Genomic DNA, 57671 nt, shown 5'->3' on the forward strand with positions numbered 1-57671 from the left:
CGATGACATCCATCGGATCCACACCGTTACCGAGTGACTTCGACATTTTGCGGCCGTCTTCTGCGCGAACCAGACCGTGAATCAGCACATCTTTGAATGGACGCTGATCGGTAAACTCAATCCCTTGGAAGATCATGCGAGACACCCAGAAGAAGATGATGTCATATCCTGTAACAAGAGCATCTGTAGGATAATAGCGTTTGAACTCAGGATCTTCCGTGTCCGGCCAGCCCATAGTCGAGAACGGCCATAGCGCAGACGAGAACCACGTATCGAGCACGTCATTTTCCTGATGCCAGTTTTCAACGTCTACAGGTGCTTCTTCTCCTACGAACACTTCACCTGTTTCATTATGGTACCATGCTGGAATACGGTGGCCCCACCATAGTTGGCGGGAGATACACCAGTCGTGGACATTTTCCATCCAAGTCAAATATGTTTTCTCAAAACGTTCCGGAACGAATGTTACTTTTCCTTCAGCTTGTTGCAATTCAATCGCTTTTTCAGCAAGAGGCTGCATTTTAACGAACCATTGTGTAGACAAATACGGCTCGACAACTGCACCGCTACGCTCTGAGTGACCCACAGAGTGTTTGTGCTCCTCGATTTTAAATAACACTTCCATGTCCTGTAAATCTTTGACGATTGCTTTACGGCATTCGAAACGGTCCATTCCCTCGTACTTGCCAGCTAAGTTATTCATGGATCCATCTTCATTCATCACAAGAACGCGCGGCAAGTCATGACGATTTCCGATTTCAAAGTCATTCGGGTCGTGTGCTGGTGTAATCTTAACTGCACCGCTTCCGAAATCCATTTCAACGTAATCATCTGCTACGATCGGAATTTCACGTCCAACAATTGGCAGCTTCACTGTTTTTCCGATTAAGTGCTGGTAGCGCTCGTCGTCAGGGTGAACTGCAACAGCCGTATCCCCAAGCATTGTTTCTGGGCGGGTTGTCGCAATTTCAATAGTTCCAGTTCCATCTGTGAGTGGGTACCGCATATGATAGAAAGCACCCGCTACATCTTTATGGATCACTTCGATATCTGACAAAGCCGTTTTCGTCGCTGGATCCCAGTTAATGATGTACTCACCACGGTAGATTAAGTCTTTCTCATACAACTTCACGAACACTTCGCGCACTGCACGTGAAAGTCCTTCATCCAACGTAAAGCGCTCGCGTGAATAGTCAAGGGCAAGACCCATTTTCGCCCATTGCTCGCGAATATGGCCAGCGTATTCATCTTTCCATTTCCACGTTTCTTCCAGGAATTTTTCGCGTCCTAGATCATAACGTGTTTGCCCATTGGCACGAAGCTTTTCTTCCACTTTCGCTTGCGTTGCAATACCCGCATGGTCCATACCCGGAAGCCATAATGCATCACATCCCTGCATACGCTTCATACGAATCAAGATATCTTGAAGCGTCGTATCCCAAGCGTGCCCTAAGTGCAATTTACCGGTCACATTCGGTGGCGGAATGACAATCGTATATGGCTCTTTCCCACTCTCGGGCTGCGCTTTAAAATACTCACCCTTCAACCACCATTCATACCGATCCATCTCAATCGAACGGGGATCATACTTAGTCGGCATCTCCAACTGCTCTTTTTCCGTCATCACAATTCCTCCTCGTGTAGTTCGACTTACATGTTTGATGGAACACAAAAAACCCCTTCGTCGTTAAAGGACGAAGGAGTTAGTTCGCGGTACCACCTTTATTTGCAGCCATGCAAAAAACACATGCTGCCTCAATGAAAATAACGGCTTCTAACCGGCTTTCGCTACTTGAAAAAATGTTCACGAAAACTGCTGACGGGTGACCTTCAAACTGTCGTCAATAGGTCCTTGCACCATGCGGACCCTCTCTAAAAATGTCGACCGATCTACTCTCCCGCTCACTGCATCACTATCCTGTTACCCATAGTTTACCGGATGCAGAGCGTACCCGTCAAGCCCGCTGTGAAAGGATGGTGTTATGAGAAGAGGCTACAATCCTTACTTGCTCCCCCCATGGCTCAGAAAATGTCGTTTTTACGGTAAAATGATTATTATCCCAATCTCTTGTTTTCAGCTGATCCGACTATTGATCATTCCAACGACAGGAGACTTTTTACTCTTCTGTGTTCTTTGCGGATGTTGCTTCCTATTCCACAAAAACATCATTTAACCGAAATGTTGTGACGGTTACATCGTCTTCCAAATTGCTAAAAAACCCTACCATTTCGTTATCACTTACAGAATCTATCGCTGTGAAGCGTGCCGAACTGGAACTGTCATCATCCGTATAATGCGCAACCTGTTCAGCCGCTTCAGCTGTTTCACTTTGTTCTGCAGTAGGGATTTCTTGATACGCAACGGCAGTATCTTGTGATTCCACAGTTGCTTCTTCAACAGCTGCTGTTGCTGCGGGCTGTTGTATTTCTTTTTGAAAGGCTTCTACAGTCCACATAACCACTAACCCGCCATCATCTGTAGCGGATGCCGTTGCATCGATTACTTTTGCTTCAAAGTTTCCTCCGCTGGAAGGAAAATCGACGAGCAAGGGAACTGCGTACTCAAAATAACCTGTTTGTTCTTCAACATCGACATCGTCTATCAATACCGCTTCAGACAGGCTGTCTTTTTCTTGTCCTTCTCCATCAAAGGTGACATTCGCTTTCACAAGATACACACCCGATAATCGGACTGCATCCTCAGTTTCTTGTTCTGTATAACCCGCTGTCACATTCACTTCTTGCGCAGAAACCGCTTTCCCATATTCTGCAGGAAACTGAAACGTTTCCGATAATGTCCACTGTGTTGGTTCCATTGTTCTGCCGCCTCCTTTTATACAGGTAGTATATGACAGCGTTCCACTTAACAGAACAATGCCCAAAGAAAAACAGCCTTTCCAAAAGCGGATCCGCTTCATGAAAGGCTGTTTTACTTATTTACTTCTTCAACTGACCGAAAACTTTGTGGAATGCTTCCACTGTTTTTGCGATATGTGCTTCCGTATGTGCAGAAGAAAGGAACATTCCTTCAAACTGCGATGGTGGTAAGAAGATTCCTTCTTCCGCCATCAAACGGTAGTATTCAGCAAACAATTTCAAGTCCGATGTTTTGGCAGACTCATAATCGATCACCTCTTCGTTTGTAAAGAAGAAACCAATCATTGATCCTGCACGATTCACTGTATGAGGAATATTATTTGCAGTTGCCGCAGCCCGGAATCCTTCTTCCAGCTGATCGCCTAGCTTCATGAAATGATCATATGATTCTGGATTCAAACGTTTCAATGTTTCAATTCCTGCAGTCATAGCTAGTGGATTTCCTGAGAGCGTACCTGCTTGATACACCGTACCTGCCGGAGCAATGTGTTCCATGATTTCGCGCTTTCCACCGTAAGCACCAACAGGAAGACCGCCGCCAATTACTTTGCCAAGGCACGTTAAATCAGGCGTCACACCAAAGTGCCCTTGAGCACAATTGTAGCCAACACGGAAACCGGTCATGACTTCGTCAAAAATAAGCAATGTCCCGTTTTCTTCCGTCAACTTGCGCAGTTCTTGTAGGAACTCAGGCTGAGGAGGAACAACGCCCATGTTGCCTGCCACCGGCTCAACGATAACTCCTGCAAGATCGTCGCCATACTCTTTGAACGCAACTTTCAAGCTTTCTAAATCATTATAAGGAACTGTAATGGTATTTTTCGCAACACCTTCAGGAACCCCCGGGCTATCCGGAAGTCCAAGAGTTGCAACACCAGATCCGGCTTTTATCAATAAAGAATCGCCGTGGCCGTGATAGCAGCCTTCGAATTTCAAAATCAGATTGCGTTTCGTATATCCACGTGCCAGACGCAGAACACTCATCGTTGCTTCTGTACCTGAAGAGACCATGCGAACCATTTCAATCGATGGTACACGGTCAATTACGAGTTCTGCTAATTCGTTCTCAAGCAATGTCGGCGCTCCGAAACTCGAGCCTTTCACTGCAGCTTGTTGAATTGCAGATACCACGCCTTCTTCAGCATGTCCTAAAATCAGCGGTCCCCATGATAAGACGTAATCGATGTATTCGTTGCCATCGATGTCCGTAATGATTGCGCCTTTTCCGCTTTCCATGAAGATCGGGTCCATGTTAACAGACTTGAACGCGCGAACAGGTGAGTTCACCCCGCCCGGCATTAGTTCTACCGCTTCTTTAAAAGCAGCTTGCGATTTTGTATAGTCTCTCATTTTGTCTCCTCCAACCAACGCGCAGCATCTTTTGCATGATAGGTCATGATCAGGTCAGCACCTGCACGTTTCATACTTGTCAACGTTTCGAGCACAATACGCTGTTCATCTACCCAGCCATTGAGTGCAGCAGCTTTCACCATTGCATACTCTCCGCTGACGTTATATGCAACCATCGGCAGCAGCGTATTATTTTTCACATCACGTAAAATATCCAAATAAGATAATGCCGGTTTAACGATTAGGAAATCTGCACCTTCTGCAATATCCGATTCCGCTTCACGCAATGCTTCCATTCGATTCGCTGGATCCATTTGATACGCTTTACGGTCTCCGAATTGAGGAGTTGAATCGGCAGCATCTCGGAATGGACCATAATATGCAGATGCATACTTCACCGCATAAGACATAATTGGCGTCTCCTCAAATCCTGCTTCGTCCAATCCAAGACGAATCGCTGCAACAAATCCATCCATCATGTTAGAAGGCGCGATGATATCCGCTCCTGCATTCGCTTGGGATACCGCTGTTTTCACAAGTAATTCAAGTGAAGGATCGTTAAGCACGCGCTCTCCTTCGATAACGCCGCAATGACCGTGATCCGTGTACTCACATAGACACGTATCTGCAACGACTAGCAAATCTGGATGACGTTCTTTGGACAATCGAATCGCTTCCTGAATAATCCCGTGGTCGTGGTACGCACCACTGCCGACAGCGTCTTTTTCTGTCACGACGCCGAAAAAGATAACGGAAGGAATACCGAGTCGTACTACTTCATCGAGCTCTTCAGCAAGGTTATCCATCGAATGTTGATAGATGCCTGGCATTGAAGGAATCTCATTTTTTACATTTTCGCCTTCAATAACAAAAATTGGATATATGAAGTCTGTCGCTTGAAGTTGTGTTTCACGAACCATTGCACGCATTCCAGCTGTGCTGCGAAGCCGACGGTGCCGGCGGAAGTTTAAGTTATTCATCAAATCAGTTCCTTCCTTTTCGACTCGGCAAGAGATTGCACGAGTTCAGGTAATGTATACGTTTCAGGCATGACGGTAACAGACGCCCCTGCTTCTTGCAGCGCCCGCTCCGTAATATGGCCAATTGCACCAATGGTATAGCCTGTCCAGTTAAGAGACGGGACGACTCGGTCTTTAAAAACAGCAACTGCTGATGGACTTGCAAACAAGATAGAAACAGAAGGTTCAGCTTTCACAAGCTCAACAATTTCATCTGCATGAGAAGTTTCAGGAAGCGTTTCATAGATCGTCCATTCATCCACTGTCAGGGATAATTCAGTCGTTATTAACGTTCCAGCCAAGTTGCCTTTGATAAAAAGTGCTCGCAGTGATTCCCCTTCAGGATTAAACTGCTTCACAAAAACGTCCGCGCTAAACACTTGTGGAATAAAGTCCACACGAAAGCCGATTCGCTCCAACGCATTTGCGGTTTTATCGCCCACTGCGGCTACATTCACGTTAAAGGCACTCGCATCTTTGTTAAAACGTTCCATTTTTTGTTCAAACGCAGCTACCGCACTTTGGCTCGTAAAAATAAGCCAATCATACGAAGTCGCAAATTCTAGTTGTGTTTCATCATCTGATGCAAAACGTTCCCTTGTCTTAATAAGCGGGAGCGAAACTGGTGTTCCGCCATACCGTTTAACCAGGTCAAACGGTTCTTCTGACTTTTTAGTGCTCGTAAAAATTACGGTTTCGCCGCGTAAAGGCTGCTTACTGTCCATCCATTTCAGCCTTCACACGTTCAATGACTTCTGCAGCCCCTTCTTTACGCAACACATCAGAAACGATTTTACCTGCTTCAACGGCAGTTTTTGCTTTTGCTGTATGACGATATACTTCTGAAGCATCTGGAGCCGCTATGAAGCCCGTTAATTCAATTCCATCGTCATGCATCGTCGCATAGCCGCCAATTGGAACTTGGCAAGATCCATTCATTTCCCGCAAGAACGTACGCTCAGCTTCGACTTCTGTGAATGTCTGCTCGTCATTCAGTTTTGCAAGTTCAGCTAATAATTCCTGATCGTCTGAACGGCATTCGATTGAAAGCGCGCCTTGACCTACTGCAGGGATACAATCTTCCAAGTTCATGTATTCTGTAATAATATCATCGCCCCAGCCCATCCGTTTTAGACCGGATGCGGCAAGTAGAATTGCATCATATTCCCCGTCCTGCATCTTCTTCAGGCGTGTATCGATATTCCCGCGAATCCATTTAATCTCAAGATCCGGGCGCAATAGTAGTAACTGCGAACTTCTGCGCAGACTAGACGTTCCGACAACAGCGCCTTGTGGTAAATCTTTGAACGCCACATCTCCATTTGAGATGAACGCATCACGAGGATCCACACGTTTCGGAATACATCCGACTATCAAGCCTTCTGGCAATACGGAAGGCATATCTTTCATACTATGTACGGCAAAGTCGATTTCTTTGTCGAACAAGGCTTGTTGAATTTCTTTTACAAACAATCCCTTACCGCCGACCTTAGAAAGCTGGACGTCAATAATACGATCCCCTTTAGTCACGATTTCTTTCACTTCAAATTCAAACGGAACACCCGCAGCTTTCAATTGGTCGATGAACCAGTTTGTTTGTGTTAACGCAAGCTTACTTCTCCGTGAACCTACAATAATTTTTCTCAATGAACTCTTCCTTCCTAAAATAACTAATTCATATTATCTAACTCTAACCTAGTTCTACCTTATAACCAAAAATGGAATTGGGACAGTTTACTGCCTAAGAAGAAGTTAATAATGATGAGAACAAATGCGATCACTGTTCCCCATGCAAAATCAGTGGATTTCACTTTCCCACTTCTATTCAAGAACAATAATGCACTATATACAAGCAGAAGCAAGAAGGAACCAACAATTTTAATGTCAAAAACGGTCCAATCTGATAGTGCTGTATAGGCCCATTGGATCCCTAATATCAAACTCACAAGCAAGACAGGAATTCCTGTATATATCGATGATTTCATGCCCGTCATGGCATGCTGTAGCGAAGGCAGTCGACTAAATTGCGAAGTCCATTTCTTCTTCTTCAACAAATTATAGACGAGCAAGTACAAAATCGCGAATACAAACGCCATAGTGAATGCAGCATAAGAAAGAATTGCAAATGTAATATGGATGAATAACAATTCGGAAACGAGCGAATCCCCTACTCCAGTTTCGTTTAACTGCGTGGGTGCAAATATATGGATTGTCATAAAGCAAAACGCAATCACATTTAAAAAGAAACCAGCGTAACTCGAACGGTACACGACTTGAATGCCTAACGAAAGTGCAATCAGAATCCAAGCAAAGAAATAGATCCCTTCATAGAGCGAAAGAACGGGTAGCTGTTTCGTTTCGAGAATCGCCTGCAGCAGAAAACCCGTTTGCATGACAAACACGATGGCCGTGAGCCAAAACGCAATACGCTGTGCTCGTGTGTCTTTGTTTAAGAAATCCACAAAATAAAAAATCAGGCTGACGGCGTACAGAATTAACATTAGTTCCTGAAGCCGTGCCATTGTCAAGTCAACCATAGGCCAATCTCTGCCTTTCTGTCAAAAAAGCCACTTCCGCATCGTCCGATTAAATAAGCGGGATGGGAAATGACTTGTTTGGATACACTCAATATGTCATATCAGGCTGCAATCCGGTCGTTTGGGAAGCACCGGCTCCCTGTTCCGCTTTTTGCTGTTGTGCCTGTAAGTTTTTTTCTTGTTCTACCTCTTCTTCAATTCCGAAGATCGATTGGAACAACTCTAATTTCTCGGATGCTTTTGAATCAGTTGCTAATTCTTTCGCTTGTAAAATCGGTTCTTTCAGCAGCTGATTAATAATGGATTTCGTATGTTTGCTCAACACTTTTTTCTCACGATCCGTCAAGTCGGGCATTTTGTTTTCAATACTTGCCATTGTTTCCGCTTGAATTCCAAGTGCTTTTTTGCGCAGTGCAGTAATTACCGGCACGACGCCAAGCGTTGCAATCCATTCTTTAAAAAGAACTACTTCAGCAGCGATCATGGTTTGAATTTCCGCTGCAGCATGCTTACGCTGTTCTAAGTTCGCTTCCACGATGCCATGCATATCGTCAATATCATACAAGAACATGTTCGGTAAATCTCCGATACGCGGATCCATATCGCGCGGTACCGCAATATCTACCAAGAAAAGCGGACGGCCTTTACGCAGACGTTCGACAAACTGCATGAGTTCGTAGTCAATTACATAGTCCTTAGCACCTGTACTGCTAATTAAAATATCAACGTCCAAAAGTGTACACTGCAATTCTTGAAGCGACTTCGCATTACCTGAGAATTGAGATGCCAACTCCTCGGCTTTTGAAAACGTACGATTCAGTACGGTAATCTTGCCAACACCGCTGCCTTGCAAGTTTTTAATCGTCAATTCACCCATCTCACCTGCACCTAGTATGGCAATGTGCTTGTTTTTAAGTGAACCAAAAATCTTTTTACCAAGCTCTACAGCAGCATACGATACAGATACCGCATTTTCACCTATTGAAGTTTCAGCATGTGCACGTTTTGCGACAGTAATGGCTTGTTTAAAGAGTTCGTTAAAAACCGTACCTGTTGTCCCAATCTCTTGCGCCTTTAAGAAACTCGTTCTCACTTGGCCAAGAATTTGAGTCTCACCAAGAACCATTGAATCGATTCCAGAAGTAACGGACATCAAATGCTCAATCGCATCGTCCTCTTCTTTAATGATCAAATGATTGGTAAAGGATTCTAACGGAAGTTTGAACCATTCCGCCAAAAAGTTTTTCACATAAAAACGTCCCGTATGCAACTGGTCTACTACCGCATAGATTTCAGTCCGGTTACACGTTGAAACGATAATATTTTCTAATATGCTTTTTGTATTTTGTAAAGTCTCCATAGCGAGCGGCAGATCAGATTCATTAAACGAAAGTTTTTCTCTGATCTCTACCGGCGCTGTCCTGTGATTGACTCCAATAGCGAGTAGTTTCACTAGGTGCTCACACCTTTCGCGTCTATTTCCTGCTCATAAGTATAACATATTATGTGTCGAGTGCCTGTATTATTTATGAACAACGTATGAACGAGTAGACATTATCGTCTCTCTTTATAATAATTATAAAGTAAAAACCTTATGTATTCCACTGGAACGATTTTAGAAATAAATAACAATCTTAATTCAACGTAGCAAGACATAAAAGAGAAGCAGAGGGATAACTGCTCCTCTGCTTCATGAATACCCTAAATTACTCAGGTAATGTCATTCTGCTTTCGATTTCTTCCCAAACAGCGTCAACACCAAGACCTTTTTCAGATGAAAACACATAGAGTGGATCATCGCCCAGCATATTTAATGTCTCACGCACGATTTTCTTATGCTTTTCCCATTTCCCTTTAGGAATCTTATCCGCTTTTGTCGCGATTACGATCGCGGGGATGTTGTAGTGGACAAAGAAATTGTACATGTTGATATCGTCTGCAGAAGGTGCGTGACGGATATCCACAATTTGAATTGCTGCGACAAGGGGTTCACGGCCAGTTAAATACTGTTCGATCATACCGCCCCATTTTTCTTTTTCCGATTTGGATACTTTAGCATATCCATACCCAGGCACGTCCACAAAGAAGAGCTGTTCTTCTATCTTATAGAAGTTCAATGTCTGTGTTTTTCCTGGTTTAGAAGATGTTCGGGCAATATTTCTGCGACCTAACATTTTATTGATAAAAGAAGATTTACCAACGTTTGAGCGTCCTGCAAGTGCAAATTCTGGGTAGCCGTCTTCCGGATACTGTTCCGGTCTGACAGCACTCATCACCATTTCTACGTTGTGCACTTTCATAATTTTTGTTCCTCCAATGCGATATTCAAGACTTCCTCGGCGTCGTCCACCAATTTAAACGACAACTCCTGACGAATTTCTTCAGGGACGTCATCGATATCTCGTTCGTTTTCCTTAGGTAAAATAATAACACGTAATCCGGCGCGATGCGCACTCAATGTCTTTTCTTTCAAACCGCCAATTGGCAGCACACGTCCACGCAGCGTAATTTCTCCAGTCATTCCAACCTCACGTCGGATCGGACGATTTGTCAGCGCTGAAACAAGCGCTGTCGCAATTGTCACACCAGCAGATGGACCATCTTTTGGCACAGCTCCTTGAGGAACGTGAATGTGTATGTCTTTCGTTTCGTAAAATGAAGAATCGATTCCAAGACTTTCCGCTCGAGAACGGACATAGGACAGCGCCGTTTGGGCGGATTCTTTCATGACATCCCCTAATTTACCCGTTAAGATCAGTTTACCCTTACCAGGTGAAAGTGAGACTTCAATTTGCAAGGTATCCCCGCCTACTGCAGTATAGGCAAGTCCAGTTGCTACTCCAATTTGGTTTGTCGATTCCGCTTGTCCGTGGCTGAACTTCTTCTTGCCAAGAAAACTTTCCAATGTGCGCGTACTAATCGTCAAACTCTTCTTTTTGCCAACCGCAATTAGCCGAGCTGACTTTCTGCATACTCGCGCGATTTCCCGTTCAAGTGAACGAACTCCCGCTTCTCTCGTATAATATCGGACGATATCCAAGATTGCAGGCTGTTGGAATTTCACTTGTGTTTTAGTAAGCCCATGTTCTTTCAGCTGTTTAGGAATCAAGTGATTGGCTGCAATAGCTGTCTTTTCAAGTTCTGTATAACCCGCAATTGAAATGATCTCCATACGGTCACGTAACGGTCCAGGAATAGCACTTAAATCATTCGCAGTTGCAATGAACAACACATTCGAAAGGTCATATGGCTCTTCTATGTAATGATCACTAAACGTACCATTTTGCTCAGGATCCAGTACTTCTAACATCGCCGATGAAGGATCCCCTCTGAAATCATTTGACATTTTGTCGATTTCATCAAGTAAAAATACTGGATTAATTGTACCCGCTTTTTTCATACCTTGAATAATGCGTCCAGGCATCGCGCCTACATACGTTCTTCGATGTCCTCTTATTTCAGACTCATCACGAACACCGCCAAGCGAAATTCGGACGAAAGTACGGTCCAACGATTCCGCAATGGACTTGGCCAAAGAAGTTTTTCCTACCCCCGGCGGTCCTTCGATACAAAGGATAGGTCCGCGAAGAGACTTAGTCAATTGACGGACTGATAAAAATTCAAGGATCCGTTCTTTCACTGAATCAAGACCTTCATGATCGCGTTCGAGAATTTGTTCCGAACGATTGAGATCCAGTTGATCTTTCGAAGCATTTGACCAGGGCAGTGAAACAAGCCAGTCAATATAGGAGCGGATAATACCACTCTCAGCAGCTGCTGCAGGGATTTTCTCATAACGATCGAGTTCACGTTCAGCAGTCACCATGACATCTTCAGGCATTCCTGATGCAGCGATTCTCTCACGAAGTGACTCGACTTCTAAACCTTTCCCGTCTTTATCTCCAAGTTCAGTCTGTATCGCTTTCATCTGCTCACGCAGATAAAACTCTTTTTGCGTTCGTTCCATTGCTTCACGAACACGTTCGTTGATCTTTTGTTCAAGATCCATCACTTCTTGTTCGTTATATAACCGAGTAATTAGCCATTCTAATCGATCGTTTACATTTAGAGTTTCCAACAGGTCCTGTTTTGCTCTGATTTTCAGTGGCAATTGAGACGCGATTGTATCAGCAAGTCTTCCCGGCTCAGTAATTGCTGCAACAGAATCATAAGAGTCTTCAGAAATCCTTTTAGAAATCTTAGTATACTTTTTAAAGTAAGTAAGAAGCGTGCGCATAAGTGCTTCAGACTCTGCATCTACCTCAGTTATATCCTCGAATTCATTCACCGTTACAACAGGATATAAATCTGCTTCTTCATAATCCGTCCATTCTGCTCTGTTCAAGCCTTCTATTAACACACGGTATGTACCATTCGGTAATTGAGTCATCGACTTTACCAACGCGAGTGTACCTAAGTGATACAAATCCTCAGGTTCAGGATCCTCGTCATTAATATCCGTTTGAGTTGCCAGGAAAATCAAATTATTATTGGCGATTGCATGTTCAATTGCAAATACGGAACGCTCTCGTCCCACATCAATATGTAACGTCATTGTTGGGTATATCAAAATGCCCCTTAACGGAAGAAGCGGAATATTATGTTTTAAGACCATCGAATCGTCACCTCCATATTTAATTTACCCTATTCTATGTATGCAGCACAATAAGCAAAATGAGGAAAAAGCTGACCCTTTCAGCACAAACGCGCCTCCACTAAGTCAGCTTCCTCCTTCAATTATGCACTATGTTTTTCGTTATCAAGTTTCATTTCACTGCCGTCTTCACGATAGAGACGGGGTGATCCTTCACCCAGCACGGAATCTTTTGTAATGACGCATTTTTTCGCTTCTTCTAAAGAAGGAAGTTCATACATGACGTCAAGCATGATGTTTTCGATAATCGAACGCAAACCACGAGCTCCTGTTTTACGTTCAATGGATTCGCGTGCAATTTCAAGCAGCGCTTCGTCTTCGAATTCCAACTCGACATCATCGAGACCGAGCATTTTTTGGTATTGTTTCACAATCGCATTCTTCGGAAGTGTCAAGATTTGATACAAAGTATCCTCACTTAACTGTTCGAGTGTCGCAATAACCGGCAAACGACCGATGAACTCAGGAATGAGTCCAAATTGTTGAAGGTCTTCAGGGATCATGCGAGACAAAAGTGAACGCTCTTCTTCAGCAGCATTCGGATCTGAACCGAAACCAATTACTTTTTGGCCGACACGGCGCTTGATAATTTCTTCGATTCCGTCAAATGCGCCCCCCACGATGAACAACACGTTTGTCGTATCGATTTGGATGAATTCTTGATGAGGATGCTTACGTCCGCCTTGTGGTGGAACGCTTGCAACGGTACCTTCCAAGATTTTAAGAAGCGCTTGCTGAACCCCTTCACCTGAAACGTCTCGAGTAATCGATGCGTTTTCAGATTTGCGGGCAACTTTATCGATTTCATCGATGTAAATGATTCCTTTTTCTGCTCGTTCAATATCGAAATCTGCCGATTGAATGAGTTTGAGAAGGATGTTTTCAACATCTTCACCGACGTAACCTGCTTCAGTTAGAGAAGTTGCATCTGCAATTGCAAATGGAACATCCAGAATACGTGCCAGTGTTTGTGCGAGAAGTGTTTTACCACTTCCTGTAGGTCCAATAAGGACGATATTCGATTTTGCGAGTTCTACGTCGTCGACTTTGCTGCCTGTATTGACACGTTTGTAGTGGTTGTAAACCGCAACGGAAAGTGATTTCTTAGCGCGGTCTTGACCAATGATGTATTCGTCTAGGATGGATTGAATTTCTTTAGGTTTTGGAACTTCTTTGAATTCGAATCCTTCTTCTAGGCCTACTTCTTCTTCTACGATTTCAGCACAAAGTTCAACACATTCATCACATATATAAACTCCTTGTCCTGCGACTAGTTTGCGGACTTGGTCCTGCGTCTTGCCACAGAACGAACAGCTCAAATTGTCTTTTTCATCGTTAAATTTGAACATATTGCTCACCCCTATTCATGGAAATCTTACAAGATTCCAATTGGTTTATCAACTAATTCGTTTTGAATCTGTATGTACACAGAGTTTCCCCTGCGTGTGCTGCTTTGATACAAGAAATTAGACAGTCATGATTTTAGCCATAGTCGTCAAACTCCAAAGTACTTCAATATACAAAAACAAGGTACGGCTAGGCGTACCTTGCATGGAGCGGCTTTGGATTACTCTGCAGCTGCTTCTGTGATTTTAGCATTGTCAACAAGCAGTTGTACTGTTTTGTTGAAACGAAGATCGTTTTCGAGCATTTCAGTACCGCCAAGAGCGCCTTTGATTTGTTCGATGTCCATGTTAAATTGCTCAGACATTTTGTTAAGCTCTTCATTGATTTCTTCTTCAGTCACTTCGACGTTTTCTTCTTTACCGATTGTTTCAAGTGTTAGTGAAACGCGTACTCGGTTAACTGCGTCGTCGTGCATTTGCTGACGAAGTGAAGCTTCGTCTTGTCCAGAGAACTGGTAGTACAAGTCAAGGTTCATACCTTGCTGCTGAAGACGTTGTCCGAACTCATCAACCATACGGTTTGTTTCAGTTTCAACCATTTCTTCAGGTACTTCGAATTCAGCGTTGCGTGCAGCTGCTTCCACGAGGTCGTCGCGAAGTGCCGTTTCAGAAGCTGAGCTCTTTTCGAATTCAAGATTTTCTTTCATCTTCGTACGAAGCTCGTCCACTGTTTCTACGTCTTCGTCCATTTCTTTAGCAAGTTCGTCGTTTAGTTCAGGAACTTCTTTTGCTTTGATTTCATTGATTTTCACTTTGAATACTGCTGGCTTACCCGCAAGCTCCGCTGCATGGTATTCTTCAGGGAATGTTAATTCAACATCTTTTTCATCGCCAGTTTTCATGCCGATTAACTGCTCTTCAAATCCTGGGATGAATGAACCTGATCCAATTGCAAGATCATAATTCTCAGCTTTTCCGCCTTCGAATGCTTCGCCTTCAGAATATCCGTCGAAATTGATGTTAGCTGTGTCGCCTTCTTCAATTGCGCCTTCTTCTTTAACGACCATTTCAGCCATTGACTCGCGACGTGTTTGTAGTTCCATGTCAATTTCTTCATCAGTAACTTTTGTCTCTTGGCGTGTTGCTTCAAGGCCTTTGTACTCGCCTAGTTTTACTTCTGGCTTAAGTGGTACGATTGCTGTGAATACAACAGGCTCGCCCTTTTCAAGCTTTTCAATGTCGATTTCAGGTGATGCGATTGGCTCAAGGCCTTCCTCGCGAACAGCTGCATCGTATGCTTCAGGAAGAACGATTTCGATTGCATCGTTATAAAGTGCTTCTTCCCCGTACATTTTGTTGAACATTTTACGTGGCATTTTTCCTTTACGGAAACCAGGTGCGTTCACTTGCTTAACAACCTTTTTGAATGCTTGGTCTAATCCTTCGTTAAAACGCTCTGCTGAAACTTCGAACGTCAACTTTCCTTTGTTTCCTTCTTGCTTTTCCCATTTAACTGACATTTTTACATACCTCCGAATCATAGTGACGAATATATTTTGTATCGTTTTATACGCCATTGACAACTTTCTCAGTATATCATAGTCTCTTTATCTTTCAAGAATTTTCATTCGGCAGCTTCACTAACATCTTGATCGACAGCGAAGATGAGCTGATGAAGAGCAGTTTGAGGGAGTGGTGTTCCTTCAAATAGATAACTAGAATAGTTTTCATAAGCGACTGCGACTGTCTCTGCTGGAGTACCCCAGTCAAGGGGATAGCTGATTACAGAGAACTTTTTGACTGCTTCTTCTAAGAGTGATAGACGTGATGGGTCTTTGTCAAATGTTTCTTGAAGTAATGCGCATACTTTTTTTGTTGTCGGATCCTCACCGGGTAATGGAAGTTCGGCAGGTATGACACTAAGCCCTCTGCCGAATTTTCGAATGACGAGTGGTTCTGCATGGCCCGTACTACGCAACAGGACCACAGCCACGGTGCGCAATACAGGTGGGAATGAGTCATACGTTGCAATTTTCACAAGTAACTCCGTAGATTGTTCTGCGCCGTTGTTTTCTAGATGCGATAGAATTTCCTGTTGTTGGTAGCGATCTAATTTCAAAAATTCCTCAAAAGACATTGTCGTTTTCACAGGCTGAATAGGTTCTTCCGTGAATCGATTAGACAGTCTTCCATTTAGTTCTCGTAAATAAAGAAACTTTTGCTTTAAATTACTTGGTACGACGCCTTCATCTAAAATAGCGCCAATTGTATCCTCAACTTCTTCATACTCTTGTAACTGCATACAAATTGCAAGATATAGTTCCATCGCTTCAAAGTAATCACTCATCCCGCCTTGAAGCCATTGCGCTGCATAAGGCTTTGCTTGCTCAAACTCCTTTAGTTCATAGAGCGAGATTGCAAGTAGTCCTGGGATTTCAGGCAAATCAGGGGAAATCTCAAGAAGCTGCTCGCACAAGCGGACAGCTTCTTCAAATTCCTCGGCTTGCGAAGCGTCTTCAGCTCGGTCAAGTAGTCGTTCCACCGTACCAGGAAAGGCAATCATATTCCCTTTTTTATGCAGTCTCTCACGCTTACGTTTCACGGTTTTCACCTACTTTCCCTGATACTATAGCACAGAGGTCTATTTCCATGCATGTTTGACGAGTGCAGGCTGAATCATTCCTTTTTTGGAACAAGTATTTTTTCAACTTCCACCCCTTCATAACTTAAACGACTCTCTACAGGATTTAGGAATTTTGAAAAAAGACGATTTACTGTGAAAGTCAACTTTTCACCATCATTAAACGTAACGTCAAACTGTGACGTTCCATCATCTGCATGGATGGATCTGAATTTCGCTTTTTCGACGTCACTCCAGTTATACGAGTGCGTTTCAAACGAGAACAGCGGACGATAGACAATCTCGTCATCCGATAACATCGTATAGTTGAGCGAAGCTATGTAAAAGGTAAGGACAGCCATCAATGCTAAACCAGCACTGATATAGTAAGCTTTTTTACTTAAATTCAGTACATATAGAACAAAGAAAACAGCGATTAGCAGGACCATACCAATCGTATAGATCATATAAACCCCGCCTGATACAAAGATAAACCAACTGCCCGTCTTAAAATAGAGTGTGTTTGCAACAAAATTAGGGAGCAAAAAGACCAGAACTGGTGAGAGCAGTAACAATGCAATTCCAATTACCATCGCAACGTGCTTTTTTTCCGTGTGAATGATGAGACACTTCCCTTAAACTTTTTTCTTCTTCCAACTTGCAATTAGCTTTTTCTTATATTTCGGGTCAGCTTCGGTTTCAATTAATTCGGCGCCAATGCCCTCGATTGACTCGTCTCGTGTACTGTCCGCCAAATTTCTAAGGCCCACAATAATATCACTTCGTACCAGAGTAGGATGTACGCCATTCGGTGCTTCACGGAACCGGCTAACCAAATAATCCACTACTCGGTTTTTCTGTTCTTCACCGCCAAGGCCAACCTTCCAAATTGACTGTAACGCATGTCTTGCTGTTACAAACTTCTCATCCTCTGCGATTGCACAGAGAGATGAGAAGTCATTTAGAATTCGATTCTCAGGATCACTTTTTGACAAACCTGCGAGGAATTGAGCACCCCTTGCCCGGTCATGAGCATCATTACTAGTAAGCCACCCTGTAAATTGATCCCAAACTTCATATGCCCAGTCAACGGGCTTTTCAATTTCTCGTTGAATGGCGACAAAGGCATCATATTGCAAGGTTTTATCTACATCATGTAGCTGTTTTACGTATTCTTCTATCGAAAACGACATAGGTGTATCGAACCTCCTTACTGGCTAAATTCCATCCGATGAGTGGTCTCAGCTTCAGAGTCGTCGAATTCAAATCCATTATGCCGATAGAAAGCATCCGCTTTGGAAGACTCCGTTTTCACCGTTAACTCATGGAACGCTTTACGGGAGTGATCCACGATTTCTTTCAATAACAGGGATCCTGCACCATTTCGCCGTTCGTCAGCCTCTACGTAGAAACGCTGGAGCCGGCCCGTCTCTGGGTCGCCGCCAGGTACAGGAAAACGATTCACTCCGCCAATAGCGATTACTTTCCCTTGCTCGTCTTTCACACAATATAAGGCTTCACCAGGTTTCGAAAACGTATTAATGCCGTCTTTATAATCCTCGGCAAGCCTAGTTAGGAAACGATAGCCTTCTTCTTCACTTTCAGAAATGAGCGCTTCAATATCAAGCGAGTTTAAATCTTCCACTTTTTCAACTGAGTATCTCATGATGATCCCTCCGATTTTGAAGTACATGCGTCCATACCTATACTTCTATAATGTCATTGGAAAATCCTTCTTTTCAAACTATTCGAAACAAGTGAAATCCATGCAATGAAAAAACCATCCAGAAAACCGAAAATCCCGGCAATTGAATGGCTACTCATTAAAAATACTATTCATTAATTGTCTTTCGATGTCTTCAAATCGACATACAGCTCTCCATTCGGCTGAATTTCTGCATAGTACACCTGATCGACCCGATTGACGCCTTTCTTTTTCAACTGATCGTACGCCCATTGCTCAGTCAGGTCTAGTTCCGCTAAGTTCTCGAGTATTAACTCTCCGTCAGAAATGATTTCAGTTGGGATATACTTCGGTTCTTTCGCAGAAGCATTGACATCCGTTTTTGTCGCATTTTCATCGCCCATCCGTTTCATGACACTTAAATTTCCATTTGTTTCAAATATCGCATAGTATACTTCTTTAATCGAAAAAATACTTTGTTCACGAAGCAGCATATTTAGATCGTTGAGAGTGAGTCGTGCTTTTTTCAAAGCTCCTTCTTCAATTTTCCCTTTTTGAATGACGATCAGCGGCTTGTCATCCAGTAAGACACGGACTTTCTTCGACTTCATGGTCAAGAAGTTCATGAATACCGTTAACGCCGCCCACCAAATCATTGCCACAAGTCCGTCCATAAATGGCGTCTCTGATTCCCCTGCGATATCCGCTGCAATCGAACCTATCGTTATCCCCGTCACGTAATGGAAGAAAGTTAGCTGTGATATTTGTTTCTTTCCCATAAATCGCGCTAAAACGAGCAGCACGAGGAATGCAAGAGAAGTCCTCAAAATCATTTCCCAAAAATCCAATTTAAAAAAGTCATCATGTGCCACTTTTATATACACCTCCATATACCATGGAGTATGCACGTCTTTAAACTTTCCAATGCATAGAAAAAGTTAAGTTAATGATGTTTTTAGCTGAATTTGAACTGTCGTACCTTCGCCAACAGTCGATTCAACACGAACGCCGTACGAATTTCCGTAATACAACTTAATGCGTTCATCAACGTTACGAATTCCTACACCACCGAGTTTCGTTGTCGTTTTCTCGTTGGAATCCTCTTGACTTCCGGGTTTGAATCCTTCGCCATTATCACGAATCGTGAAAGTTAGTAAATCTCCTGCAGATGCAGCTTGAATGTCGATAAACCCATTACTGGATAATCCACGAATGCCATGATAGAGCGCATTTTCAACGATTGGCTGAACAATGAGTTTTGGGATTTCAAGATTCTTACTGTGCTCATCAGATTGAATTTGATAGTGGAGTTTATCCCCGTATCGTTCTTTTTGTATGAACAAATAGTGTTCGACATGCTTCAATTCATTTTCAACTGTTGTTAATTCACTGCCTCCGCTGAGGGAAAGCCGGAAGAATGAGGCAAGCGCTTTAGTTAAGTCGATTACTTTTTCATGATCCCCGAATTCCGCCATCCACACAATCGTATCCAGTGTGTTATATAAGAAATGGGGATTAATCTGACTGTGTAAAGCACTAATTTCAGATGTCCGCAGATGCTTTTCTTTCTCTGTGATTTCGCTTAACAGTTTATCAATTTTGTGTGTCATCGTATTAAAATGCCGCGTTAGGCTTTGTGCTTCGTAACATCCTGATTCATCTACAGGAATTTCATGTAAACCTGTCTCGATTTCCTGCATTGCACGCTCTAATTTTTGAAAAGGTGCCGTGATCTTACCTGCGAAAAGGTAAATACTTGTTGTCGCAATCGCTAACGATGCGAGCCCCACCCAAAAGAAAATCTCCAGAAGCTGTTTTTTAATTGCCTGCAAACTGTCTTGGGAAGACACGCTGACCAGCAGCCAATCTGCATTTCGCAGAGAATGTGTGTAGGTTAATGTATTCTGATTGGAATCATAGCCGGCTTGGTCCTCTACTATCGCTTGCAGTTCTTTCATTTTGCCCTTGTTTTGAAAATACTCTGGATTTTCATGGTAAACCACTTCGTTCTTTTCATTCAAAATGAATGAAAATCCTTCTTTACCGAGATCCAAGTTCGCTAAATAATCTTCTATCACTTCATAATCGAGATCGATTAGCAATACGCCGCGATTGTTGCCCGCCTGATCTGTAATTTCCCGGCTGATTGAAATAACCCAAGTGTCTTTGTCCATCGTAAAGTCCTGCATACGAGCCGAAGTCAAAAAAGCCTGACCTCCATTCATGATTGCGGAGCGATACCAGGTTTCCTGCATCATATTTGTCGATTTACTCATCGTGAGTCCCGATTCGTTCGATAAAATCTGGCCATCTTTACTTACTACAATGATGGACTTGATGAAGTCATCCGATGCCAATGTCGTATCAATCGTTTTCAACAAATCATCTTTGACGTCAGGCGCCCGTTCCGTATCCGATAAATACCGGACAAGTTGAGGATTTTCTGCGAGTAAACTGGAGACAGCTTGCAGCCTGTCAATATACAGATCGATATACATCCCGCTTTTATTCACAGCGGACTTAGTACTTTTCGCCGACTCACTTAACAGTATGGACGAAATGCTCGCATATAGTATTCCTGCCATATGGAGCAGCGTTAACGCACTGGCTATTATGTACCTCAATGCAATTTGAACGCGAAGTTTTTGAGTTGTTTCCGATTGGAATATCCTCATTCCATCGATTTCTCCTTAAACTGGTTAGGAGACAATGAAAATTTCTTTTTAAACGCAGCACTAAAATAATTGGGGTCTTCAAAACCAACCGATGCCGCAATTTCATACATTTTTAAATCTGTGCTTAACAGAAGAAGTTTGGCTCGATCCAGTCGCACAGTAATCATATACTGCTGAAAAGTCGTACCGAATAGTTGTTTGAATAGCGTGCTGACGTACGACGAGCTGAGTGATAGCGTGTTTGCAAGTGACGAAAGCGAGAACTCGATGTTGTCGATGTTCGTATTGATTTCACGAAGAATCTGAGGTTTGTAGCCCATCAATTCATCTGAATGATCTGCAGATGAAACAAGTCCGTCTACAAGCTTCAACACTTCGTTTTGTCTGTGTTCTTCTTGAACTTTCGTTATCAATTTTTGAAGCAGTTCTTGAATGTCTTTTTTAGATACAGGCTTTAATATATAATCATCGACACCCATTTTTAACGCAGCAACTGCGTAGTCAAAATAGTCATAGCCTGTAATCATTGCAATCTTCACATCAGGTTTGAGTGATTTCGCAGCCGCAGCAAAATCCAGTCCATTCATTTTTGGCATATTGATATCTGCCAATATAACGTCCAGCTTGTATATCTCAAACAATTCCAACGCCTCTTCCCCATTGGATGCTTCAATGACATCAGAAATTGACAACGCTTCAAAATCGATGAAAGAACGAATGCCGCGAATTAGAATCGGTTCATCATCTACTACGAGCAATGTGTACATGCGAGTCTCCTTTCTAATCTGAATAAAAGTATGTAAAAAAAGAAAGGCAGCGTCCGCCGCCTTTCGCTTAATAATCAGTGTACCTTATTTCACAAGGCTTGTCAGATAGCCATAACCTGCATCTTCCATATCTTCTAGTGGCACAAAATCGATTGCCGCACTGTTGATGCAATAGCGGAGTCCGCCTTTGTCTTTAGGTCCGTCTTCGAACACGTGACCAAGGTGACTGTCGCCAGCACGACTTCTCACTTCAACTCGTACCATGTTAAAGCTTTTATCTTTATGTTCGGTTACAACTTCGGGAATGATTGGCTGAGTGAAACTCGGCCATCCACATTGAGAATCGTACTTGTCTTTTGAAGAAAACAACGGTTCTCCAGTCGCAACATCAATATAGATTCCGTCTTCAAACGAATCCCAATATTTATTGGAGAAGGCCGCTTCTGTGTCACTGCCCTGCGTCACTTTATATTGCGCATCTGTCAGCTTCTCCTTTAGTTCCTTATCGCTAGGTTTCGGGTAATCAGCAGGGTTTATCAGTGAAGGTATGTCTTGGTCTTCTAAAGAATCGAACTCCACGTGGCAGTAACCGTTAGGATTCTTCTCTAAATAATCTTGATGGTACTCTTCCGCAAGTGTATAGCTCGTTAGCGGTTCTACTTCCGTGACGATTTTGTCGTCGTACCGATCTTGCTGTTTCTTCACAACTTCCTCAATAACCGCTTTTTCTGCTGGGTCTGTATAGAATACACCCGAGCGATATTGTGTACCGCGGTCATTTCCTTGTTTGTTCAACGAAGTCGGATCGATTATTGTGAAAAAGTGATCCAAAATCGTTTTCAAGTCAGTCCGCTCCGGATCATATTGCACGTGAACCGTTTCTGCATGACCAGTTTTTCCGCTGACTACATCTTTGTACGTTGGATTTTCAGTTTCACCGTTTGCATAGCCAGAAGTCACATCATAGACTCCGTAAACACGTTCCATGTAAGCTTCTACACCCCAAAAACAGCCGCCTGCTAAATAGATTTCCTTCAAATTGTTTTCGTCAAACGTCAAATCGTCATTCGCATTTGCTGGATACTTAGTAGATGCCGATGCACTCAGTGAATTAGAAGTTGTTTCTGATGAATTCGAAGCAGATTTCCCTAGCGAACAACCGCCTAAAACGAGTGCAAGACCGAGTAAGCCGATCACGTATTTCATTTTCATGGTCTTTTTCCCCTTCCTTTAGTTAAGCTGGTCCATCATGTCTTTGATTTGGTCATTCGATAATTGACCTGGCTGCGTTTTGACAAGTTCCCCTTCTTTGTTGATGAATGCTGAAGTGGGATACCCGCGAACTTCAAAATCTTGAACAAGTTTACCGCCTTCATCTAAAAGAACAGACAAGTTTTCTACGTTTTCGACGCCTTTGAACCATTTCACAAATCCTTTTTTGTCTTTTTCGTTATTATAACCAGGTGCTACAACAGTAAGGACTTCAAAATCCGTACTTTCTGCTGCGAGGGTATTCACTTCTTCAAGTCCAGCTAAACAGATAGGACACCAAGATGCCCAAAACTTCACATAGACATTTTTTCCTTCATAATCTGCTAAATCTACTGTTTTGCCGTTGATGTCTTCTAATTTGAACAGCGATTCGCCCGACTCTTCCTTACTAGAATTTGCACTTGAAGAACACGCTCCTAGAACAGTGACAACTGACAGTAAAACTAATAATTTTTTCAGCATAGAATATCCTCCTTTATTGTGGAATGAGTGTGGTAAAGAAATTCAAGTTGTTCGTCATAAGGAAGATCCCCATGATGACGATGATGATGCCGCCAGCGATTTTAATCTTCCCTAAGTGACGATTTAGTTTTTTCATTCGCTGCAATAGGAAGTCGGAAAAAATTGAAAGTATGAGAAACGGGATAAGCATACCTAGCGCATAGATCAGCATTAGAAATGCGCCGTGAGCAGCTTGACCTTCGTTTGCGGATAGTCCGAGCACTGCGCCTAAAATAGGGCCGATACAAGGTGTCCAGCCGAAGCTAAATGTGAACCCGAGTAAATAAGTGCCAAGAAAGTCCCGTTTTCCGCTTCGTTTCAAATTCACTTTGTTTTCCCGTTCCAAAAACGGAATGTGGAACAATCCGATTTGATGAAGCCCGAGGATAACGACAACGATTCCACAAATGGTGATGAACGTTGTGGTATTGATGAGCGCTCCTAATGCGCCAGCGCCGAAACCGAGTAATACGAAACTCGTGGACAATCCCAGAACGAAAATCATGGTTTTGACAATCAAACGAGGGTGTATGCTGAATTTCCCTATTGAGAAGAGTCGATTTTGATGGGCGGAGGCTGGATCTCCGGAAGACAAAATGGAAACATATACGGGCAGCAGCGGTAAGATGCATGGTGAAAAGAAGGATAGAATTCCTGCTGCAAATACACTGCTAAGTAATACTTGTTCGCCAATCATAGACGAGGACCCCCTTTTTGGTTCTGTATCGTGTAGTTCTATTGTAAAGGGTGCGAAGGGTAATCCCTATAGACTGATGTTTGGAGTTTCTTAGAAATGATACGATGAACTATAAAAAGACTGTCCTGCAAGTCCAATTTGAACTTGTAAGACAGTCTTCTATATGTAAATCATCCTAATCATTCGTGCCATTTTTAATTATCAAAATCGATGATTGAAGAAGTGAAAAAGGTTCATTTCGCAATTACTGATTTAATAGCCGAAATTGCTTCCGTCTCAATTGGATATTGAAAGCTTTTGTTTCGGCGTACTGCGGATCCGAAATGAATTTCTGAAACGCCTGTTGTTTCGATGAAGTCCGAAAGCCCCTCAAGTTTCATACCGTTTCCCGCTAAAATAGTGACCGATGTGTTTTTTGTCTTTTCAACGAGTTGTCTGATTTTCTCTTTCGATTGCGGGGCTGGAGCTTGTCCGCCGGAGGTTAAGATTCGTTCAATTTGTGGGAAATCCCCAATCATGTCAATTGCCTCAAACTGATCCTCGATTTCGTCGAATGCTCTGTGGAATGTGACATTCAAGTCACCAGCCGCATCCAACAAACGTTTCAGGTTTACTGTATCTACACGTTTTTCATCATCAAGTATTCCGATCACAATACCTGCAGCACCCGCTAGACGGATATGCTGAATGTCCACTAGCATAACCTGTATGTCTTCTTCGTCATAGTTGAACGTTCTGCTATGAGGACGGACGATGACGTGTACCGGAATGGACACGCCTTCAACGACAGATTGAATCAGACCGAGACTCGGAGTCAATCCGCCTTCAGTTAGGGCAGAACATAATTCAAGACGATCCGCACCTGCTTCTTCCGCTGCACAGGCGTCTTGCAGGCTTGTTGCGATAATTTCAAGTTTCATTCATCTCTTCCTCCTTCAAGACCAAAAAGCATCCCCGATTCCAATTCTAAAGAAGCAGAATGAGGAGTGCTGTTTGGTCAATAGTATACGCCTCGCGCCTAACTATTCAACTCTTATAGATGTCGTCTGTATTTTCAATTTATGAGGCAGCAGTTGGGATCGTCAATTTCTTATATTCTCGTACAAGCTCAACGACACTAATTGCGATTACTAGCCAAAGAGCAGGACTGGATAATGATAGCCCGACTTGTGAAATACCGCCTAAAAGAGTGAAGATTAGAATTAGACCGAACAAGTAGGACATGAACGCGACGTGCCAAACAAAATTAGATTTGGCTGAATGATCTTTTCGCAGTTTCGTCACAAAGAAGCCTAGCGAGACGATAAGCAGCAAAAGTAACATGACAACTGGCCGAGGAATGGTGACGATCTCGTTTAATTTCGGGAAGAAATCATACGCGATGACTATAGTAGCTGAAAGTGCGATTAGACTGAATGGAATCCAACTTTTAAATTTCATTTGTATCTCCCCTTTTTACTACTATACGAAATGCAAGAAATATCCGTTTCATTCAAAAGGAATTTTCTTTTTCAATAATGCTTCATCAATTGACTCGTAATCTGTAACTAATCCCAAATGGATTGCTTCCCATAGATAATAGGTAACAATTGAACGATAGGGCTTCCAAATCGGTGACTTCTCAATTAAAATCTTACGGCGTTCGGTTTTATCTACTTCATATAGCCACTTCGCCGCACGCTGAATTCCTACATCATCTACTGCCAACACATCTTCCCTTCCAAGAGATAGAATCAGAAACATTTCGGCAGTCCAATTTCCGATACCTTTCACATTGACCAACTGTTCGATGATGGCTTCGTCCGTATATTGTGTGATATTGTTCAAATCCAGTTCTTTTGAAGCGACTTTCTCTGCCAGATCTTTCACATAATCCGCTTTCCTTTGGGTTAAGCCTACTAGTCTTAACTCTTCTTTTGTTTTAGCGCGGAGCCCTTCTGCCGTAATCTTACCGTCTAGTAATTCTTCCAATCGTCCATAGATGGCACGTGCTGCACTGACGGAAATTTGCTGGCCCACAATCGAGCGGACGATGGAAGCTAGATAATCTGTCCTTAATGGAATTTCGATATCACCAACAACAGTTATCAACTTCTTCATCATAGGATCCCGTTCACAAATTAGTTGAACCGATTCGTCTTGACTCCGTATATAGACTGTCTTCATTTTATCGACTCCTATTCCTAGCAAGATTTAATACAGAAGTTCGTCACTATGATTGCTTACACAACTCTACGAGCTCCCAAAATTGAGTAGCTGCTTTAGAGACTCTTTCGTCTTTGGTTTTGATCATGACAGGCTCGACATGTGAGTCGAAATTTTCCAACTCGTGAATCGTTAATTGTTCCATCGGTACGGCGTACGCGACACGCGGAATTATCGATAGCCCTAATCCCCCGCTAACCATTGCAATCACAGTAGTAAGATCTTTGCTTTCCAATACAATATCCGGTGCTACACCTTCTGCATCAAAAGCTCTTAGTATATTTTTATAGTACGAATGACCTCCCATAGCCCCGAGCATGATGAATGGATGCTTTGCGATCTCTTTAAAAGTTACTTTTTCAGATGAAAATACATTCCCCCAACTACGCGGACTCACAACAACGTATTCCTGTTTTCCTAATGTTTTCACGATATACTGTTCGCTATGATCCAACTTCAGTAATAAAGCGATTTCAATTTCTTTACGATCCAGTTTCTTCAATAATTCTTCTGAATTGCCTTTTTCAACGCTGATTTTAACGTTCGGGAATTGATCCCGATATAAGCTTACATAGTCTACCAGGAGATTTAAACAAGCTGAAGAAACACCAATACGGAGAGTGCCCGCACTACCGTGTTCAATTTCCGATATTTGCTGTTTAATATCTTTCATTGTAAAAAGTAACTTCTCAGCATATTGGAACAAAACTTCCCCAGTTTCAGTCAGTTCCCATTTTTGACGATATCGGTGAATCAAGGTGGTTCCTAGTTCTGTCTCCAGCTTTTTCAGCTGTTGGCTAAGCGGCGGCTGTGCGATGTGAAGTACTTCAGCGGCCTTTGAAATACTTCCTTGATTTACAATTTCTCTAAAATAATGAAGCTGTCTAATATCCATTTGCATCTCTCCATCATATCTTTTTCATATGTTGTCTTACATAATTATATATTATTTATATCCTCTTCACCATGATATGATAATTATAGTCAGTAAACGAAAGCAGAGGTTTTACCATACTTATGAAAATCATTACAAAACGGCTCACCCTATATGTAATAGGGTTATTTTTATTATCTTTAGGAGTTAGTTTCTCCATTCAAGCAAGCCTGGGTGTATCCCCAGTATCTTCATTAGCCTACGCCTTTTCTCTAACTGCGGGGTTATCGATCGGAATCACAACAGTTATTGCTAACGTATTATTCATCGTAGTCCAAGTCATTTTAAACAAACGGATTAATTTACGGGAATTTGCTGTGCAGCTTGTTATCGTATTTTTGTTTGGATTTTTTATGGATGCAACATTACTTTTAGTTCAGCTGCTTCCTGCTCCAGAGACTTTGCTAGGAAGATTCATCTTTTTAGGAATCAGCTTTTATATCATATCGTTCGGTTTGTTAGGATATTTCGCAGCGAAATTACCGTTAATGCCTTACGATGCGTTGACATATGTCATTAGTGAACAATTTAAGATGAAGTTCAGTAAGGCGAAAATTACGAGCGATTTACTTAATGTCGCTGTTGCGGGTGCGGTTTGTTTAATCTTCATACACTCATTCGGTTCGATTGGAATCGGCACTCTACTTGCTGCGTATTTCATCGGAAAGATTATGGGTCAATTAATGCCTCGCTTCCAACAACCCATTCAAGAATGGATTTATAAAGGAAAGACTGATTTGACAGTTGAAGAACGTGAAGTAGTGGAGCCGATTAAAATTGAAGCGTGATTATTAATTTGTTGAGTGTCCTCTTTTTACGTGATTTTTGTTAGTGCAGAATGCACTGTAAATAATTGAAAGTAATCTACGTATAACGAGACCACCGAAAAAATACATTAAAATGATAGTCCACTTGAAACACTGTTGATTTCCGCTGCGAGCGGACGCTTTCCAAGGGGCTCGCTCTCAGCCTCCTCGATCGCTTTGCTCTCTGCGGGGTCTTCGAACTTCGCTGATCCCTCTGGAGTCGCCGCTCTCCGCTCCAATCAACGGATCCATCCTTGTCAAAAGATTAGAACTGTCGTGCTATCAATTTGAAATAAAACGAGCTCATCATCCATGAAAAGGGCGATGAGCTCGTTGCGTTTTCGTATAATAAACATTTGTATGAAGTTGCCGCAACAGCAGGTCTATTTGACATATTGGTGCACTGTTCCTGGAAACCGTAACTCTTACACATAAATTAAATTCTCCGCAACACCTTTAAGCTTTGGCGGAATAGAACCGCTTTTTCATCAATCCGCCAATATAGTAAGAAACAAATAGTAGACAGAAACCTACCAAAGCCGCTGACCAGGTGTGGATCGCGAATGTAGTTATATGCGTGAATGTGCCAAGGATTGAGGCAGAGAGATTGAATAACGGCAGGTAATAGAATTGGGTAGCCGTTCCAAATAAGTTCAGCCAAAATTTTTCTAATAGGATTTCTTGATACACAATAAGCAGCAACACGATAAACGCTGTTGTATTTGTAATGAATGCCGATTTCAGCAGGGTTCTGTCTTTACGGGAGGTTATGAATCCTACAAACGCCCAGAATGCGAGGAACACTAGACCAATTGCAGTAAAAGGTAAAATACTCGAATGATTTTGCAGCAGCCAAGTATTCATTACATAACCTACTATTAAAGGCGTGAGCCCCCAAAATAGTAAATTCATTTTTCGAATGATACCATCTCCTAAAAACTCGTCTTATTACTGACATCGTGAGAATTTTATTTTTTCACATCAATCAATTCAAAGCGTTCACAGACAAGTAACATATCTTCCGAGAATTCTTTACCAATTGCGCTCAATTCATTCTTGAAGAACTCTTCATGGACGTTCCACCAATACGTATAGCTTCTATCTCCTTCTCCTTCGGCCCTTGCAAAGTCCTCTGTAACTTCATTCATTGGAACTACGGTTACTTCAGTAGTCTTAATCATTGCTACTGGCTCATCTATACTGCTTAAAAGAATGCTGTATTCATTAATTGAAGGAATCGGTTCATTCTCCAGTTCATAGAGCATGTGAGCTGAGCATGTCGCCGTTTTCGTTCCTTCAATTACCAATTGTGCAAGTTTGTCCGGTGAAGCGCCAAATTGCCATGCAGTTACTAATTGTGGTGTCTCTTGTTCGCCCCAATAGTCTTCCCAATACAACTGTGCTGCTTTATTCATAGCTTTCTCTCCTTCGTCTGATGTGTTCATAGTCCAGATTGAAACACCGTATTCATTGCTGTGCCTACTTCAGTTAAATACAAATACGACTAGATAGTAAATAATTAGCATACCAAAAACAATAATACTCATGTATGCATTGAACTCATTCTCTTTTCTGCGGATTTCGCCTATTCCCGTGGACACTATTAAAGTACCGAGCAGCACCAGGTAAAATAATATATAGTCAAAGTTCTTGGTAACTATCGTGAATACGCCAGAAATCACCACAATGATCGATAAAATTAGATGAAGTATTTTCATAGAAATCTCCTAATAAGTCCCTAGTGACCATCATAATTTTTTCTCCCGTATCCAGTACTTGATCCTGAAACTTCCAAGTACAGACACAAATAGCAAAGCGAATAAAGTGATCATCCAAGAGGTGACCATTCCGATTTCTCGAAGTCCTTTCAGATGAACCGTCACGAAAATAAGAACACCCACGAACATTAAATAACAGAAAATATTTGGGATAATCCATAGAACCCTTAATGTCGACTTATTCATAGCAGCCACCCCATTATCACCAGAAAGTAAAAGCAGGACCCACTGTTCCTAATCATTTAAAGAAATCGCTTCCTAAAAAATGAAGTAATTATTGATTCGCGTTGCCAGACCTTACCTATGACCAGTCTTCCTCGATGAAACAAAGAAGTGAGTACTGATCCCCAGCAATCCGCCGCCAATGAGCGCCATCAAACTCCCTACCACAATCCACCCTGTAGACAGCAGAGTAGAGAAAAATATCCCTGTACAAAAAAGCACGATGCCTGATATAAATAAAATAATGCCTAGTTTCATGTGCCAACCTCCAGTTGTCCATTCATCTTTACGAATGGTGATATATAGTAAGAGTATTAATTTCGCTCTTTCAATAGTCTGTATAGTTGTAAGCCATCGGATTGGAACCCACTATATCTGCCCATCCACTTAGGGTAAGTCACAGGAATTACAGTCACTACAACCTGGGAAAAGTTAAAAATTGTGGTCCACCAAAACAACGGCTGCACAAAATTTTCAGGTGTAACGACGGCCAGCCACCCAAAAATTATAGTAAGTAATAAAGACACGAATGGCCCGCCCGCTAGAGAAGCCGCTTTTTGTCGACGGGATAACTCTGATTGCCAATAAGCGAACCCGACATAAGACCACAAAATATGAAAGTGCAGCCTGCCCACTCTGAAGTTTTCTTTATTCCGCTCACTTTTCGGACCTAAATAGATTTGTACATGGCCGTTTGAAGTAATGACAGCACCCAATCCATGTCCTACCTCATGCAGCAAGATACAAATCGGTATGATAATTATGTAAAAAAACAAAAGCAGTAGCACCAATTCACCTCATCCTACGTGTACTGAACGTTCTTTATTGAAATAGCCAAATGACTTAACGGGTTAGTATCAAATAATAATACTCTAAATCTTCTATTATACGGCTTAAATCGAAATAGGCTTGAACGGCAATGTATAACGCAATCGCCCCCATCATGGCTAGGAGGAATCCATATCCCTTCAACATCGACCGTTTCTTTTTATAAAGTATAAGCATACTTACTGCTATGATTAAAAAGTAAGCGGCCGACAAAATGAGTTCAATCCATTCCAAGTAAGCATTGTTGACTGCAGTCATATAATTATCTAAGACATTCGCATTATCATCATTCTCTACCAGGATTGAATTTTTATCTTTGTAACCAATTTTCCATGAATACGTGTCTTGGGTTTTGGTTACTGAGTAGGTATATCCCAAAACTGATCCTCCACTAATGACATCCGACAATTCCCGTGGACTATCTTTTACACCATTGGAACAAGCCGACACTATTAATATAAGAAATAAAAACATAGACAGAATGTATTTTTTCATTGAAAGTCCACCCTTTTTGACTACTCAAAAATTTGATTACTAAATACAAATGCCTTGCCTAATATAATCGACAGTCCGTACTAATAGTTCGATCTGGCTTTTCATTTCAACTATTCGCACTTTTCAATGCATAATCAATTGCTTTATAAAACAAATCCATTCATGAATCTTTATCGGAGTCCACTACAGCGAATCTGATCTTACTGTTTCGTATCAATAGTGTTCTTCATTCTCGGAAGCTGGATTTTTCTTCATTACATAGTACGCAGTACCTGCTACAAACAAACCTGTACTCAGCCATAATGCGAAGCCATTCCATTCCCCATTCAATAATGTCATGTTCGTTAAGTTAATCAGGCATAGCAAAACAAAAAATATGTACAACACTTTCTTCATTTTCCCTCACCTCTTTATATTCTTTTACCTTATCGCTATGGATTTTCATCGTACCTACGGATGTTCTTCCCATGGTTCCATTTGTCCAATTACAACTGCCGCAGGTGTATTCCGTTTTAAGGCTTCGATGACGCCATCTGGAATTTCATCATTTGTTAACCATCTGGATTGACCATTTTCAATCTTAAATCCTAATTGAACTTGATGGTATAAACAGTTTTCACTTACCGTCGCTCTGTTTTTGATAATCTCTAAATCACTGCTGCTTCCAAGTATATGAACCAGCTTCCACTGTTCACTATTTTTTGAAAAGAATTTCTAAGATAGTGTGCAATGCATGTATGGCATAGGAATGAATCCACGCAATTACTAACTCTACCGGCCCATTCTTTTCAACTGTTGACTCAATTGAGCTTTTCAATTCGTGAGTATTACTATAATCGACTAGAACAGGGGTTATATCAGAAGGATGATTTGACTGATTGATTACTCTCTCTATTTTCCGAGAATCTCTAGCCACAACAGAAACATGATAGTTGTGATCTGCTAACCAACGTGTGGTTTTGGACAGCATTCCAGTTCCTCCTATAACGAGTGCATGTTTTATAATCTACACCTTCCTCTATTAATAAACTTCTAATCCTGTATTTAGCCCGAATCGTCAAGGCTGTTTCTCGCAAGACACAGCAGACCAAAAACTATCCTTCACCACGACTACTTTTGCTTGTTCATCAAAGTTTTCAAAACATTTGTCGATAATGCGTTCATTTGCCTGATGGTTTTTGTTAAGTTTGAATAGAATTACAGATCCAATTGTTAAGATAATGACGCAACCAAGGATTGCAACAAACGGTTTCAGTTTGAATTTGTTCAAATTCAATTCCCCTTTTCATATTCTTTTGCTGCTGCTTTTATTTATCCGGGCCCCTATGTTTCCAGTTGAACATTAAAAGAGATTATAAGAAATAATAACCATAAAATGTCAGGCCGTCCCCATTTAGTTTTTCTTAATAAACTATATTCATTATATAAAAAATCCCTAAGATCTCTATTGAAGTGAGGTCATCTGTTTTAACTTTAATCCTTACATTCATAGGGACTAATTTCTCTATAGTGACTTCCGCGCATAAGATATTGCTTTCTTTCATGAAAATACTACAAGTGCGATTAAAAGCATCTTTCTTAAAAATATAGCTAGCAGCCTGTTTGTGGTAATCGAGGCGTGGATTTGTACTAACTTTGGTTTTATCCTCTATAAGAAATTCTTCTTGAAAACCATCTTTTGTTATAAGCACATTCCATTTCAAGTTAAATAAATTCGATTTAAATGACTGCTCAGTTATCTCAATCGTATATTTTTCCATTTCACCAAAGACATTTATTTTGTCATTAATCGAAAACGGTAAAAACCTGTGAACTTTTTCAAAAGGACCGTTAAATTTACGCTGGATATAACCAACCTCTAATTTTTTCACATCATCGATACTAATTTTTCTATTGGAATACTTCCATATAGGCAATGTTGCTACGAGCTCCAAGAGATTCACATCCTAGGTTGATAGTAGAACAAACATTCTTGTTACGGACATATTAAAAATTAGTAGCTAATTTCATGTGTTTTTTACCTAAGAAAAAGATATTGCTATTCCATCTGTTGTTGTCAACGTCTACATATGCACTCAAAACACTTGACGATTCAATTGTCGAATCAAAAATTTCAAGAATTTAAATCCTCTTACGCGCTCAAATAATAATTTCAAAACTAGATCCAAAGGTTACCCTCTTCAAAGGAATAAAACCATGAGATCTTCATCAAAATAATCTCCATCCACTTTCAATGCCCGTTTCTCTGTGCCGAACTTTTCAAACCCGAGGGAAGTATAAAGTTTTTTCGCTGTACTATTTGTTGTTACTACAGTTATGTACAATTGCTCTAGTCCTTCCAATTCTTTTGCTTGATTGCTTTTTTAATTAAATCTTTTCCAATCCCCAATCCACGATTGCAGGGAGAAACGTACATTGCTACAATATTCGCCCTATGGCTAAGTTTATTCAATGTTTCTTTTACCAACGTAATAACTCCTACAAGTTTATCTTTTTCAAACGCACCGAATGTAAATGAATTGTCAGATTGGAATCTCATTATGTATTTATCAATCGGGTGTTCGCATTCTTCTTCAAAACTAGAAGCGAATGCTTCAGGATTATTTTGCAATGCTTCAAGTCTAATCTTCTGATAAACCTCAGCATCATTTTTTGTTAATTGCCTAATCTCCATTTGTTTCCCCCATGTGTAAAAACATATTTTAATGAAGTAACTGGGTTGCTTTTCTATTGTATATATTAGTTTTGATCAAATTATCGAAAGTAATTAAAACAACTCATTATTCTTTTCTCTAGTTTTCCATCCTTTAAAGATCAGAATCCCCCAAGAAATAATGAACAACAAACTTAACGCTTTGACAATCCAAGATTCAAAACCGAGTATCATAGCAGAGGTAAAATAACCAAGCCATATGATGATCACTGCCGCTGCTAATCTATGACGTTTTTTATCCATCTCATACCTGCCCTCCAAAACGAATTCAACATCTTCTTTTATATGACTCCTGGCGCTGTCTGCCGTTTAAATTAAATAGTATAGCGCATTCGGATCGATTGGAGCTTATGTCCATCAAAATCTTCTTCAAATTCATCCATTACATGAAAGCCTTTCGCTTCATAAAAAGTTTTACCGATTTCATTTTCCTTTTCAACCGTCAAAACTATGGTTTTAACTCCAGACAACTGTTCAAACCCTTTTAAAAGCAATGCAGTACCTAACCCTTGACCTTGCGCTTCTGGCAGTAGATAGATTGCAGCTAATTCAGATTCCCCTGCTTGATCGACCTGTGTAAAGTTTGCAAATCCAACTACTTTTCCTTGTTGTTCCGCAACAATAACAATCGAATTCGCAATTCGACGGGCCATCATAGATTCACTATAAGCGTTCTTCAGAAATTGATTTTGAATGTTGAGTGGTATAATCCCGTCATATGTCGCATGCCAACTTGCAGCAGCTACTTGCTGCACTTGTGTCGTATCTTTTATAGTCATTGCTCGAATAATAAAGTCCATTTGCTTCCGTCCCTTCTATTAAGAAAAAAGAACCTCTTTAGACAATTCTATCCAAAGAGGTTCTGATTAGCAATTCAATTTTCCAACTATTCTCATCAATTCAAGAAGACAGCGAGTCGACCGCTTCTTTAATTTGTTTTGCTGCTTTTTCGATGATAGATCTAGAGCAGGCAAGGTTCATGCGAACAAAACCTTCACCGCCAGGACCAAATGCTTTCCCTTGGTTCAATGCTACGTGTGCTTTGGATAAGAAGAAGGTTTCCAATTCTTCAGGCGTCATTCCGAGTTCTGTACAGTCAATCCACGCAAGGTATGTCGCTTCAAGCGGTAATACTTTCAATGCAGGAACGTTTTTCGCAAAATACTCCGTGATAAAGTTCAAGTTCCCATTCACATAGTCCAGTACTTCCTCAAGCCACGGACCGCCATGTGTATAGGCCGCTGTGGTTGCGACAGGTCCAAAGGAATTCGGCATACCTATAGAATTTCTATCCGTCTCAGCGGTGAACTTCTCACGCAATTGCTCATTTGGAATAATGATGTTGGACGTTTGCAAACCAGCTAAGTTAAACGTCTTGCTTGGCGCTGTACACGTGATACTATGTTGCGCAAATTGTTCAGAAAGTGATGCGAATGGAACGTGACTCCCTTTTTTGAATACAAGATCCGAATGGATTTCATCCGAAATTACTAAAATCCCATGCTCCAAACAAATTTCACCGAGTCGTTTCAAGTCTTCCTTTTTCCAAACGAATCCCCCTGGATTATGTGGATTACACAGCATGAACACTTTGACTGACTTATCGATTTTTGAGATTAAATCTTCGAAGTCCATCTCGTAAGTTCCATTATTGTTAATGAGCGGGTTGAACACAACTTCACGGTCATTCGTCTCCGTCACTTTCATGAATGGGTAGTAAACAGGCGGCTGTATAATGACCTTATCTCCCGGTTCCGTAAACGCTTGAACAGCTAAACTTAACGCTGTCACGACACCTGGGCTATGACAAATCCACTCTTTCTCAATCGTCCAGTTATGACGGGTTTTCATCCAATCAATAATGGACTGGTAATAACTTTCTTCGCGAATGGTATAGCCGAAAATTCCATGAGCGGCCTTATCTGCGACAGCTTTTGACACTTCGTCAGGCACTTTGAAATCCATATCTGCAACCCACAGCGGCAGTAAGTCTTTTTCACCGAACAACGCTTCTGCCCCGTCCCATTTAACGCTCGATGATTTCATACGGTCGATTACTGTATCAAAATTGTATTTCATATGTCAATCTCCTTCCTAGTTGTTGCGAATCCGATTCTATTTACGTTATTATCGTATCGCTTACAAGAGAAAGTGTACAAAAATCAGCCTACGTTTCACTTATTCTATGTTTCTTAGTCTTCTATTTCATTACAGTCAAACTGTATCTCGCTCAACCCAACATAGTATGTACCCAACTTCGACTTCAGATTTCTTCAGTTTCAAAAAATATTCTAATTTCTTATATAAATTTCTGCTTCGTTCTAGTACGATTGAAGTATGAAATTAGTTTCAGTAAAACACTTCGAACACCAGATAGGAGGTCTTTTTGTTGAAAAAAATGTTGTCCACTCTTTCAATTTTAGTCTTTTCAGTATTCCTGACAGGATGCAGCGAGAAAGAGACGCCGGACGATCGCGTACAAGCATACTTAAAAAATTGGAATGATAGTAAATTCTCTGAGATGTACAACGACTTTTTAACTGTCGACACGAAGGAAACATTCGATACGGACGAATTTGTAGACCGTCAAAAGAAATTGGCAGAGGATTTAGGATTCAAAAATCTGAAGGTCACGTATACAAAACCGAAAGAAGATACGGAGTGGGACAAAGAAAAGCCAGCTGTGTTCCCTGTTCAAATTTCAATGGATACCATTGCTGGCCCTATAGATTTTGAAAAAGAACTTACTTGGCATTACGAAACACATGAGGATACGGACAATTGGTATGCTGAATGGGATCCTTCCTTCATACTTCCGAAACTGACATCCAAGGACAAAATCCAGATTTCTACAATGTCAGCAAAACGCGGAAAGATATTTGACCGTAAAGGCAATCCTTTAGCCATGAACGGAACTGGATATGAAGCAGGGATTGTTCCCGGTAAATTCACAGATGAATCGAAGAAAGATGAGCTTGCTGAACTTCTCAATACGTCTGTTGAATTCATCGATAAACAGCTCAACCAAAGTTGGGTTCAACCTGATTATTTCGTACCGATTGCACCCGTTTCAAAAAACAATGAAGCACTATTATCCAAACTCATTACAATCCCGGGGATTACGTATCAAGAAACCGAAATGCGTGAATATCCATATGGTGAATCTGCAGCCCATTTAGTCGGGTATATTGGAAAAATAACTGCCGAATTATTAGAGAAACATAAAGATCAAGGCTACACCGAAACAGATTTGATCGGCCGGCAAGGACTTGAACGGTTGCTGGAAGATCGTTTGAGGGGAAAAGATGGCGTCGGGATCTATATTAAAGGACCAGAGTCTGGCGCAACACTTGAAAAGATAGTGGAAACTGAAGCAGTGAATGGCAAAGATATTTCGTTGACAATCGATGCCGAATTGCAAAAGAAGACGTTTGATGCGATGAAAGGAGAACCTGGAGCGAGTGCCGCTGTTGACCCGATGACAGGCGAAACGTTAGTACTCCTTAGTTCTCCGAGCTTTGACCCTGCAGAATTCATGTTGGGAGTAAGCGGCGAGCGCTACAAAAAGCTTTCGGAAGATCCACTAAAGCCATTGTTTAACCGTTTTGCAGCAGCCTATGCACCTGGTTCGTCCATCAAACCTATAACCGCTGCGATCGGAATAGAAAAAGGGACATTGGATCCTAATAAAGGACTGACGATCATGGGAAAAACGTGGCAAAAGGATTCAACTTGGGGATCTTATAAGGTATCTCGTTTACACCCAGAAGCACCTAATCCTCTCGATTTGAACAATGCGCTCATCTTTTCGGATAATATTTACTTCGCCCAGCAAGCACTTGCAATTGGGCGCGAAGATTTTACTAAGTCATTGAAAAACTATGGTTTTGGAGAAGATATTCCTTTCCTGCTCAACCTGTCTCCATCACAAATTTCGAATGATGGAACAATTGGTTCAGAAGGCCAGCTGGCTGATACGTCATTCGGGCAGGGACAAATGTTGGCAAACATCTTGCACCTTGCGACGATTTACGAACCGTTCATCACGAATGGCATTATGTACAAACCTACATTGTTGAAGGATGACAAAACCCAAGAGGTTTGGAAAGACGACTTATTAAGCAAGGCAACTGCTGATGAGTTGAAGAAGGATTTAAGAAACGTGGTCGTGGATGGGTTTGCTCAAGCAGCCAATATTCCGAACCTCCCGATTTCCGGGAAAACAGGAACGGCCGAGTTAAAAAAGTCAAAAGATGAAAGCGGTCAAGAAAATGGCTTTTTCATCAGTTATAATTCAGATAACCCTGCGTTCATTCTTGCCATGATGATTGAAGATGTTTCCGATAACAACGGCAGCGGATACGTAGCTGAAATGGCGGCTAACGTCTATAAAGCATCTGCTGATAATTAAAAAAACGACCACTTTCTCACATGCAGAGAGTGGTCGTTTGATATTATATAGATGTTCGCTTTTGTTCCATCTTTTAAAAGAAGGTATCTTAGTTACCTGTTTTCGAGAATTGTTCAATCCTTTGACCGATTTCATCACGAATGCGCTGAAACACTGCCCACTTTTCTGTTTCTGATCCAGTCGCTTTTGCAGGATCTTCGAATCCCCAGTGAGCCCGTCGAATTTGAGGTGGTGTCGTTGGACAACTGTCTGCTGCATCGCCACAAAGTGTCACTATGAAATCCGCTGAATTTAAAATGTCCCGATCAAATTTGTCTGAGGTTTGATTAGAAATGTCGATACCCACTTCCTTCATTGCCGCAATGGCATTCGGATTAACTCCATGGGACTCAATTTCCGCACTTAGCACCCGCCATTCGTCACCAAGAATTTTCTTTCCCCAACCTTCAGCCATTTGACTCCGGCAAGAATTCCCAGTACATAAGAAATATATTGTTTTTTTATCCATGATATCCCTCCAAAAATTTAAAGAATGAGCAGCCAGAAATACAACCCTACCAAGGTAATGAATAACGTAGGAACTGTCAAGACAATCCCAACTTTCATGTAAGTCCCCCAGCTGATTTTAACCCCTTTTTGTGATAACACATGCAGCCACAGCAAAGTAGCGAGTGAGCCGATTGGTGTTATTTTCGGACCTAAATCAGATCCGATGACATTGGCATAGATGAGCGCTTCACGAATAGTACCTGTGGCAGACGTTTCGGAAATCGCCAGCGCATCGATCATTACAGTCGGCATATTATTCATGATAGACGAAAGGATTGCAGCGATGAACCCCATTGAAATCGTCGCGACAAATAATCCTTGGTTAGCAGCGACTTGGATGACATCCGCCAATATACTCGTCAATCCTACATTTTTCAGCCCATAGACAACTACATACATTCCGATGGAAAAGAAGACAATTGCCCATGGTGCGCCTTTTACAACAGTCACAGTCTCTACCGCGGAGCTTCTGCGTGCCATTATCAAAAAGAAAATCGCGACGATTCCTGCGATGAAGGACACAGGTACATGAATGAATTCACTCGCAAAATAGCCTATCAGCAATACTGCAAGTACGCCCCATGACAATCGGAACATCGTATGGTCGCGAATCGCTGCTGCTGGAGTTTTGAGTTGAGACACTTCGTAGTTTCCCGGAATGCTCTTTCGGAAAAACAAATACAACACCACAATACTCGCTACAAGAGCAAACAAATTCGGCACAATCATTCGGGATGCATATTCAACAAAGCCAATTCCGAAAAAGTCTGCTGAAACGATATTGACTAAGTTACTGACAACAAGCGGCAGCGAGGTCGTATCCGCGATGAACCCGCTCGCGATAATAAACGGAAAAATCATCTTCTCACTGAACTTCAAGTTGCGCACCATCGCAAGTACAATCGGTGTCAAAATGAGTGCAGCCCCGTCATTTGCAAAAAGAGCCGCAACAATTGCACCAAGTACACTCACATAGACGAAAAGCCGGATGCCGCTTCCTTTTGCAAACCGAGCCATATGTAATGCGGCCCATTCAAAGAATCCGATTTCATCCAATATCAAAGAAATGACGATAATTGCGATAAAAGCGAGCGTAGCATTCCAAACAATTCCGGTTACATCCGCCACATCACCGAAATCCACCACTCCAAAAATCAAGGCTAACACTGCACCCGTACAAGCTGACCATCCAATAGACAGATTTCTCGGCTGCCAAATAACAAATACTAATGTTAGAACAAAAATTAGAACTGCGATAATCGTTGAATCCAAAACAAGTTTTCCTCCCTATGTACACGAAATACGCAATCCTTGCGCTTCCAAATCAGTTACCAATGCCTGCTGATCAGCCAACTGATCGAGCAAGTCTAAAACAAAAGCAATCTCTTCGTAGTCTTGACGAATTGAATAAAAAATCCATTGCCCACGACGTTCTTCTTTTACGAGACCTACATCTTTTAGTTTTCGGATATGCTGACTAATTGCAGGTTGACTCCTATTAAAGATGGCGACAAACTCACACACACAACAATCATGCGATTGCAGTAATTTCATCATCGTTAATCGCGTAGGATCGCCGAGAAGTTTCAAAATAGTCGCTGCTGATTTAATGTCTGTTGGCTGGCGTTCGCTCATTTTTAACACCTCCCGATTTCCATATTACCATATAAGCATATGCTTATATACACGAAAAAAGAATTCCCCTATTCAATTACGTGAATTGGAATTCTCATTGCCTCAATTTACTCTTCAGTTTCATCAAATTTCTTTTTAATGAATTTCTGTTCTTCTTCAGCAGATAGTATCCCTGTCGCACGGCCGATTGTCCCTTTTTGCAGCTTCCAAATAGCATTGTGATCTAGATCCACCTGTGAAAAATCTCCGTTGGACCATCTAGTTAAAATATTTAAATACAATTCGCCGTTCTTTTGAAAACGATCTTGCTTGTTTTCCACAATTTCAATAAGCCGATCAATTCGTTCCGGCGTCATTAAAATCGATAACCATTTATCATCCGCCCTCACTTTTTGATGAGACATTGCATGAATGGCTTCTTGGACATTGTACTCTGTCATCGTATCCGGAAATTCTTGCTCTACCGGCTGCTTTTCCCCCTCCATAATTTGCTGGATAGGGGAATCCGATGCTTTACCAGATGCCCCATTCGATTTATCACCTGAAAGCAAAAGCCCTCTATTCAGAAACAGCACTGCTCCTACGGCGATAATCAGGACAGCCATCGATAGGATCCCAATCTTTTTCTTCATAATATAGATCGCATCCCCCTTTACCTAATAAATGACTATATACTGGATTTCAACGTCAGTTGACGATATCCTCTTAATGATTTGGAAAATCATTCTTATTTCCAAATTGTTTTGAACACAGCACTCTAGTACACTGGAGATAAGAAAAAACAAAGGAGATTGCGTATGAATCCACTCTATTGCAGAACTTATCAATTCGCCTACAAAACTGTAGCACACTTCCTTTCATGGCGACATCCTCTATTGCTGGAGGGTGAAAATAGTTTGGCTGAATTGCCTGATCTCCTGCATCGACAGTCAATTCAAAATGTACTCATTGTCACAGACCAAGGCATATCTGAGTTAGGCTTAATGGACTCTTTGTTAGAAGGATTCACTAACAGCGGTATTCAATACACCGTGTATGACAAAACCTTACCCAATCCTACAATAGACACTATTGAAGATGCCCTATCCTTATATAAGTCTTCAAGATGCGAAGGGATTATTGCCTTTGGCGGTGGTTCTCCGATAGATTGTGCCAAAGGTGTTGCAGCCCGTGTAGCACAACCAGGGAAAACTCTTGCACAAATGAAGGGACAACTGAAAGTACGAAAAGCGATTCCTCCACTTGTTGCGATTCCAACAACTGCTGGAACAGGGAGTGAAACGACGATTGTCGCTGTTGTTTCAAACAGTGAAACACATGAAAAATATGCCATTAACGACCCCGTTCTCACACCGCACTTCGCGGTTATGGATCCATTACTCATTGTGAATCTCCCAAAGCATATTACGTCTACAACTGGAATGGATGCACTCACCCATGCAGTTGAAGCATATATCGGGCGAAGTAATACACCGCAAACAAGGCAGTGGAGCCGCGAAGCGGTTAAGCTGATTTTTGAGAATCTCTATGAAACCTATCAGAACGGAAACAATAGTAAAGCGAGAGCCAAAATGCAGCGCGCTTCCTTTCTAGCAGGCAGAGCTTTCACTCGTGCGTACGTGGGTTACATCCATGCTATCGCCCACACTCTCGGCGGCTTTTATAATGTACCCCATGGACTTGCTAATGCTGTTATCATGCCACACGTTCTTGAATATTATGGAGATGCTGCCCATAAACCGCTTGCAGAACTGGCAGATTTGGTCGGCATTACGCATCTAAGCGATTCCGAAGAAGTAAAATGCAACAAATTCATCAAAGCAATTAAACTAATGAATGAAAAAATGGACATTCCTGAAACAATCAGCAGCATCGAGAATAAAGACATTCCTATAATGGTAGAACGCGCTTACCATGAAGCCAACCCACTCTATCCAGTTCCAAGAATTTTAAATAAGAAAGACTTAGAGACACTTTATATTTTGATAAAAGCATAACTTTTTCATAGCAAAGCCAGATTCTACTGAATCCATTACAGAGAATCTGGCCATTTCATCATTTTAATGTATATTTCTCCATAAATTCCTTTGAAATGTGACAATAATCATCAGGACATCTCGTTAGCCGGTCCTGGTGTTCCTCTGCACTTCTCACATAGTTTGTCAGAGGCATAACTTCAACGACTATACGGTCATAATCCGTTCTACCCCTTAGGAACGCTGTTGCTTCTTCCAAGTGTTCTCGCTTCTCACTATATACTCCAGTTCTGTATTTCTCGCCAATATCCTGACCTTGCTTATTCAAACTGTATGGATCAATGATTTCAAACAGATACCCCATTAATTCTTTAATCGTTACAACTTCCGGATCAAAACTTGTTTTCACACATTCCGCATACCCGTCATACTCACCTTCTAATAGCTGACTGGTCCCATTCGCTCTTCCTGCTTCTGTAAACAAAACGCCAGGTAACGTTTTAATGAACCCTTGGACTCCCCATAAACATCCACCTGCTAAATAGACTACTTCCACTCGACTCTCTCCTTCATTTGTAAAACACCAAGATTCTCATCAACTAAATCGATTTCAACATCCTGCAGTTCCTAATTCTACTACACATGAAAAAAAGGTGCTCCACTCACTCTGTGAAGTGAGTGAAGCACCTTTATTCATTTCAAATTTTTACTTTGTTCGTTAACTTCACAAATTCTTCTACATCTTTTCCAACAAGTTCAATCCCGGCTGCCCAGAACTCTTTCTTAGTTACATCTACATCCAGATGTTTCTTCGCTAAGTCTTCAACTTTCATAGATCCTGTATCTCGCAGTAAAGCGATATACTTCTCTTCAAATCCTTCTGGCTGTCTCAAGTATTCCGCATAGATACCGAGGCTAAACAGATAACCAAATGTATACGGGAAGTTATAGAATGGAACACGGTCAATGAAGAAATGTAACTTAGCTGCCCAGAAATGAGGATGATAAGAAGAAAGACTATCACCGAATGCCTCTTTTTGCGCTTCAACCATCAATTCATTCAACCGTTTTTCCGACACAATCCCATTTGCACGTTCTGAGTAAAAGCTATCCTCAAATAAAAAGCGGGCGCGAATATTCAAGAACATCGCCGTAGCACCTTCTAATTTATTCGCTAAAAGGGATATTTTCTCTTCATCCGTCGCAGCATTTTTTACAGTTGCATCAGCAATAATGGTTTCTGCAAATGTACTCGCTGTTTCGGCAACGTTCATGGCATAACCTTGGTTCAGTTCAGGTAAATCATTCATGACATGACTATGAAAAGCATGTCCTAACTCATGCGCTAATGTACTCGTATCGCTCGGTGAACCTGTAAAAGTCATGAAAATACGCGACTCTTCAAACTCAGGTAAACTTGTGCAATATCCACCCGGCCGTTTATTCGGTCGGTCCTCCGCTTCAACCCAGCGGTTTTCTAGTGCGTGCTTAGTAAAGTCCGTCAATTTCGGGCCAAATGAAGTGAAATTCTCAATTATAAAATCACATGCTTCATCATATGTGAAACGTGTCGGTTTTGTTTCTCCTAATGCAATGGGTGCATCCACGTCTTGCCAGCCTAACTTTTCCATACCTAACAATTTAGCTTTTTGGCTTAAGTAATCAAGAAACGTCTGTTTCTGGGCATCTACGGCTGACCACATTGCGATTAGAGTTTCTTCAGTCATACGGTTATATTCAAGCGGTTCTTCTAAATGACCTTCTCTTCCGTGTGCTTCCTGCAATGTTAAGCGATAACCGGCTAAATGGTTTAGAATGTCTGCAAAGATCGGGCCATTCTTAGACCAAACTTTTTCCCAGTCTTCAAAAAGCACTTCGCGCACTTCTGCATCCGGATCTGCATACATTTTGTTCATGGCTTGTCCAATTGATAAGTCTGTTGTTTTACCGTCTTTATCTGTAAAAGGAACCGTCATAATAGAGCCGACTGTATTGTATAGATCGCTCCACGCCGCTATTCCATCTTTATTTAATTTAGCAATCAGCTTCTCTTCATCTTCAGATAATAAACGTTTTCCTTGTTCACGAATCTCATCTAACGAGAAACTGATTTCTTTTAACGCACCATCTTGCAAAAGCGCATTCCACTGATCATCCGAGATAGCTACAAGTTTTTTAGTGAAGATGGTGGAAAGCTGCTGGATTTCACTGCCAAGCTGCATGACCTGACCCTTAACAACGCTCGCATGTTCATCATCCATAAACGCGTCATGCCACATACTTACAAATGTACCGACCTGGCCCAATCCTTTACCAATGACTTCTTGCTGCTTTAAAATGTCCAAAAAAGCAGAAGCATCAGTAGCCGGATCGCTGTTCCACGCTTTTAACTGATCGGCATAATGGGCAATCTCTTCTTTTAACGATGCAATCTTAGTTTGTACTTCCTCAGAATTTGTTCCCCCTGGAAATACTGTTTCTAAATCCCACGTATCATTATATTTCAATTTCATTCACTCCCCTTATCTCTCTATTGTAAACGTTTTCATTTGATTTGGAAAGGTTGGTTAACTGTAACAATTCAGAGATAAGGAGTCCGCGTGATTTAATTGATAGATTGACCAGTTTTCGTCGAATGGAGGAGTGTATCTGCATAGTTTCTGATTGGATTATGTATCATCATTTTGTAGATGTCTTGCCGGTACAGAACCACACTAGGCAGCACCAGCAGGGCCGCTACAGTGATGATTTTCAATGTCTTCATCATTTACTTTTGGCAATCCATACAGTTTTCAACTCGATTGATTCTCTCTCTTTTTCCTTCTATGAATAGGAAGCCAAATGAAATAGATAAGAAGCGGAATCGCCGGCAGGCTTGAAGGGTAGATGCGCGGCACTTCTGTGAATAACGTAAGATACAGCTGAATGGCCACTGTCTGCACCATCAGGATAAGATACATAGTCAGAGCTTTGTTTTTGAAACTCATTTCAAATCGGTCATTCATGGGATTCCCCCTTCTTTCTTTGCTTAGTAATCCAATTGATTCTCTGAGTTGCAACTTGGTTATGTATACGTCCTTGACCAAAAATCATTTCATTTAAAAAAGGGTTAATTGCAGGCATTTCAAGAAGGATCATTCCACTTTTTTCACAAGCGCCCTGTCTGATATTCGTTAAAAAAGGATACTGTTGCAATTCTTTACAACAAGCACACTTCATCAATTTCATAATCTCCTGAGGAGTCTGCCTCCCCTGTTAAGCATGAAAAACATGCATAATGGGAAACCGTACTGCCAATCGCCCAAATTCTTTCACCACAGTTATCACAAGTTACTCCGTTTTTCTTATCCTGGACAGCCTGCTTAAGATTTTCTTTAAATTGTGCACGGTTTTCTTCAGGATTATTTTTGCAATGCTTATTCACAAATGTTTCCATCGAGATGGGTACCATTAATAATCACCTTTCTTCTATTGCTTAACCAACACAAGACTCTGAAGAGCTTAGGCTACAGAATATGCTCATGGTTATGCTAACTCCTTATATTGAAAACGACTTAACTACCTATTATTATCCGGAGATTGTAAAAGCTTTTTCACCTCATGTAGCTCCTTGGGATATTGAAGTGATAAAAACAAAAAGAGTTAATAGCTTTCGTGGCTTTCAATTGCAAATTACTTTTGAAATTGAGACTACCGATGGTGGACACTGGATTCCAATTGGGAAAGACCGCATGACCTATGAAATCTCTGCTGGACATACAGTTAAATTGATAAATCACAAGCATATGAAGACGTATGAATATCCTACCGAATCATGAATAGACTTCCGCACCAAAGCGGTAATCATATTTAAAAATAACCAAATATATTAAGGATCTAGTCTTTGGTTGTTAGTGTCCTTAAACATATATCTAATACCCCTGCCAGCAAGCGGTTCATCTTCATATCTTGGTAATACGTGAAAATGTGAGTGGAATATATGCTGCCCTCCAACTTCACCACAATTCCAACCAAGGTTATATCCGTTCGGTTGGTATTTTTCGTCTAAGTATCTTTTCACATCTTGAAGAAGTGTGTGCGTAGCATTCCATTCCTCAAGCGTTAAATCAAAAGCGGTTTCCCTATGTTTTCTTGGCACAATTACTCCTGCACCTTCAAGTGGAATGCCTTCCTGTTTAGCTTGGTCTAACTGTAAAAACATACAAAACTCATTGCTCAGAATAACGTTTTGCGTTGGTTCTAACTCAGGATAGCAAAATAAACAATCTTTCATTCCTTATCTCCCCAGACTACTGTTTTTCACACTCTTTCAATTGGCAAAGTGCCCGGATTGCGATATAAACAAAATTGCTTATAAAGCAAATGCACCCTTGTTAATGGAACACATTTTTTCAATTATGTTCATTGCTTCGTATGTCACCATGTAAACACCCCCTTTCTCAAGGGAGTGCCAAACCGCCCATCCGCTTTATGTACTGCTTATATTATTCTATCACTTTAGTAGATGTAAAAGAGAGAAACCCTGCAAATAGGCTGAAATCAAACACGAAATTTCTATCTTACATCGCCCCTGTTTAGTTAAATGACCGTTATGTAGTTCAAGGACAATTCCTATTACGGAATAGCCGCTTTTTACAGAATAAGACGGCAATGAATAATCATAGATTCGCTGTCTTTTGTTAAGGGTGCATTTTTCCAAGAACCATACATTGCTACCAATTCAAAGTTATGCTCTGATAGCAGCCTTCTTATTTCCATTGGATATGTATAACGTAAGGAAATAGAATCTTTATATGTAGAAATAACATTATTAATATTAGTTTCTTGTACGGTGGTACACTCCAAGATTTGAGTTTGGTGGTTATAAACTTCTCGATGTTTCTCAGTCACTACTTGATTCATACGATTGGTGTGTGTTTCTTCAATCTCATCAATTACAGACAATTCCTTTAGTATTGGGTTTCTAGTATCAAAAATAAATTCACCGTTTGGCAATAAGTACGATTTTACGGATTTAAATAAGGCACTTTGACTTTGATTTGTTAGGAAGTGTTGGAAGGAGTTGGCCACCATAAAAATTAATGGAGATTTGATTGGTAAATCTAATTGGGTGCAATCCTGCTTAGAGAAATGAATATGAACATTAGATGCACTTGCCTTTTGAATAGCTAAATTAAGCATTCCTTGATGGAGATCAACCCCATACATCGTATAACCTTTTTCAGCCATTGGAATTGTTAATCTTCCTGTGCCGCAAGCCAATTCAATAATTGGTTGTGTTGTCGTTCCAGCGGACTTCTGAATGAAATCCAAGTCTTCTTTATAATTATTATATAATTCATCATATTTTAATGGATCGGCATTCTTTTCTAAATTATCTTCAAAAACGTCTAAAAACATGTTTCACTCACCCATTCTTAAATGTTTTTAGTACAATAATCTGGCCCGCTTAAAGAACCGAACTTAATAGTGAATTGCCCTCGAGAATTGAAGAACAGGCTAGTTAGATAGGTAATTTAGGTAATATTGTTTTTAACTCAATTAAATCATCTATTACCATGTTAGCCTGGGAAAGTTCATCTTCCTTCGCAAAATCAAAATTACATCCTATTGAAATTAACCCATTGTCCTTAGCTGCATTTATGTCTGATAGGCGATCACCTACTACTGCTGCATTGGTAATACCATATTTTTTTACAATACTCTTAACCAGGTCCGATTTATTCAATGACTCAATTTCTTGGATACTGAATGTCTCTGTAATCCATTTGTCCAAGTTATAATGACTCACTATTGCTTCAAGGTATACGGTTAAACCATTACTTGCTATGTAGATTGAAAAATTATTCTCATGTAAATAACTTAAAACTTCCTTCGTATTAGGATACAAAGAACCATTCCCATTTCTTATATTTCCAATTAGTTTTTCAAGGAAATACCCATCTGTATATTCTCTTTCTTGAGTAGAGTAATCCGGTAACAAAGTTTCCCAAACTTGTGGTAAAGGAACGCCCATAATTTCACGATATTGCTGAATTGGCGTCGCTTCATTCCATTTATCCATTGATCGTAAATGTTCAAAAGTATCCTCAAGTGATATTTCTAATATTGTATCTGTTTGAAACAGTGTTCCATCCATATCAAAAATTATAGACTGTGACATTTCTTGTCTCCCTTAACTTTGGCCATATTGCAGTATTGGAATATAGTGTTGTGTATTTTTTCATAACTATAACAACTTGTAAAGATAATATTCATTAACGAATTGTCCGTCTATTACCAATGAATTTACTTTCTCGCCTTCCAAAACAAATCCCATTTTTCTATACAGATTGAATGCTTTAAAATTTTCTTTGATAACTGTAAGTTCTAACCTTGTAATCTCAATTTCTTTTGCCCATTCAAATATTTGATTGAATAATTCAGATGCGATCCCTTGGCCTTGAGATTCTTCCAATACTCCTAAAACAAGATATGCTGAATGCCGATTTCTTTGTAAATCACTACCTAATGCAGCGATATAACCTACAAGTCTCCCTTCACTTTCAGCTACAAAAAAAACCGATCTTTTTTCATTTAGTATTCTTTCAATGGATTTTCTCTGTTGTTCAGAAGTGGTATTTCTTTCTCCTGGTTCAAATAACATAACATCAGATTCATCAATCTTTTTACTTAATACAACGAAAGCATCTGAATCAGTCACTTGTATTTTTCTAATTATCACTGGACAAACCTCCACGACTTTCCCATGAATTCATTATAAAGTCTGGTCCTGTTGCGGTATCGGGACTTTTGCTATGAAGCAAACGTCTCATATCTGGAATAGTGTTAAGCACGTTGATTTGTGTTCCAGCCGTACGCTTTCCGGAGGGCGTGGCTTGAGCCGCTTCCTTCGCTTCGCTACGTCCAGGGTCTCAAGGCTCACGCTGATCCTCCCGGAGTCGACGGCTTGCACTCCAATCAACTAAGAGTGTAGTACTAAACAATCGGCCCCCGATTAAGGAATAGTCTTTTCCGGCACTCTACTTCTTTTGGTAGGTAATCCAAGTGGGAGAAGGAGCAAAAGGAAAAGTTTTTAGTACCTCCATTGCACTGCTATCTGTTGTATCGAATTCACCTATAATAGCCTTCCTGTTATGATTATCCGCATATTTTATATGCTGAAGTGTTAAATTTGGAATTATTCCCTGGTATTCACTACTGGAACTACCGCACCATCCTAATTCATACGAATTATCATCATCTGATTCGTGAAGAAAAGAATAAGCTAATATGTCATTTTCGTCAGGATTTAAAAAAACATAACTTCCTTTAGCAATAATATCATCCGAGAAAACTAAAATCCTCCACTCTTCAAGCCCTGCTGTTACTACAGGATTCACTTTATGTGTTTCTTCGTAATTTCTTTTAACAAGGAGAACCAGTTTTTCTACCAATTCATTATTTAAAGAAACCTCTGCTAATGTTTTGAGTATATAATCTTTTTCACTGAATCGAAAGGCTCCCTCTTTAAAATCAGATACTTGAAGAGTCGGCATATACGTTCTTCTTATTTCCTTGAATTCACTTTTCTCATAAATCTTTTTTAGATTTATAGAAGTTTCCCAAATAGATGTTTGTAATGGAAAATCGATTGTTTCCAAACTCTCAACCTTATTCAGTAACTTCTCTATTACATTATCCCGTACATACGACGAATTACACAAAACTTTAAAATAAGTACAATATGGGTGAAGACTACTTACCCATCCAAAAACTACACTTACTAATTTATCTTCAGAAAATGCCGAGTATGCAAATTTGAATCTAAACTTTTTTAATATATTTAGTAAGCCTTCTTCCTCGAAAGATAAATCTATTAGTTCTTTTAATTGTTCTTGGTCACTCTTTTCATATTCCTTTATAATAATTTGCAAATATATCCCCCATTAGGTTTCAACTGTAGGTAATCTTTCGTAATTTGGCTGGTTCGTTGGAAGTAAGAATTATTCGTTTCTTCTATATTATACCAAGCCACTAATGAAGTGTCAGACTTTAAATCAACAAAAACCATTTAGTAAAAAAAGATGTTGGTGAGAATTATTAACAATCATCAAACAAGCTACACCTTGTAAATAGATTTACAAGGTGTAGCTTGTTTTAATATCCTTTTCCAGAAGCAGGAATTTAAAGTCAATACCCTTTTCGTGTTTCATAAGCAAACAATGAATCTGATTGAAGATCTTTATCTCTGAAACAGAATCTTATAGCTCTATTTATTCAGCATAAGAGAGATGTGACGTTACCGCCTAAAAATCATAATCCGAAAAGAATAGGTCTTCTATCCACCCCCGTACATCACGTTCTATTGCGGATTAGTAAAAAGTATTGGGCATTTGCACCAATGATAACGGCACTAATCACAAAAATAGCGAATAATTGGGAGACCCCAGAGAAAAGTGAATACACGATGAGCACGAAAAGTGCAAAAATGAGGGTGGCATTTAGCGTATTGAATGTACGATACAGACCTTCTAACATCACATGACGTTCCCCTTCATCAGATGCTGCTAGTAGTTTTTTGCCATAGTCTTTATCTGAAATAGACGGCAGTTCCCGATCGGGGTAAAACAAATTGACTACACTTGAAACTGCAATTGAAAGAATGAAAGCTGCTGTTGCTACAATTATAGAACTTATCACGAGCCAGGGATCTTGTTCTGTAATGAGTGAAATAGCAGATGCGGCAATTCCAAATATAACACTCGCAATGGCTATCATATTGGTATCAGTGAACTTTTTGTAGAGCCATACTTCACGCTCATCTTCTTCATCCCTTGAAACTGCTGCATTTGCTTTTTTACGCATTTGAATTATGCTGATTCCTACATACAGGAGTAGCAACACGGTTAACGAAGTCAAGATCACATTCACTGGAAAGGCAATGGATAAAAAATTAAATTCCACTTGAACCGACAGCATTAGATACATGCCTATGAACCCAACAATCCCACCTAATAATCCATAAATAACGAACTTCATTCGATCTCCTCCTCTTCGAATAAAAAAACACTTTCAATCGCTTCATTGAAAATCCTCGCAATTCTTACGGCAATCAGCAAAGAAGGGATGAATTCTTCTCTTTCGATTAAACTGATTGTCTGCCGCGATACTTTCGCTCGTTTCGCAAGCTCTGTCTGATTCAGTCCATTGCGTGCACGCAATTCCTTCAAACGTGTTTTCACTGACTTCACCTCTTGCAGTGATTGTAACGTATACACTTCATTTTGACAAGTAAAGTTGTCAAAATGACAGTTTTACTTCTCAATTACAGCGATGTACTTCAAAACATAAAACAGAAAATCCGCTTCAGTGGGCAAGTTAACTTTTATGATTCCTGTTTTTTCGTGTATGACTTAAATCATTATTTACAACACAAAACAGCCTTTGACTTCCCTATTATCAGGGGAGTCAAAGGCTGTTTACATGTTGAGTTTCTTTTAATATTGGATCACTTGCAGTTAATCCATCATATCCGCAATGATTTCAAACGAACGCAAGCGATCTTCTTGATGGAATACAGGAGAACTGATGATGAATTCGTTCGCTTTCGTCTGATTGAGGAAAGCTTCCAATTTACGTTTCACTGTTTCAGGACTTCCAACGATTGTTGCGGGTGAATCTAGCATATTCGCAGCTGAGACTTTTTCACTTGGACTCCACACAGCGTCCGGATCATCCAAAGGCGGTTTGAATTGTGTCGGCATTCCACGGTGCAGGCTCAAAAATTGCTGTTGGAACGAAGTGGCGAGCCAAAGTGCTTTCTCGTCTGTATCTGCCGCTACAATACTGACCCCTAACATCGCATATGGGTCTTGCAGATGCTTCGATGGTTTAAAGTTCTGATGATATAACTGCAGCGCTTGCATCACATATGCAGGAGCAAAGTGACTGGCAAACGAGAAATGCAGACCTAATTGAGCGGCAAGCTGTGCACTGAAGCCAGACGAACCTAGAAGCCAAATCGGGATATCTTGTCCTTCGCCAGGAAATGCCCGAACGCGCGCATTTGGCTGCGGATCGAAATAAGAACGCAACTCTTCTAGTTGTTGCGGAAAGTCTTCCCCGCTGCTATGCAATGTGCGCCGTAATGCATATGCCGTCGCTTGGTCACTACCCGGGGCACGGCCCAATCCAAGGTCAATCCGTCCAGGATACAATGCATCTAATGTACCGAACTGCTCCGCTATAACGAGCGGTGCGTGGTTCGGCAGCATAACGCCGCCTGAACCGACACGCATCCTCTCTGTAACCCCGGCAATATGACCGATTAGGACAGAGGTCGCTGAGCTGCCGACACCTGGCATGTTATGGTGCTCCGCCAGCCAATAGCGGTTGAATCCTAATTTTTCTGCGTGTTGAGCCAATTCCACACTATTTTTGAAAGTTTCAGTTGGACTGCCGCCTTCATTAATTGGCGCTAGATCCAATACGGACAATGGAATTCCATTGTATGATTTTACTGTTGAAGTCAATCTCATCACTCCTTATCGCTTGTTCAGAAACACAAACACACAAGCTTACTTATAGTAACCTATGGTTAAAATTACTATAGATGAGGGATGAAAGCAACTTAGTTGTTTGTCTATAAAAATAGAGAAATAAGAAGAAGTGTAAGACCTGTAAACGTTCTGTCTGTTGAATTCATTATCGGGTCGTCAATCGGATACTCCAGTTCAAATATCAGCAACCGGTCAATATCCCGAATCCTCCGAAGTGAGGTTATCCATCATTTTGTAGTCATACTTTTGAAGCGGCTTTTCAGCTGGTCCTTCAATCACTTCACCCGTATAGGAGAAACGGGAACCATGGCACGGGCAATCCCACGTACGTTCTCCATTATTCCATGCCACTTCACAGCCTATATGCGTACACGTCGTATCGACGATATGGACTTCACCGTCTTCATCTTTGAACGCACCTTTCCGGTGGCCATCCAATGTCACGACGGCACCTTCACCCTTCACCAAGCTTTCGGGCGTTCTCGTCGGGCTGTCCAGCTTCCCTTTCAGAAGCTGCCCTACTACATTTGCATTTTCAACTACAAAGTTCTTTACACTCGGGTGTGCATTGAACCTGGAGGGGGTGTATAACTCTTCGTAAGGATTCTCTTTCCCAAGAACCATATCGCGGAAGAGCAGAGCAGCAGCGGTTCCATTCGACATCCCCCATTTCCGGAAACCCGTCGCAATCAGGATGTTGGACTGTCCAGACGTCAATTCCCCGATATAAGGCAGATTATCCAACGTCACCAAGTCTTGTGCTGACCATCGATACCTGATTTCCTCTAGGTCAAACACTTCAGTGCCGAATGTTTCCAATGCTTTATAATGATCCATCGTATCAATGCTTTGACCCGTTTTATGGTCTTCCCCAACAATCAGTATCAATTCCTCATCATTCGCAGTTACTGACCGAAGGGAACGCGCAGGTTTGTCTGCGCCAAGATAGATTCCGCCTGGATACTTATCTTTCGTTTTGACAGCTAATGCATACGAGCGGTTTGCATACATACGAGTCGAGTAAAGCCCCGTACCCTCATAGAAAGGAAAATGTGAACAGATCAGCACGTGTTTCGCACGTATTCGGCGGTCTTCTTTCGTCAAAACGGCAGGGTGGTCACCTGTGTCTATATTCACAGCTGTTGTCTGTTCAAAAATCTGTCCCCCTTTTTCTGTAATGTGCTGGATCAGGTGGACTAAATATTTTGTTGGATGAAACTGGGCCTGATTTTTCATGACGAGCGCATTTTGGATGTCAATATCAAAAGGAATGGAATCTACCAACCCACCATCGATTCCTAATGTTTTATACGCTTCAACTTCTTTCTCTATCTTCTTTGCATACTTTTCAGTCGTCGCATAAATGTACGCATCCTGAGTGCTGAATTCACATTCGATTCCATGAGTCTCAACTGTTTCCCTCATAAAGTCCAAAGCTTCTGTATTGGCACGATAGTATAATTCAGCCTTTTCTCTACCCAAGCTATGGATGAATTCGGCATATATCAAATCATGTTGTGCAGTTATTTTGGCAGTCGTATGTCCTGTCGTTCCATTCAAGACTTCGTCTGATTCCAGGACAGCGACTTTCGCCCCTTCATTCGCAAGCAAGTAGGCAGAAGTGATCCCTGTAATACCGGCACCGACTACCACAACATCCACGTCAAGGTCCTGTTCAAGTTTGGGGAATTTGGGAAATTCCATATGTGTACGCCAATAGGACAACGGTTCTTGAGGCAATTTTATTTCATTTTCACTCACTATTAGCCCTCCATTCAATTCATCATTCTTTTGAAGGATTCCCTACCTACGTGCTGCTTATACGACTAACTCATGATCTGCGTTCGACAATGTTTGTAAAGGGGAACGATTCTCCGCCTTTAATAACCCGGACAATAGAAATCATCGACGGATACGGAAAATTCCTGATAGCTGTCCTTAAACAGCGCATCGCAAATAACCTCACGCAATACGCCGCTGAAATAACCGGGTAAGCTGCGGATTTCCTTTTTCTTCGTTGCCATCACTGCAATATGCATCGCTTTATACGCCAAATCCTCGAATAGTTCCTCTTTTCCTTTGTGGATGTCGAACTTCAGCATCTGTCCGGAGAGCGCTTTATGAATCCCGAAAAACTCCCTTGCTTTGGAGTGATCTCCTGTGAACGAAAGCAAGGATTTCATCTTCCCGAATAACGTTGTGGATAACTCTTCTGCCGCAGGCTGAGACGTCTTTATAAGATCTTTAAGATTTTTAGATTTATAGAAAGAAGGTTCCTTTTCGGATTTATGGTCAGCAGACTTGTCCTGACGGGCCTCTTCATCACTTGTTCCTGTGCCCGTTTTCCCCTGCCCGTTTACAGGTAAAATGACGTAAATGTTAGCTCCGAGGCCGCTCATGACAGGGCGTACATAATGGATACGCTCGATGATTCCAAGTGCTTCCAACTTGCAAATTGCCCGGCGTACTGTGGAATTCGCTTTACCCAATTTCTTTTCAATCGTTTCATGCTTCAAATGTGCCGCCAAATACTTTACCGAGTAGCAGCGAATCATTCCAAGAACAGCCCGGTCCGTTTTGTTCATTGCGTTCCAGTGAATGTCGGTATGTTGTCTGGCAGCTGCGTCCATTTCTTCTTTTGTATTGAACTTTGCGTAATTAGATAAGTAGTGTGTCATAGGAATTTCCCCTTTTTACACTCTATATAGAGTCGAGGGCGTAAAAGGTGGACAGGCGTTTCCCTTTTTCTTCACTGCTTTTTACCTAATCACCATTGGGTATATGAAATTCATTCATAAGCTTGTTTCAAACTCTAATGGTCCTTTTTTTAAAAAAACGAACCTATTTGAATATCAGAAGTCCAATCCAGTGCTAAATTGTGTCTCGTTATCGAGAAACTTCGAGTTGTGATGGAGAACGGACCGCGAGTGATTAAGAATCCCACTCCACTGTCGGAGAACCCACGTGTTGTGTCGGACATACACCCTGATGTGTCGAAGAACCTAATTCGCCTTCAAATGCGCGCAGCGCCACCAATTCACTCACTAAACAGTGCTGATTTGTGTCCCGTTATCGAGAAACTTCGAGTTGTGATGGAGAACGGAACGCGAGTGATCGAGAATCCCACTCCACTGTCGGAGAACCCACGTGTTGTGTCGGACATACACCCTGATGTGTCGGAGAACCTAATTCGCCTTCAAATGCGCGCAGCGCCACCAATTCACTCCCTAAACAGTGCTGAATTGTGTCCCGTTATCGAGAAACTTCGAGTTGTGATGGAGAACGGACCGCGAGTGATCGAGAATCTCACTCCACTGTCGGAGAACCCACGCGTTGTGTCGGACATTCTCCTTGATGTGTCAAAGAACCCCTTTGTTTAATTACCGCGGAGTTGAACCATCTATACTATTCCATTTCCCTTTCAGAATCCTCCACTAAAAATTAGGCAGTTTAACAGCACAAAAAAAGAGAGGTGAGTATCCCTACCCCCTCTCTTACTCTTAACGAATCCCTTTCATATAACGCATAATAATCGGGGATATGAAAAACAACAGAATCCCTATAGCAATTGCGACTCCGCCAATTGTACCGAAGTACATAACTTCTGTATCAGCAGAATATAACTTAACTAATTGTGCATTTAGCGCTTGAGCAGCCGCATTGGACAAAAACCATAAACTCATCGTCTGTGCTGAAAAAGCAGCAGGCGCAAGCTTAGTCGTTGCAGACAGACCTACTGGAGATAGACATAATTCGCCTACTGCCACAAAGAAAATACTCAGTACTAACCAGAGTGGATTGACCAGCGCACCGGCTTCTCCGAAGAATCCCGGTAATAAGATTACAATAAACGAGAATCCTGCAAATAACAGACCGAGTGAGAACTTTTGCGGGATGTTCGGTTGGCGGTCTCCTAGTTTCACCCAAAGCCAAGCAAACATCGGCGCTAGAATAATAACAAATAACGGCCAAAATGATTGGAACCACGCAGGTGAAAGTTCAATACCCATGAAATTCAAATCAGTCCGTGTATCAGCGTATAGTGCCAGAATCGTGGAACCTTGCTCTGCAATTACCCAGAACAATACAGAAGCAATGAAGAGTGGTATGTAGGCTAACAGTCTAGATTGCTCTACTTCATTTGTTTTAGGGCTTCTATACATGACCACGAAATAAGCAGTCGGGATTAGGAATGCAAGGATCCCGATTAGTCCAACAAACGAATCGAACGTTAACCAGCCTTGAGGAATTGCAATTGCGACTAATGCGCCAATTACAACTACTGCGATTGCAAATGTTGAATACACACGTTTTTTCTCAGTTGGAAGTAACGGATTAGCAACAGTTGTACCGGCATGGCCAAGGTTTTTCTTTTTCGTTGCAACAAATACAACCAACCCGATGAACATTCCTACTGCAGCTACTCCAAAACCTAGATGGAAACTTTGTTTCATCAAAATACCTGCAATGATCGGTGAAATGAATGCCCCCATATTGATACCCATATAGAAGATACTGAATCCTGCATCCCGTCGGTTATCGTCTTCAGGATACAACTCACCCACAACACTTGATGCAT

65 protein-coding genes, 1 pseudogene and 1 other annotated feature (2 of these 67 only partly in view) are annotated in these 57671 nt (G+C 41.3%); of the genes and pseudogenes, 4 read left to right on the plus strand and 62 right to left on the minus strand.

Going from position 1 to position 57671, the window contains the following annotated elements; all coding sequences use genetic code 11:
* The 26 genes from QT716_RS06330 to QT716_RS06455 all read right to left on the minus strand — a co-directional run.
* Nucleotides 1-1624 carry the 5' portion of a valine--tRNA ligase gene (locus QT716_RS06330; protein ID WP_317935204.1) on the minus strand. The gene continues 1025 nt to the left of window position 1, outside the view, so only the first 1624 of its 2649 coding nucleotides appear in the window; the start codon lies at nt 1622-1624; its stop codon lies off the left edge, out of view.
* Nucleotides 1625-1687: 63 nt separating this feature from the next.
* Nucleotides 1688-1915: a binding site (T-box leader), on the minus strand.
* A 235-nt stretch (nt 1916-2150) separates the two neighbouring features.
* On the minus strand, nt 2151-2816 hold the full coding sequence (locus QT716_RS06335) for a hypothetical protein (RefSeq protein WP_317935205.1): 666 nt from the start codon (nt 2814-2816) through the stop codon (nt 2151-2153).
* A gap of 121 nt (nt 2817-2937) precedes the next feature.
* A complete protein-coding gene (gene hemL / locus QT716_RS06340; RefSeq protein WP_317935206.1) occupies nt 2938-4227 on the minus strand; it encodes a glutamate-1-semialdehyde 2,1-aminomutase in 1290 nt (429 codons plus the stop codon).
* Nucleotides 4224-5207, minus strand: coding sequence for a porphobilinogen synthase (gene hemB / locus QT716_RS06345; RefSeq protein WP_317935207.1), 984 nt, complete (start codon nt 5205-5207; stop codon nt 4224-4226). Before hemB ends, hemL begins: the two co-directional genes overlap by 4 nt.
* Nucleotides 5207-5971 (minus strand): uroporphyrinogen-III synthase, encoded by a 765-nt coding sequence (locus tag QT716_RS06350; RefSeq protein WP_317935208.1) that lies wholly within the window; start codon nt 5969-5971, stop codon nt 5207-5209. The genes hemB and QT716_RS06350 overlap by 1 nt, the downstream gene beginning before the upstream one ends.
* Nucleotides 5961-6893, minus strand: coding sequence for a hydroxymethylbilane synthase (gene hemC / locus QT716_RS06355; protein ID WP_317935209.1), 933 nt, complete (start codon nt 6891-6893; stop codon nt 5961-5963). The genes QT716_RS06350 and hemC overlap by 11 nt, the downstream gene beginning before the upstream one ends.
* A 59-nt stretch (nt 6894-6952) precedes the next feature.
* Complete coding sequence (ccsA, locus tag QT716_RS06360; RefSeq protein ID WP_317935210.1) at nt 6953-7783, minus strand: cytochrome c biogenesis protein CcsA; 831 nt, start codon at nt 7781-7783, stop codon at nt 6953-6955.
* Nucleotides 7784-7871: 88 nt separating this feature from the next.
* A complete protein-coding gene (gene hemA, locus QT716_RS06365) occupies nt 7872-9236 on the minus strand; it encodes a glutamyl-tRNA reductase (RefSeq protein WP_317935211.1) in 1365 nt (454 codons plus the stop codon).
* 253 nt (nt 9237-9489) lie between these two features.
* Entirely contained in the window at nt 9490-10083 is a 594-nt protein-coding gene (yihA, locus tag QT716_RS06370; protein ID WP_317935212.1) for a ribosome biogenesis GTP-binding protein YihA/YsxC, read from the minus strand.
* Nucleotides 10080-12398 (minus strand): endopeptidase La, encoded by a 2319-nt coding sequence (gene lon / locus QT716_RS06375; RefSeq protein WP_317935213.1) that lies wholly within the window; start codon nt 12396-12398, stop codon nt 10080-10082. The genes yihA and lon overlap by 4 nt, the downstream gene beginning before the upstream one ends.
* Before the next feature lie 122 nt (nt 12399-12520).
* The gene (clpX, locus tag QT716_RS06380; RefSeq protein ID WP_317935214.1) at nt 12521-13786 is read right to left on the minus strand and encodes an ATP-dependent protease ATP-binding subunit ClpX; all 1266 of its coding nucleotides are present in this window, start codon (nt 13784-13786) and stop codon (nt 12521-12523) included.
* A gap of 218 nt (nt 13787-14004) precedes the next feature.
* A complete protein-coding gene (gene tig / locus QT716_RS06385) occupies nt 14005-15303 on the minus strand; it encodes a trigger factor (RefSeq protein WP_317935215.1) in 1299 nt (432 codons plus the stop codon).
* Nucleotides 15304-15407: 104 nt separating this feature from the next.
* Nucleotides 15408-16385, minus strand: coding sequence for a tetratricopeptide repeat protein (locus QT716_RS06390; RefSeq protein WP_317935216.1), 978 nt, complete (start codon nt 16383-16385; stop codon nt 15408-15410).
* A 74-nt stretch (nt 16386-16459) separates the two neighbouring features.
* Nucleotides 16460-16996, minus strand: a complete 537-nt coding sequence (locus tag QT716_RS06395) for a hypothetical protein (protein WP_317935217.1) — start codon at nt 16994-16996, stop codon at nt 16460-16462.
* 42 nt (nt 16997-17038) lie between these two features.
* Nucleotides 17039-17596 carry a hypothetical protein gene (locus QT716_RS06400; protein WP_317935218.1) on the minus strand — a complete coding sequence of 186 codons (558 nt, stop codon included), beginning with the start codon at nt 17594-17596 and terminating at the stop codon, nt 17039-17041.
* 17 nt (nt 17597-17613) lie between these two features.
* Nucleotides 17614-18069, minus strand: a complete 456-nt coding sequence (locus QT716_RS06405) for a GNAT family N-acetyltransferase (RefSeq protein ID WP_317935219.1) — start codon at nt 18067-18069, stop codon at nt 17614-17616.
* A gap of 173 nt (nt 18070-18242) precedes the next feature.
* On the minus strand, nt 18243-18977 hold the full coding sequence (locus tag QT716_RS06410) for a DUF421 domain-containing protein (RefSeq protein ID WP_317935220.1): 735 nt from the start codon (nt 18975-18977) through the stop codon (nt 18243-18245).
* A gap of 48 nt (nt 18978-19025) precedes the next feature.
* Nucleotides 19026-20762, minus strand: coding sequence for a sensor histidine kinase (locus tag QT716_RS06415; protein ID WP_317935221.1), 1737 nt, complete (start codon nt 20760-20762; stop codon nt 19026-19028).
* Nucleotides 20759-21529, minus strand: coding sequence for a response regulator transcription factor (locus QT716_RS06420; protein WP_317935222.1), 771 nt, complete (start codon nt 21527-21529; stop codon nt 20759-20761). Before QT716_RS06420 ends, QT716_RS06415 begins: the two co-directional genes overlap by 4 nt.
* 84 nt (nt 21530-21613) lie before the next feature.
* Nucleotides 21614-22741 carry a peptide-methionine (R)-S-oxide reductase MsrB gene (gene msrB, locus QT716_RS06425; RefSeq protein WP_317935223.1) on the minus strand — a complete coding sequence of 376 codons (1128 nt, stop codon included), beginning with the start codon at nt 22739-22741 and terminating at the stop codon, nt 21614-21616.
* Nucleotides 22742-22759: 18 nt separating this feature from the next.
* A complete protein-coding gene (locus tag QT716_RS06430; RefSeq protein WP_317935224.1) occupies nt 22760-23263 on the minus strand; it encodes a redoxin family protein in 504 nt (167 codons plus the stop codon).
* Nucleotides 23264-23276: 13 nt separating this feature from the next.
* Entirely contained in the window at nt 23277-23999 is a 723-nt protein-coding gene (locus QT716_RS06435; RefSeq protein WP_317935225.1) for a cytochrome c biogenesis CcdA family protein, read from the minus strand.
* A gap of 233 nt (nt 24000-24232) precedes the next feature.
* Nucleotides 24233-24919 carry a copper homeostasis protein CutC gene (locus tag QT716_RS06440; protein ID WP_317935226.1) on the minus strand — a complete coding sequence of 229 codons (687 nt, stop codon included), beginning with the start codon at nt 24917-24919 and terminating at the stop codon, nt 24233-24235.
* Nucleotides 24920-25058: 139 nt separating this feature from the next.
* On the minus strand, nt 25059-25439 hold the full coding sequence (locus QT716_RS06445) for a hypothetical protein (RefSeq protein WP_317935227.1): 381 nt from the start codon (nt 25437-25439) through the stop codon (nt 25059-25061).
* Between the two features lie 48 nt (nt 25440-25487).
* Entirely contained in the window at nt 25488-26165 is a 678-nt protein-coding gene (locus QT716_RS06450) for a DNA-3-methyladenine glycosylase family protein (protein ID WP_317935228.1), read from the minus strand.
* 46 nt (nt 26166-26211) lie between these two features.
* Nucleotides 26212-27099 carry a LysR family transcriptional regulator gene (locus QT716_RS06455; protein WP_317935229.1) on the minus strand — a complete coding sequence of 296 codons (888 nt, stop codon included), beginning with the start codon at nt 27097-27099 and terminating at the stop codon, nt 26212-26214.
* A 122-nt stretch (nt 27100-27221) separates the two neighbouring features.
* On the opposite strand from QT716_RS06455, the gene QT716_RS06460 reads away from it, so the two are divergent.
* Nucleotides 27222-27926, plus strand: coding sequence for a YczE/YyaS/YitT family protein (locus QT716_RS06460; protein ID WP_317935230.1), 705 nt, complete (start codon nt 27222-27224; stop codon nt 27924-27926).
* A gap of 107 nt (nt 27927-28033) precedes the next feature.
* Here the strand turns inward: QT716_RS06460 and QT716_RS06465 are convergent, their stop codons facing one another.
* From QT716_RS06465 to QT716_RS06540, 16 genes are all read right to left on the minus strand, one after another.
* Nucleotides 28034-28183 (minus strand): hypothetical protein, encoded by a 150-nt coding sequence (locus tag QT716_RS06465; RefSeq protein ID WP_317935231.1) that lies wholly within the window; start codon nt 28181-28183, stop codon nt 28034-28036.
* 217 nt (nt 28184-28400) lie between these two features.
* Complete coding sequence (locus QT716_RS06470) at nt 28401-28856, minus strand: hypothetical protein (protein ID WP_317935232.1); 456 nt, start codon at nt 28854-28856, stop codon at nt 28401-28403.
* A gap of 56 nt (nt 28857-28912) precedes the next feature.
* Nucleotides 28913-29359, minus strand: a complete 447-nt coding sequence (locus tag QT716_RS06475; protein ID WP_317935233.1) for an ASCH domain-containing protein — start codon at nt 29357-29359, stop codon at nt 28913-28915.
* A gap of 69 nt (nt 29360-29428) precedes the next feature.
* Nucleotides 29429-29662 (minus strand): DUF3953 domain-containing protein, encoded by a 234-nt coding sequence (locus tag QT716_RS06480; protein ID WP_317935234.1) that lies wholly within the window; start codon nt 29660-29662, stop codon nt 29429-29431.
* Between the two features lie 357 nt (nt 29663-30019).
* Complete coding sequence (locus tag QT716_RS06485) at nt 30020-30202, minus strand: hypothetical protein (protein ID WP_317935235.1); 183 nt, start codon at nt 30200-30202, stop codon at nt 30020-30022.
* Nucleotides 30203-30258: 56 nt separating this feature from the next.
* On the minus strand, nt 30259-30720 hold the full coding sequence (locus QT716_RS06490) for a site-2 protease family protein (RefSeq protein ID WP_317935236.1): 462 nt from the start codon (nt 30718-30720) through the stop codon (nt 30259-30261).
* A gap of 67 nt (nt 30721-30787) precedes the next feature.
* The gene (locus QT716_RS06495; RefSeq protein ID WP_317935237.1) at nt 30788-31267 is read right to left on the minus strand and encodes a hypothetical protein; all 480 of its coding nucleotides are present in this window, start codon (nt 31265-31267) and stop codon (nt 30788-30790) included.
* A gap of 213 nt (nt 31268-31480) precedes the next feature.
* Entirely contained in the window at nt 31481-31663 is a 183-nt protein-coding gene (locus tag QT716_RS06500) for a hypothetical protein (RefSeq protein WP_317935238.1), read from the minus strand.
* Nucleotides 31664-31961: 298 nt separating this feature from the next.
* Complete coding sequence (locus tag QT716_RS06505; RefSeq protein ID WP_317935239.1) at nt 31962-32237, minus strand: Rossmann-fold NAD(P)-binding domain-containing protein; 276 nt, start codon at nt 32235-32237, stop codon at nt 31962-31964.
* A gap of 87 nt (nt 32238-32324) precedes the next feature.
* A complete protein-coding gene (locus QT716_RS06510) occupies nt 32325-32537 on the minus strand; it encodes a hypothetical protein (protein ID WP_317935240.1) in 213 nt (70 codons plus the stop codon).
* Nucleotides 32538-32670: 133 nt separating this feature from the next.
* The gene (locus QT716_RS06515; protein WP_317935241.1) at nt 32671-33201 is read right to left on the minus strand and encodes a tubby C-terminal domain-like protein; all 531 of its coding nucleotides are present in this window, start codon (nt 33199-33201) and stop codon (nt 32671-32673) included.
* Nucleotides 33202-33447: 246 nt separating this feature from the next.
* Nucleotides 33448-33591, minus strand: a complete 144-nt coding sequence (locus QT716_RS06520; RefSeq protein ID WP_317935242.1) for a GNAT family N-acetyltransferase — start codon at nt 33589-33591, stop codon at nt 33448-33450.
* A 5-nt stretch (nt 33592-33596) separates the two neighbouring features.
* Complete coding sequence (locus QT716_RS06525; RefSeq protein WP_317935243.1) at nt 33597-33941, minus strand: GNAT family N-acetyltransferase; 345 nt, start codon at nt 33939-33941, stop codon at nt 33597-33599.
* Nucleotides 33942-34034: 93 nt separating this feature from the next.
* Nucleotides 34035-34223, minus strand: a complete 189-nt coding sequence (locus QT716_RS06530; RefSeq protein WP_317935244.1) for a hypothetical protein — start codon at nt 34221-34223, stop codon at nt 34035-34037.
* A gap of 71 nt (nt 34224-34294) precedes the next feature.
* On the minus strand, nt 34295-34780 hold the full coding sequence (locus tag QT716_RS06535; RefSeq protein ID WP_317935245.1) for a GNAT family N-acetyltransferase: 486 nt from the start codon (nt 34778-34780) through the stop codon (nt 34295-34297).
* Nucleotides 34781-34880: 100 nt separating this feature from the next.
* Entirely contained in the window at nt 34881-36059 is a 1179-nt protein-coding gene (locus QT716_RS06540; RefSeq protein ID WP_317935246.1) for a MalY/PatB family protein, read from the minus strand.
* Between the two features lie 319 nt (nt 36060-36378).
* On the opposite strand from QT716_RS06540, the gene QT716_RS06545 reads away from it, so the two are divergent.
* Complete coding sequence (locus QT716_RS06545; protein ID WP_317935373.1) at nt 36379-38391, plus strand: penicillin-binding transpeptidase domain-containing protein; 2013 nt, start codon at nt 36379-36381, stop codon at nt 38389-38391.
* 88 nt (nt 38392-38479) lie between these two features.
* Here the strand turns inward: QT716_RS06545 and arsC are convergent, their stop codons facing one another.
* The 4 genes from arsC to QT716_RS06565 all read right to left on the minus strand — a co-directional run bounded on the left by arsC (nt 38480) and on the right by QT716_RS06565 (nt 41207).
* Nucleotides 38480-38899 (minus strand): arsenate reductase (thioredoxin), encoded by a 420-nt coding sequence (gene arsC, locus QT716_RS06550; protein WP_317935247.1) that lies wholly within the window; start codon nt 38897-38899, stop codon nt 38480-38482.
* Between the two features lie 17 nt (nt 38900-38916).
* On the minus strand, nt 38917-40212 hold the full coding sequence (locus QT716_RS06555) for an arsenic transporter (protein WP_317935248.1): 1296 nt from the start codon (nt 40210-40212) through the stop codon (nt 38917-38919).
* A gap of 15 nt (nt 40213-40227) precedes the next feature.
* Nucleotides 40228-40575, minus strand: coding sequence for an ArsR/SmtB family transcription factor (locus QT716_RS06560; RefSeq protein WP_317935249.1), 348 nt, complete (start codon nt 40573-40575; stop codon nt 40228-40230).
* Nucleotides 40576-40682: 107 nt separating this feature from the next.
* Nucleotides 40683-41207, minus strand: coding sequence for a DUF6241 domain-containing protein (locus tag QT716_RS06565; protein WP_317935250.1), 525 nt, complete (start codon nt 41205-41207; stop codon nt 40683-40685).
* 165 nt (nt 41208-41372) lie between these two features.
* On the opposite strand from QT716_RS06565, the gene QT716_RS06570 reads away from it, so the two are divergent.
* Complete coding sequence (locus QT716_RS06570) at nt 41373-42572, plus strand: iron-containing alcohol dehydrogenase (protein WP_317935251.1); 1200 nt, start codon at nt 41373-41375, stop codon at nt 42570-42572.
* A 58-nt stretch (nt 42573-42630) separates the two neighbouring features.
* On the opposite strand, the gene QT716_RS06575 is transcribed toward QT716_RS06570, so the two are convergent.
* From QT716_RS06575 to QT716_RS06595, 5 genes are all read right to left on the minus strand, one after another.
* Entirely contained in the window at nt 42631-43107 is a 477-nt protein-coding gene (locus QT716_RS06575) for a peptide-methionine (S)-S-oxide reductase (protein ID WP_317935253.1), read from the minus strand.
* 142 nt (nt 43108-43249) lie between these two features.
* Nucleotides 43250-45058, minus strand: a complete 1809-nt coding sequence (locus QT716_RS06580) for a M3 family oligoendopeptidase (RefSeq protein ID WP_317935374.1) — start codon at nt 45056-45058, stop codon at nt 43250-43252.
* Nucleotides 45059-45156: 98 nt separating this feature from the next.
* Entirely contained in the window at nt 45157-45318 is a 162-nt protein-coding gene (locus QT716_RS06585; protein WP_317935254.1) for a hypothetical protein, read from the minus strand.
* Nucleotides 45319-45343: 25 nt separating this feature from the next.
* Nucleotides 45344-45556 carry a hypothetical protein gene (locus QT716_RS06590; RefSeq protein ID WP_317935255.1) on the minus strand — a complete coding sequence of 71 codons (213 nt, stop codon included), beginning with the start codon at nt 45554-45556 and terminating at the stop codon, nt 45344-45346.
* A gap of 194 nt (nt 45557-45750) precedes the next feature.
* Entirely contained in the window at nt 45751-45987 is a 237-nt protein-coding gene (locus QT716_RS06595) for a hypothetical protein (RefSeq protein ID WP_317935256.1), read from the minus strand.
* Between the two features lie 43 nt (nt 45988-46030).
* Between QT716_RS06595 and QT716_RS06600 the strand changes: the two are divergent.
* Nucleotides 46031-46369, plus strand: a pseudogene (locus QT716_RS06600) (DUF3888 domain-containing protein); the annotation flags it as partial.
* Between the two features lie 50 nt (nt 46370-46419).
* Here the strand turns inward: QT716_RS06600 and QT716_RS06605 are convergent.
* The 11 genes from QT716_RS06605 to QT716_RS06655 form a co-directional block, all read right to left on the minus strand.
* Nucleotides 46420-46824, minus strand: a complete 405-nt coding sequence (locus QT716_RS06605; protein WP_317935258.1) for an HIT family protein — start codon at nt 46822-46824, stop codon at nt 46420-46422.
* Nucleotides 46825-47183: 359 nt separating this feature from the next.
* Nucleotides 47184-47951: a class I SAM-dependent methyltransferase gene (locus QT716_RS06610; RefSeq protein WP_317935259.1), complete on the minus strand. Its 768-nt coding sequence runs from the start codon at nt 47949-47951 to the stop codon at nt 47184-47186.
* Nucleotides 47952-48054: 103 nt separating this feature from the next.
* The gene (locus tag QT716_RS06615; protein WP_317935260.1) at nt 48055-48714 is read right to left on the minus strand and encodes an HAD hydrolase-like protein; all 660 of its coding nucleotides are present in this window, start codon (nt 48712-48714) and stop codon (nt 48055-48057) included.
* Nucleotides 48715-48780: 66 nt separating this feature from the next.
* Entirely contained in the window at nt 48781-49275 is a 495-nt protein-coding gene (locus QT716_RS06620; protein WP_317935261.1) for a GNAT family N-acetyltransferase, read from the minus strand.
* 298 nt (nt 49276-49573) lie between these two features.
* On the minus strand, nt 49574-50467 hold the full coding sequence (locus tag QT716_RS06625; RefSeq protein ID WP_317935262.1) for a glycoside hydrolase family protein: 894 nt from the start codon (nt 50465-50467) through the stop codon (nt 49574-49576).
* A 421-nt stretch (nt 50468-50888) separates the two neighbouring features.
* Nucleotides 50889-51572 (minus strand): DUF3169 family protein, encoded by a 684-nt coding sequence (locus tag QT716_RS06630; RefSeq protein WP_317935263.1) that lies wholly within the window; start codon nt 51570-51572, stop codon nt 50889-50891.
* Nucleotides 51569-51775: a helix-turn-helix transcriptional regulator gene (locus tag QT716_RS06635; protein ID WP_191689581.1), complete on the minus strand. Its 207-nt coding sequence runs from the start codon at nt 51773-51775 to the stop codon at nt 51569-51571. The genes QT716_RS06630 and QT716_RS06635 overlap by 4 nt, the downstream gene beginning before the upstream one ends.
* Before the next feature lie 276 nt (nt 51776-52051).
* On the minus strand, nt 52052-53065 hold the full coding sequence (locus tag QT716_RS06640; protein WP_317935264.1) for an LLM class flavin-dependent oxidoreductase: 1014 nt from the start codon (nt 53063-53065) through the stop codon (nt 52052-52054).
* A 219-nt stretch (nt 53066-53284) separates the two neighbouring features.
* The gene (locus QT716_RS06645) at nt 53285-54796 is read right to left on the minus strand and encodes an FAD-dependent oxidoreductase (RefSeq protein WP_317935375.1); all 1512 of its coding nucleotides are present in this window, start codon (nt 54794-54796) and stop codon (nt 53285-53287) included.
* 176 nt (nt 54797-54972) lie between these two features.
* Complete coding sequence (locus tag QT716_RS06650) at nt 54973-55770, minus strand: hypothetical protein (RefSeq protein WP_317935265.1); 798 nt, start codon at nt 55768-55770, stop codon at nt 54973-54975.
* A gap of 822 nt (nt 55771-56592) precedes the next feature.
* Nucleotides 56593-57671: the 3' portion of a peptide MFS transporter gene (locus QT716_RS06655; protein WP_317935266.1), read on the minus strand. It continues 412 nt past the right edge of the window; 1079 of the gene's 1491 nt are visible here — the last part of the coding sequence; the start codon falls outside the window, past its right edge; the stop codon is at nt 56593-56595.

This window comes from Sporosarcina aquimarina (genome assembly GCF_033253705.1).
Classification (GTDB): Bacteria; Bacillota; Bacilli; order Bacillales_A; family Planococcaceae; genus Sporosarcina; species Sporosarcina aquimarina.

Bases quoted from the DNA above. Each gene is read 5' to 3' on its own strand.
- QT716_RS06335 (WP_317935205.1), bottom strand. From the start codon at position 2,816: ATGGAACCAACACAGTGGACATTATCGGAAACGTTTCAGTTTCCTGCA.
- hemL (WP_317935206.1), bottom strand. From the start codon at position 4,227: ATGAGAGACTATACAAAATCGCAAGCTGCTTTTAAAGAAGCGGTAGAA.
- hemB (WP_317935207.1), bottom strand. From the start codon at position 5,207: ATGAATAACTTAAACTTCCGCCGGCACCGTCGGCTTCGCAGCACAGCT.
- QT716_RS06350 (WP_317935208.1), bottom strand. From the start codon at position 5,971: ATGGACAGTAAGCAGCCTTTACGCGGCGAAACCGTAATTTTTACGAGC.
- ccsA (WP_317935210.1), bottom strand. From the start codon at position 7,783: ATGGTTGACTTGACAATGGCACGGCTTCAGGAACTAATGTTAATTCTG.
- yihA (WP_317935212.1), bottom strand. From the start codon at position 10,083: ATGAAAGTGCACAACGTAGAAATGGTGATGAGTGCTGTCAGACCGGAA.
- lon (WP_317935213.1), bottom strand. From the start codon at position 12,398: ATGGTCTTAAAACATAATATTCCGCTTCTTCCGTTAAGGGGCATTTTG.
- clpX (WP_317935214.1), bottom strand. From the start codon at position 13,786: ATGTTCAAATTTAACGATGAAAAAGACAATTTGAGCTGTTCGTTCTGT.
- tig (WP_317935215.1), bottom strand. From the start codon at position 15,303: ATGTCAGTTAAATGGGAAAAGCAAGAAGGAAACAAAGGAAAGTTGACG.
- QT716_RS06395 (WP_317935217.1), bottom strand. From the start codon at position 16,996: ATGGTAATTGGAATTGCATTGTTACTGCTCTCACCAGTTCTGGTCTTT.
- QT716_RS06400 (WP_317935218.1), bottom strand. From the start codon at position 17,596: ATGTCGTTTTCGATAGAAGAATACGTAAAACAGCTACATGATGTAGAT.
- QT716_RS06405 (WP_317935219.1), bottom strand. From the start codon at position 18,069: ATGAGATACTCAGTTGAAAAAGTGGAAGATTTAAACTCGCTTGATATT.
- QT716_RS06410 (WP_317935220.1), bottom strand. From the start codon at position 18,977: ATGGAGGTGTATATAAAAGTGGCACATGATGACTTTTTTAAATTGGAT.
- QT716_RS06415 (WP_317935221.1), bottom strand. From the start codon at position 20,762: ATGAGGATATTCCAATCGGAAACAACTCAAAAACTTCGCGTTCAAATT.
- QT716_RS06420 (WP_317935222.1), bottom strand. From the start codon at position 21,529: ATGTACACATTGCTCGTAGTAGATGATGAACCGATTCTAATTCGCGGC.
- msrB (WP_317935223.1), bottom strand. From the start codon at position 22,741: ATGAAAATGAAATACGTGATCGGCTTACTCGGTCTTGCACTCGTTTTA.
- QT716_RS06430 (WP_317935224.1), bottom strand. From the start codon at position 23,263: ATGCTGAAAAAATTATTAGTTTTACTGTCAGTTGTCACTGTTCTAGGA.
- QT716_RS06435 (WP_317935225.1), bottom strand. From the start codon at position 23,999: ATGATTGGCGAACAAGTATTACTTAGCAGTGTATTTGCAGCAGGAATT.
- QT716_RS06440 (WP_317935226.1), bottom strand. From the start codon at position 24,919: ATGAAACTTGAAATTATCGCAACAAGCCTGCAAGACGCCTGTGCAGCG.
- QT716_RS06445 (WP_317935227.1), bottom strand. From the start codon at position 25,439: ATGAAATTTAAAAGTTGGATTCCATTCAGTCTAATCGCACTTTCAGCT.
- QT716_RS06450 (WP_317935228.1), bottom strand. From the start codon at position 26,165: ATGAAGACAGTCTATATACGGAGTCAAGACGAATCGGTTCAACTAATT.
- QT716_RS06455 (WP_317935229.1), bottom strand. From the start codon at position 27,099: ATGGATATTAGACAGCTTCATTATTTTAGAGAAATTGTAAATCAAGGA.
- QT716_RS06460 (WP_317935230.1), top strand. From the start codon at position 27,222: ATGAAAATCATTACAAAACGGCTCACCCTATATGTAATAGGGTTATTT.
- QT716_RS06470 (WP_317935232.1), bottom strand. From the start codon at position 28,856: ATGAATTTACTATTTTGGGGGCTCACGCCTTTAATAGTAGGTTATGTA.
- QT716_RS06475 (WP_317935233.1), bottom strand. From the start codon at position 29,359: ATGAATAAAGCAGCACAGTTGTATTGGGAAGACTATTGGGGCGAACAA.
- QT716_RS06480 (WP_317935234.1), bottom strand. From the start codon at position 29,662: ATGAAAATACTTCATCTAATTTTATCGATCATTGTGGTGATTTCTGGC.
- QT716_RS06485 (WP_317935235.1), bottom strand. From the start codon at position 30,202: ATGAAACTAGGCATTATTTTATTTATATCAGGCATCGTGCTTTTTTGT.
- QT716_RS06495 (WP_317935237.1), bottom strand. From the start codon at position 31,267: ATGAAAAAATACATTCTGTCTATGTTTTTATTTCTTATATTAATAGTG.
- QT716_RS06500 (WP_317935238.1), bottom strand. From the start codon at position 31,663: ATGAAGAAAGTGTTGTACATATTTTTTGTTTTGCTATGCCTGATTAAC.
- QT716_RS06505 (WP_317935239.1), bottom strand. From the start codon at position 32,237: ATGCTGTCCAAAACCACACGTTGGTTAGCAGATCACAACTATCATGTT.
- QT716_RS06525 (WP_317935243.1), bottom strand. From the start codon at position 33,941: ATGGAGATTAGGCAATTAACAAAAAATGATGCTGAGGTTTATCAGAAG.
- QT716_RS06530 (WP_317935244.1), bottom strand. From the start codon at position 34,223: ATGGATAAAAAACGTCATAGATTAGCAGCGGCAGTGATCATCATATGG.
- QT716_RS06535 (WP_317935245.1), bottom strand. From the start codon at position 34,780: ATGGACTTTATTATTCGAGCAATGACTATAAAAGATACGACACAAGTG.
- QT716_RS06540 (WP_317935246.1), bottom strand. From the start codon at position 36,059: ATGAAATACAATTTTGATACAGTAATCGACCGTATGAAATCATCGAGC.
- QT716_RS06545 (WP_317935373.1), top strand. From the start codon at position 36,379: ATGTTGTCCACTCTTTCAATTTTAGTCTTTTCAGTATTCCTGACAGGA.
- arsC (WP_317935247.1), bottom strand. From the start codon at position 38,899: ATGGATAAAAAAACAATATATTTCTTATGTACTGGGAATTCTTGCCGG.
- QT716_RS06560 (WP_317935249.1), bottom strand. From the start codon at position 40,575: ATGAGCGAACGCCAGCCAACAGACATTAAATCAGCAGCGACTATTTTG.
- QT716_RS06565 (WP_317935250.1), bottom strand. From the start codon at position 41,207: ATGAAGAAAAAGATTGGGATCCTATCGATGGCTGTCCTGATTATCGCC.
- QT716_RS06570 (WP_317935251.1), top strand. From the start codon at position 41,373: ATGAATCCACTCTATTGCAGAACTTATCAATTCGCCTACAAAACTGTA.
- QT716_RS06585 (WP_317935254.1), bottom strand. From the start codon at position 45,318: ATGATGAAGACATTGAAAATCATCACTGTAGCGGCCCTGCTGGTGCTG.
- QT716_RS06590 (WP_317935255.1), bottom strand. From the start codon at position 45,556: ATGAATGACCGATTTGAAATGAGTTTCAAAAACAAAGCTCTGACTATG.
- QT716_RS06595 (WP_317935256.1), bottom strand. From the start codon at position 45,987: ATGGAAACATTTGTGAATAAGCATTGCAAAAATAATCCTGAAGAAAAC.
- QT716_RS06605 (WP_317935258.1), bottom strand. From the start codon at position 46,824: ATGAAAGATTGTTTATTTTGCTATCCTGAGTTAGAACCAACGCAAAAC.
- QT716_RS06610 (WP_317935259.1), bottom strand. From the start codon at position 47,951: ATGTTTTTAGACGTTTTTGAAGATAATTTAGAAAAGAATGCCGATCCA.
- QT716_RS06615 (WP_317935260.1), bottom strand. From the start codon at position 48,714: ATGTCACAGTCTATAATTTTTGATATGGATGGAACACTGTTTCAAACA.
- QT716_RS06630 (WP_317935263.1), bottom strand. From the start codon at position 51,572: ATGAAGTTCGTTATTTATGGATTATTAGGTGGGATTGTTGGGTTCATA.
- QT716_RS06645 (WP_317935375.1), bottom strand. From the start codon at position 54,796: ATGGAATTTCCCAAATTCCCCAAACTTGAACAGGACCTTGACGTGGAT.
- QT716_RS06650 (WP_317935265.1), bottom strand. From the start codon at position 55,770: ATGACACACTACTTATCTAATTACGCAAAGTTCAATACAAAAGAAGAA.